The organism is Azospirillum halopraeferens DSM 3675 (assembly GCF_000429625.1).
GTDB lineage: Bacteria > Pseudomonadota > Alphaproteobacteria > Azospirillales > Azospirillaceae > Azospirillum > Azospirillum halopraeferens.
On record NZ_AUCF01000021.1, the window covers coordinates 56,288 to 111,363 of the forward strand.

Consider the following 55,076-nt stretch of genomic DNA (forward strand, 5'->3'; position numbering starts at 1 on the left):
GGTGACCGCTCCGCGTGGGCGACGCCGGTGTATCCGTCTTCCGGGTCCGCCCCCGGCCCCAACCGAGAGGACTGAGGCATGATCGAAGCGGTGATGCTCTGGAACGAGCCCAACAACAAGTCCCACTGGGATTTCCAGCTCGATCCGGAGTGGACGCGGTTCGCGGACATGGTGAAGTGCGCCGCCGACGCCATCGCCGCGGCCAATCCCCGCCTGCCCCGGGTGCTGGGCGGCATCTCGCCCATCGACGCGGGATTCATGGCCAACATGAAGGGGCAGGGGGTTCTGGACGCGGTGGACGCGGTGGCGGTGCACGGCTTCCCGCTGGACTGGAACCACTGGCAGATCCACGAGTGGCCGGCCAAGCTGGATGAGATCCGGGCCGTCACCGACCGGCCCCTGTGGGTGTCCGAGGTGGGGGTCAGCACCTTCGGCGCGGAGGAGGTGCAGGATTGGGGCCTGCAGCGCACGGCGGAACTGCTGATCGGCCGCGCCCCGCGCATCCACTGGTACAGCCTGTTCGACCTGCCGCGCGCCTGGCCGGCCACCACCCGCCACCGCGAGGCCGAGGGGTCCAGCTATTACCGGCACTTCTACATGGGGCTGGTGCGCGAGGACGGCACCGAGAAGCCCGCCTACCGCACCTTCCGCAGGTTCGCCCCCGCCATGGGGCTGTGCCAGTGGTTCCACTTCCGCGACCACCGCCTGGACGAGGCGGTGGCGCGCATGAAGGACCTGGGTGTCACCCACCTGCGCACCGGCCTGTCCTGGGCCGACAGCTACCGCGACGGCGCGCTGGACTGGTTCGACCGGCAGATGGAGGCCCTGGCCGACTTCGACGTCACGGTCACCTTCTGCTTCACGCCGGAGCACCGCGGCATCGAACCCCACCACACCAGCCCGCCGCAGGTGAAGGAGGAGTTCGCCCGCTTCTGCGCCGACATGGTGCACCGCTACGCGCCCGCCCGGAGCCTGACCGCGGCGGCGGCGGATTGACCGGGGGATGCCATGACGAAACGGCCGCGGCGGCTCCCGGCGCATGAGATCCCGGCCGCACCGGAAACGGAGGGTGTGCGATGACCCTGACGGTACTGTCCGTCGCCTATCCCTTCAACGCCGTCGGGCCCGATTCGGTGGGCGGTGCGGAGCAGGTGGTGGCGGCGCTCGACCGGGCTCTGGCGGGCGGCGGCCACACCTCGCTGGTGATCGCCTGCGAGGGCTCCGCCGTTGCCGGCACCTTGCTGCCGGTCCCGCGGGTGCGCGGTGTCGTCGATCACGCCGTACGGGCCGCCGTCCACGCCCGCGTGCGCGCCGCCGTGGCGCAGGCGCTGGAGCGCCACCCGGTCGACCTCGTGCACCTGCACGGCGTCGATTTCCACGCCTATCTGCCGCCGCCGGGACCGCCGGCACTGGTGACGCTGCACCTGCCGCTTGACCACTATCCCCCGGCGGCGCTGACTCCGGCGCGGCCGGACACCCATCTGCACGGCGTGTCGCGCGCGCAGGTGCGCGGCGCGCCGGCGGACCTGCGGCTGCTCGACCCCATCGAGAACGGGGTTCCCGTGGATCGGCTGGCCATCCGCATCCCGAAGCGGCGGTTCGCCGTCGGACTCGGCCGGATCTGCCCGGAAAAGGGATTTCACCACGCGCTCGACGCCGCGGCGCTGGCCGACATCCAGTTCCTGCTGGCCGGGGAGGTGCAGCCCTATCCCGAACACCGGCGGTATTTCCGCGAGACCATCGAGCCGCGCCTGGACCGTGTCCGGCGCCGCTTCCTCGGTCCCGTCGGCTTTGCCCGCAAACGCTGGATGCTGGGGGCCGCGCGCTGTCTGCTTGCCCCCAGCCTGGTGGCCGAGACCGGTTCGCTGGTGGCCATGGAAGCGCTGGCCTGCGGCACGCCGGTGGTGGCCTTTCCGTCGGGCGCCCTCGTCGACGTGGTCGATCCGGGGGTGACGGGATTCCTCGTCAATGATGTCCGCGAGATGGCCGATGCCATCGCCGAGGCCGAGCGCATCGACCCCGATGCCTGCCGCGCCGCGGCGCGCGCGCGCCATGGGCTGGACCGGTCGGTGGAGCGCTATCTCGCCCTGTACGAGAGGCTTGCCGCCGGCCAGGCCGCTCCCGCCGCGGCCACCGTCGGAGCCGCCTGACGGCGGTTCTCTCAAGGCTGCCATACGACGGCTGCGCACCGCCCGGGTGGGCGAGGCCGTGCTGCGGCGCATTATGGACTGGCGCCGACCGGCGGCACTCACTATTACATCGGCGGTTTTGCGCCGGGACGGCTGCCGTCCGGCGACACTGTCAAAGGCTGGGACCACTGATAATTGAGTTCGGGAAAATCAGTGGACGCGGCATTAGGCATGCTGTATACCAGAACCGGATCCGGGCCCCTCTGGCGGTCGAGCCGTCGACCGCGATGTCGGATACCTTCACATGCCTTTGGCCGACGGGCCGGAACGCACCTGGAGGATCCGATGACCATGTTCATCGGATGTGGTCCCGTCCGATCCTTCCCGCGCGTGCCGCCGCGTGAGCGTCACCTCCGGCTTCGGGGAGCCGGGGGCAGCGTCCGTCGTGTCCGGGCCAACCTGGACGAGGGATAGGACAATGGAATTCACGGACAGCGCCTTCTGGGTGGCGCTTCTTCAAATCATCTGGATCGATATCCTGCTCAGCGGCGACAACGCGGTGGTCATCGCGCTGGCGTGCCGCTCGCTGCCGGATCACCAGAAGAAGATGGGCATCGTGCTGGGGGCCGGTGCCGCCATCGCCCTGCGTGTCATTTTCGCGACGTTCATCGTGTATCTCATGGCGATTCCCTTCCTGAAGATCGCCGGTGGTCTTCTGCTGCTGTGGATCGCGGTCAAACTGATCATGCCGGAGGAGGAGAGCCACGGCGGTATGTCCGGCGGCACGACCCTGTTCGCCGCGGTCAAGACCATCGTGATCGCCGACGTGGTGATGAGCCTGGACAACGTCATCGCCATCGCCGCGGCATCGCATGGCAGCGTGGTGCTGCTCATCCTCGGCCTGCTCATCAGCATCCCGCTGATCCTGTTCGGCTCCGCCTTCATCCTGAAGATGATCGAGCGGTTCCCGATCATCGTCACCTTCGGCGCGGCCCTGCTCGGCTACATCGCCGGTGAGGTCATGGTCACCGACCCGACCGTGCACCACTGGATCGAGGCGAACGCCAACTGGCTGCACACGGCGGCCCCGATCATCGGCGCCATCGCCGTCGTCGCCACCGGCCACCTCCTGGCCCGCCGCGCCGCCGCCGGCCGGGTCCAGGAGGAAGAGGTCGCGCAGGAAGCCCACGAGACCACCTGACGGCCGTCCGCTGACCCCGCCCCCATCCGCCCCACGCTGTGCGTGGGGGGGTGGGGGTTGTCATGCCTGAGCGTTCGGCCGGCCGATCGATTTCCCGAGGCAGCGGGATTTCGAACTTGAGGAGGATCGCTCTTGGCGGATGCGCCTCCCTGAGGAGCCGGTTCAAGAGGAACCCGATCCCGATACGCAACTGTAAGGACAAGCGGACGTCCGACTTCATGGCCGGTAAACGGGTCAAGGAGTTCCGGGCGTTCGACCATAAGGCTGCGAAGGCACTGACGAAGCTCCAGGCGGCGACGCGGCTCGTCGACCTGCGCCATCCGCCGTTGAATCGTTTCGAGGCACCGGGGGGGCGACCGCATCGGGCAGTGCAGCATCCGGATCAACGCCCAATGGCGGTGTGTTTGCGCTGGGCGGCCGGCGGAGGCATTCCCGCCGGTGCTGACGTGTTGGTGCTCCCGGGCGAAGCCTACGACGTCGAAATCACCGATTTCCATTGAGGCCCGTCATGACCCATCCGGCTACCGACGACCTTCCGCCGATCCACCCGGGCGAGATCCTCTGCGACGAACTGGAGGCGCTGGAGATGAGCGCCCGCCGCTTCGCGGATCACATGGGCGTTCCACCGAACGCGGTGACGGAAATTCTGAACGGCGAACGGCGGATCACCGCTCCCATGGCGCTTCGCCTCGGCAAGGCGTTCGGGACGGACCCCGGGTACTGGACCAACTTGCAGAGCCTATTCGAAACGAAGAAGGCGCGTGCCGAACTGGGGCACGTCCTGGATGCCATCCAGCCCCTGCCGCACGTTGGCAGAGCGGCCTGACCTGTCAATCGGCTTAGAATTTCCGCACGTCCTGCTGCATGCGATCGGAGGCTGTGTTGACATTGTCAACACAGGTCTGTATACTCATTGTCAACACGTTGATGGCAGAGGAGTCAGTCCAATGACGGAGTATGCGTCCGACCGTTCGGACGACCGCTCTACCGTTATCAATCTTCGCGCCCCGAAGCGGCAGAGGGATCTCGTTGATCGGGCCGCACAGATCCTCGGGAAGACACGCACCGACTTCATCCTGGAAGCGGCGTCCCGAGCGGCGGAAGAGGTGCTGCTTGACCAGCGCCTGTTTGATCTCGACGAGGAGCGGTATCGCAAGTTCATCGAACTCCTGGACGAACCGCCGCAGGAGAATAAGAAACTTCAGACTCTGATGAGAAAGTCACCTCCATGGTCGACATAGCAGACCCACGGCCGGGGCGGCTGTTAGCCCCGGTATCCCTGACAGCATCACATAACACCCTCCCGTTTCGCAGCGGTGCTCCGTCCCTGGACGCGTGGCTCCACGAGTGGGCCCTTCCCAACCAGCGCTCCGGCGCTTCGCGAACCTACGTCATCTGCGACGGTGACGTCGTTCGCGGCTATTACGCTCTCGCTACCGGGGCGGTTCGGCGTGCCGACGCCGCCGGTCCGGTGCGGCGGCAGATGCCCGACCCCGTCCCTGTGCTACTCCTCGGTCGCCTTGCGGTCGACCTCTCGCATCAGGGGCAGGGCAACGGCGCAGTCCTCCTCCAGGACGCGCTGAAACGCTGCCTGCAGGTTGCCGACACCGTCGGCGTGCGCGCCGTGCTCGTCCACGCCATCGACGACCGGGCAGCCGCTTTCTACCGCCAATACGGCTTCCGGCCATCGCCCGTCGGCGAATGGACGCTGATGGTCACCATCGACGCCATCCGCGCCAGCCTCTGAAGCCGCCCCGTCAAACAAATCGCCCTCCCCGATCGCTCGGGGAGGGCGTCTTGCAGTTTGGGGAGGAGAGACGGATCAGGCAACGGCCCGCGCCGGGCAATCGCTCCAGGCCGGCAGGATGGCGGCCGGGATGTCGTAGCACCAGGCGGAACGGTCGGCGAACAGCGCGTGCAGCAGCTTGTTGTTCAGGGCGTGGCTGGACCGGCAGCCGTGGAAGTGGCCGATGATCGGCGCGCCGGCCAGGTAGAGGTCGCCCACGGCGTCCAGGATCTTGTGGCGCACGAACTCGTCCTCGAAGCGCAGGCCGTCCTCGTTGAGGACGCGGTCGCGGTCGATGACGATGGCGTTGTCCAGCGAGCCGCCCAGCGCCAGGCCGGCCCGGCGCATGGCGTCCACCTCGTGCAGGAAGCCGAAGGTGCGGGCGCGGGCGATGGACTCGGCGAACGAGCCGGGGACCAGGTCGAAGCTGGCGGTCTGGCGGGCCACCACCGCGTTGTCGAAGTCGATCTCGAAGCTGTAGGTCGTGCCCTCGCCGGGGACCAGGCTGGCAACCTTCGACCCCTCGGTCACGTAGACCGGCTTCAGGATGCGGATGGCACGGCGGGGGGCCGCCTGCTCCAGACGGCCGGCGCGCTCGATCATCGCCACGAAGGGGGCCGAGCTGCCGTCCATGATCGGCACCTCGCCGGCGTCGATGCGCACCTCGGCGTTGTCGATGCCGCAACCGGCCAGCGCCGCCATCAGGTGTTCCACGGTGCCGACCGTGTTGCGGTCGGCGTTGGCGATCACCGAGCACAGGCGGCTGTCGGCCACCGCGTCCCAGGCCGCCGGGATCAGCGCCGCGTCGCCCCGCTTGTCGGTGCGGATGAAGGTGATGCCCGTGCCGGCGTCAGCCGGCGCGATGGTCAGGCGCACCGTGGAGCCGGAGTGCAGGCCGATGCCGCTGGTGTGAATGGCGCTCCTCAGCGTGTGCTGGAACAGCCCGTTGGAGGTGGCGCGGATGTGGGTCACGGCGTTTACCTGCTCTTGTCGTCGGGAGTGTCCGCGTCCGCCGGTGTCTCCGGTCCGGCGGGCGGGCGGCCGCACCGGGGCACGACCACGCTTACGAGGTAACATCGGGGGCGGGAGAGGACAAATCACTCTTTATTACGAAATGTTGCAGGTCCCGCAGGGGTGCGCGGCGAAGGAGAATGTCGGTTCCGCGTACAATAAATGGGACAACGAAAAAACCTCCGGAGGCGCCGGGGCGCTCCGGAGGTCAAGTCAAAGGGAAGGTTGTGCTCGACCCGCCGGCACCGGGTGGCCGGTGCCGGCGGGGTCCTTTGGAGGAAGGACCTCGGTCAGTTGGCCTGGCGGCGCAGGAACGCCGGGATGTCCAGCACGTCCTCGTCGTGCGGGGCCATCTTCGGCTGCGCCGTGGCCTCGATGCCGATGCGCGGCGGCTGCTGGGCAGCGGCCGGAGCGGCGGCGGAAACCGCGGGGGCGGCGGGGGCATGGACCGTCGGAGCGGCCGCAGGCGCCTCGGGGGTGTCGTCCCGGCGGCGGCCCAGGCCGGTCACCAGGTTGAACAGCGACATGCGCTTGCGGCCGGCGTCCGCCGCCTCGGGCACGGGGGCCGGGGCGGGGGCGGGACCGGCGGTCAGCGTCGGGCGCGGGCCGGGATCGACCGGCTTGGGCGCGATGAAGTGGCCGTCACGGCGCTCCGCCGTCACCGGGCCGGCGGCCGGGCGGGGCTGGGCGGCGGCCGGCTGCTCCACCTGGACCGCCGGGGCGGGCTGCGGCGCCGGCTCCGCGGGAGCGGCGGCGTAGCCCTGGACCGGCGCCGCCTCGGGCTGTGCCAGCGGGGCTTCCAGCGCGTAGGCGGTGGCGGCGGTGGTGATCGGCTGGTTCTTCAGGGGCTGTGCCGACGCGGTGGCGGTCATGGCGCCGGTCGCGGCCGGAGCCGCCGGGGCGGTCGCGGTGGCGGCCGGAGCGGCGGCGGCCAGGCCGGGGATGCCGCCCGGCTTGCGGGTGCGGTCGGAGACCACCGACAGGCTGACCGGCTGGGCCGGGCGCGGTGCGGCCATGGCGGCGGCGTCGATGCCGGTGGCGACCACCGACACGCGCATGGTGCCTTCCATGGAGCTGTCGAAGGTCGAGCCGAAGATGATGTTGGCGTCGGGGTCGACCTCGTCGCGGATGCGGTTGGCCGCCTCGTCGACCTCGAACAGGGTCATGTCATAGCCGCCGGTGATGTTGATGAGGACGCCGCGTGCCCCCTTCATCGACACGTCGTCCAGCAGCGGGTTGGAGATGGCCGCCTCCGCCGCCTCGATGGCGCGGCGCTCACCGGTCGCCTCGCCGGTGCCCATCATCGCCTTGCCCATCTCGGTCATGACCGAGCGGATGTCGGCGAAGTCCAGGTTGATCAGGCCGGGCATGACCATCAGGTCGGTCACGCCGCGCACGCCGGAATGCAGCACGTCGTCGGCCATCTTGAAGGCGTCCGCGAAGGTCGTCTTCTCGTTGGCGATGCGGAACAGGTTCTGGTTGGGGATGATGATCAGGGTATCGACGTACTGCTGCAGCTCGGCGATGCCCTGTTCGGCCAGCCGCATGCGGTGGGCGCCCTCGAAGTGGAAGGGCTTGGTCACCACGCCGACGGTCAGCAGGCCGCGCTCGCGCGCACACCGGGCGATCACCGGTGCGGCACCGGTGCCCGTGCCACCGCCCATGCCGGCGGTGATGAACACCATGTTCGCCCCTTCCAGGTGCTGGGCGATCTCCTCCATCTGCTCCTCGGCGGCGGCGCGGCCGACGTCGGGCTTGGAGCCGGCGCCCAGACCGCGGGTCACCGTGTTGCCGAGCTGGATGCACTTCTCCGCCAGGCTGCCCTTCAGCGCCTGCGCGTCGGTGTTGCCCACGACGAAGTCGACCCCCTCCAGGTTCGACTTGATCATGTTGTTGACGGCGTTGCCGCCGGCGCCGCCGACGCCGAAGACGGTGATGCGCGGCTTCAGTTCGGGCTCGATCTGGGGAATGCTGACGTTGATCATGTTAGCCTCCACAACCTTCCAATTTCGTTTGTCGCTCTATCGTCGATTCGCCGGTTGGTTCCGGCAGAGGTGCTAAGGCGTCTTCCGGCAGGACCGCCCCCGCCGCTCCATCCCCTTGCGTCCGGGGGACGCAAGAGGCGGCGGGGGACTGAAAAACGCGTTGGGGTCGGGGATCACCATCACAGGTTCTCCCTCAGCCACAGGCCGACGCGCCCCCACAGGCCCGAAGCGTGCGCGGTCTCGTGACCGGACACGGGCAGCTCGGCGGGGTGGCGGACGGCGTGGATCAGCAGGCCGGCGGCCGTCGAAAAGGCCGGACCGCCGGCGGCGTCGGCCAGTCCGGCGATGCGGGTCGGCCGGCCGGGCCGTACCTGTTTGTCGAGGATGAGCTGGGCCAGCTCGCGCGTGCCGGGAAGCTGGCTCGCCCCGCCGGTCAGCACGACGCGCCGCCCCGCCAGCTTGGCGAAGCCCGATTGCTCCAGGCGCGAGCGCACCAGCTCGAAGATCTCCTCCAGGCGCGGCTGGACGATGCGCACCAGCAGGGAGCGGGGCACCTGGTTGGCGCTGCCGCGCTCCTCCTCGCCGACCTGGGGCACCTCGATCATCTCCCGCTCGTCGGCGGCGCTGGCCATGGCGCTGCCGTACAGCGTCTTCATGCGCTCGGCGTGGACGACCGGGGTGGTCAGGCCGCGGGCGATGTCGTTGGTGACGTGGCCGCCGCCCACGGGGATGCAGTCGGTCCACACCATGTTGCCTTCGAAGAAGACCGAAATGGTGGTGGTCCCGCCGCCCATGTCGATGCAGGCGACCCCCAGCTCCATCTCATCCTCCACCAGGCAGGCGAGGCCGGAGGCGTAGGGGCTGACCACCTGCGCCTCGATGTCGAGATGGCAGCGGGCGACGCAGGTGTGCAGGTTGCGCACCGCACCGGCCGACGCGGTGATGACGTGGACCTGGACGCCCAGCCGGTCGCCGTACATGCCCCGGGGATCGCGGATGCCGCGGTTGCCGTCCAGCATGAAGCCGACGGGAATGGCGTGGATCAGCGCCTGGTCGGGGCCGATCTGCAACGCGCGGGCGTGCGCCAGGGCCCGCCGCACGTCGCTGTCCGTCACCTCCTGCCCCGGCGCCGACACCTCGGCGTTGAAGGCGTGGGAGGTGGGATAGCCGCCGGACACGTTGACGACGATGTCGCGGATCGTCTCGCCGGCCATCTGCTCGGCCGCGTGGACGGCGGCGCCGATGGAGGTCTCGGCCGCTTCCATGTCGATGATGGCGCCGGCCCGCACGCCGGCGGCGAGCTGGTGGCCCATGCCGATCACGCGCACCGTGCCGGCGTCCTCCACCCGCGCGATGAAGCAGCACACCTTGGTGGAGCCGACGTCCAGCGCCGCGACGATGCCGCCGCGGGTCGGGCGCTTCGGCTTCTTGCCGCCGCTGAACCCCATCGTCAAATCCCCCTGGCCTCGTTGACGCTCATGTCCTGTTCCCCGCCTTCTTCTTCTTGGCGGAGTCGTCGGGCACCGCCGCCGTCGGGGTCAGCAGGACCACCCGGTCCGGCACCCGCATATCCACGGCGACGATGTCGCGGTCAAGCACCCCGTTCTGCGCATCCATCTCGGCGAGGTGGTGGAGCGCACCTTCCATGTCCTCTTCCGGCAGCTTGACCAGCACGCCGTTGTTCAGCGTCAGGTCCCAGCGGCGGTCGCTGACCCGGGTGGCGGCGGCGACGCGCCGGTGCAGGGTCGGCACCTTTTCCAGCGCCGCGAGCAGGCCCGGCACCCGGTCCGGGGCGTTGGCGCCCACCACGTGGGGCAGCGTCTCGATGCGGGTGTTGCCGCGGCTGGCCATCTCCACCGCGTCGGCCAGCGGCCGGCCGTCGCGGTCGATGACGGTCAGCCGGCGGTCGTGCTGCCAGATCGCCATGGGGTGGCGCTCGGTCAGGCGGATGAACAGGATGTCGGGCAGGCGCCGCTCCACCGAGGCGGCGGCGACCCAGGGCAGAGCCTCCAGCCGCTCCTTCGCGGCGACCAGGTCGATGTTCAGGATGGGGTCGCCGCGGTTGATGCCCAGCGCCCGCAGGATCGCCTCCGGCTCGGTCTCCTCGCGGCCGTCCACCACCACGTCGGCCAGGGCGAAGCCGGCCTCGGCGCTCAGCGCCACGGCGGCGTCGTGCACCCGGGCCGTGGCGGCCGAGAGGGTGCCGGCCTGCCACATCCAGAACGCGGCGGTGAACAGGCCGGCCACCGGCAGCAGCGCCAGGCCGGAGCGCAGCATCGGCCGCGTCCAGCGCGGCCAGGCGCGGCGGCGGTTGCCGCGCTGCGCCGCGTGCGCCATGGCGCGCGGCGGCGGCGGCATCTCGATGCGCGCGCGCGGGCGCGGCGCGGCGGAGGCGGTGCGGGCGGTCATCGGGCGATCTCCCGGCCGGGGCATGCGCGCAGCACGCCGGCCGCTCCGGCCGGGACCGCCGCCGGACGAGTCCGCCCGGCGCGGCCCCGGCCGCGGTGCGGCGGGATGGCGTGCGTGCGCGCGTCGATCATTGCGCGGCGTCCCGCCCGGGGCGGGCCATCAGCGGGTTGCGGCGCGGCGGCAGGTGGGGGCGGCGCGGCACCGCCGGGCGGGATCGCTCCGCGACCGGGGCGACGGCCTCGTCCAGCAGGCGCTCGATGCGGTCGTCCGCACCGCCGTGAACCATGAACGCGCGTTCCATCACTCGACTCCCCTGGCAATGCCCAATCGCTTGATTTCCCATTCCAGTTCGACCCCGCAGGTCTCGCGCACGCGGCGGCGGACCTCCTCGCCCAGCGCCTCCAGATCGGCGGCGCTGGCGGCACCGAGGTTGAGCAGGAAGTTGCAGTGCTTCTCCGACACCTGCGCGTCGCCCATGCGCAGGCCGCGGCAGCCGGCTTCCTCGATGTACTGCCACGCCTTGCGGCCGCCCGGCGGGTTCTTGAACGTGGACCCGCCGGTGCGGGCGCGCACCGGCTGCGTCTCGCCGCGCTGACCGGCGATCTCGGCCATGCGGCGCTGGATCTCGATCGGCTCGTCCTCATAGCCCTGCAGCATGGCGCCGACGAAGATCAGATCGTCGGGCACCGCCGTGCCGCGGTAGCGGAAGCCCATCGCCTCGGCCGAGAAGCTGTGGGCGTTGCCCCGGCGGTCCAGCGCCCGCGCCGACAGCAGCACGTCCTTGATCTCGCTGCCGTAGGCGCCGGCGTTCATGCGCACCGCACCGCCGATGGTGCCGGGGATGCCCGACAGGAACTCCAGCCCGGCCAGGCCGGCGTCACGGGCCACCGCCGCCACGTTCACGTCCAGCGCCGCCGCCCCGGCGGCGATGGTGGTGCCCGCCACCTCCACCTCGGCAAAGGCGCGGCCAAGGCGCACGGTCACGCCGGGGATGCCGCCGTCGCGGATCAGCAGGTTGGACGCCACGCCCAGCACCGTCACCGGCACGTCGTCCGGCAGAGCGGTGAGGAACGCCGCGAGGTCGTCCGCGTCCTCGGGACGGAACAGCACCTCGGCCGGGCCGCCGACGCGGAACCAGGTGACGCTGGCCAGCGGCGCGTCGGCGGTCAGCCGGCCGCGGCACGCGGGCATTCGGTCGATGAGGCGGGGGTGGGTCATGGCCGGTTCCGTTCTCAGGCCGTCCGCCCGGCGGCGAACAGGGTGTCCAGCTCGGCCGGCAGGGCGTTCGCCCACTGGGTGATGTTGCCGGCGCCCAGGCAGACCACCAGGTCGCCGGGACGGGCCAGGCCGCCGATGATGCCGGCCAGATCCTCCGCCCGGGCCAGCGGCACCACGTGGCGGTGGCCGTGCATGCGCAGACCCTCCACCAGGGCATCGCGGTCGATACCCTCGATGGGCGCCTCGCCGGCGGAGTAGACGTCGGCCACGACCACCGCGTCGGCGTCGTTGAAGCAGGTGCAGAACTCCTCGAACAGGCTGGCCAGGCGGGTGAAGCGGTGCGGCTGCACCACCGCGATGGTGCGCCCGGTGCCGGCGGTGCGCGCCGCCTTCAGCACGGCGGCGATCTCCACCGGGTGATGGCCGTAGTCGTCGATCACCGTGATGCCGTTGGAGATGCCGGTGCGGGTGAAGCGGCGCTTCACGCCCGTGAACTTGGCCATGGCGCCGTGGATGACCTCGTCGCTCAGCCCCATCTCGTGGCCGACGGCGATGGCCGCCAGCGCGTTCTGCACGTTGTGGCCGCCGAACATGGGCATGCGGATGCGCGCCAGCCGGCGCGTCTCGCCGGTGTGGCGGTCGGACAGCAGGGCGTCGAAGATCGCCCCGTCGGTGCCGAGCGTCACGTCCACCGCGCGCACGTCCGCCTGGGGGGAGAAGCCGTAGGTGATGATCCGGCGGTCGGAGACGCGCGGGATCATCGCCTGCACCTCCGGATGGTCGATGCACAGGGCGGCGAAGCCGTAGAAGGGGATGTTCTGGACGAAGGTGTCGAAGGCGTCCCGCTCGCGATCGAAGGTACCGTAGAAGTCCAGATGCTCGGGGTCCATGTTGGTGACCACGGCGATGCAGGCGGGCAGCTTGGTGAAGGTGCCGTCGCTCTCGTCCGCCTCGACCACCATCCAGTCGCCTTCGCCCAGCCGCGTGTTGGTGCCGTAGGCGTTGATGATGCCGCCGTTGATGACCGTGGGGTCGAGCCCCGCGTGCTCCAGCAGCGTGCCGATCATCGAGGTGGTGGTGGTCTTGCCGTGGGTGCCGCCGACGGCGATCGCCCATTTCAGGCGCATCAGCTCGCCCAGCATCTCGGCGCGGCGCACCACCGGGACCATGGCGTTGCGGGCGGCCACCACCTCGGGGTTGTCGCGCTTGACGGCGGAGGAGATCACCACCACCGCGGCGGAGCCCAGGTTGTCGGCCCGGTGACCGATCGCCACGGGAATGCCCAGCCCGCGCAGCCGCTTGACGTTGGCGTTGTCGGCGATGTCGGAGCCCTGGACGGCGTAGCCCAGGTTCTTCAGCACCTCGGCGATGCCGGACATGCCGATGCCGCCGATGCCGACGAAATGGATCGTACCGATGGTCAGGGGAAGCGCGCGCATGTCAGCGGGATCCTCGGCGAAGCATTAGGCTCAGGGTGGCGTCGACCGACTCGTCGGACAGGCGCAGGGGCAGAGGCACCGCCCCGGTCATCACATGCAGGCGGTCGCGCAGGAAGCCGGTCGACGCGATCGCGCGCGGCAGCAGCGGGCAATCCGGCCGCCGGCTCCACTGTCCTTCGGAGCGGGTCAGCTCCGCCGGCCAGTCGCACAGCGATCGGGCGCTGCGGCGCGTGATGTGGCGCATGGCTTGCTTCATGGCGCGGCCTCCGTGGGGGCGTTTGCGGGTGCGGCGGCGTCCGCCATCTCCAGCACGGCGTCGGCAAGGCGTTCGGCGGCGTCGTCGCGGCCCCGGGCACGGGATGCCGCGGCCGCCGCCGCCAGGGTGTCGGGATCGTTCAGCAGCGACTCCAGCCGGGCGGCCAGCGCCTCGGCCGTCAGCTCGGGCTGCGGCACGTGCCAGCCGGCACCGTCCTGCGCGATCCGGGCGGCATTGGCGGTCTGGTGGTCGTCGGTGGCGAAGGGGTAGGGAACCAGCAGGGCCGGGCGCCCGATGCAGGTCAGCTCGGCCACCGTGGAGGCGCCGGCGCGGGTCAGCGCCAGATGGCAGGCGGCCAGCCGGTCCGGCACGTCGCGGAAGAAGCTGTCCAGCTCCACCGCGGCCAGGCCGAGGCCGGCGACGGCGGCGCGCACCGCGTCCAGGTCCTCCGGCCGGCACTGCTGGGCCAGGTGGACGCGGGCGCGCAGGGATTCGGGCAGGCGGGCCAGGGCGGCGGGCACCACCTCGCTGAAGACCCGTGCCCCCTGGCTGCCGCCCAGCACGACCAGGCGCAGCGGCCCGCCGGCGGCCGGCGGTTCATAGGGCGTCGCCCGTCGGGCGGCGACGGCGGGCCGCACGGGGTTGCCGGTCAGCACGATCTTCGCCCGGTCGCGCTCGCGCAGGCCCGACACCTCGGGATAGGCGACGGCCAGGCGGCGGGCGCCGGCCGCCAGCATGCGGTTGGCGCGGCCCAGCACGGCGTTCTGTTCGTGCAGCATCACCGGCACGCGGGCGTTGGCGGCGGCGTAGACCGTGGGGACCGAGGCGTAGCCGCCGAAGCCGACGACCGCCGCCGGCTCCAGGTGGCGCATCAGGGCGCTGGCCCGCAGCAGGCCCAGGCCCATCTTCCAGCCCGCCGCCAGCTTGCCCACCAGACCGCTTCCGGGGGACGCGGCATTGACGCGGTGCACTGCCACCTCCGGCAGGGCATCGCCGAAGGCGTGGCCGCGCTTGTCGGTCACCAGCTCCACCGTGCGGCCGCGGGCCAGCAGGGCGCGGGCCAGCGCCTCCGCCGGGAACATGTGCCCGCCGGTGCCGCCGGCCGCCAGAAGGATGGGTTTGGAAGGGCTCATCGGCTCATTCCCCCGGGCCGAAGCGCTTGCGGGTCAGCGCCAGCACCATGCCCATGCCGAGCCCCAGCGCCAGCAGCGAGGAGCCGCCGTAGCTGATGAACGGCAGGGTCATGCCCTTGGTCGGCATCAGGTGCAGGGCGGAACCCATGTTGATCATCGCCTGCAACCCGAACTGCACCAGCAGTCCGGCCGTCGCCAGCATGATGAAGTAGTTGTTCTCGTTGAACACCCGCGCGAAGCCGCGCAGCACCACGAAGGAGAACAGGCCGACGATGAACAGGCAGAAGATCAGCCCCATCTCTTCCCCCGCCACGGCGAAGATGAAGTCGGCGTGGCTGTCGGGCAGCGAGAACTTCACCGTGCCCTGGCCGGGGCCGGTCCCCATCAGGCCGCCGTTGGCGAACGCCTCCAGCGAGCGGGACACCTGGTAGGTGTCGCCCGACTGGGGGTCGAGGAAGCGGTCGATGCGGCTGGTGACGTGGGGGAAGGTGAAATAGGCGCCGACCAGCCCGACGATGCCCAGCACCGCCAGCGCCCCCACCAGCATGATGTTGAGGCCGGCCAGGAAGAACTGGGTGAACCACACCGCCGACACCACGAAGGCCATGCCCAGGTCCGGCTGCATCAGCAGCAGGCCGACGGTCAGCCCGTACAGCGCCATGGAGACCAGGGCGCCGGGAAAACCCGGCGCGGTGCGCGACAGGGAGAACAGCCAGCCGGCCACCACCGCGAAGGCGGGCTTGACGAACTCCGACGGCTGCAGCGACAGGCCGGGGATGTGGATCCAGCGCCGCGCCCCCTTGATCTCGACACCGACCACCAGGGTCGCCGCCACCAGCGCCAGGGCCGCCAGGAACATCAGCAGGGCCACCCGCCGCACGCCGCGCGGCGACAGCAGCGACACGCCGATCATCACCAGCACCGCCGGCAGCAGCATGATCAGGTGGCGTTCGACGAAGTAGAAGGTGTCGTCGATGCCGATGCGCTCCGCGACCGGCGGGCTGGCGGCGGTGATCAGCACCGTCCCCAGGGCCATCAGGATGGCCAGGGCGGTGAGCTGCCAGCGGTCCACCGTCCACCACCAGCGGCCGAAGATGGACTGGTCGGTGCGATCGAACGTCATCATGCCGCACCGTCCTTCAGATCATGCACCAGGTGGATGAACGCGTCGCCGCGCGCCTCGAAGTTGGCGAACTGATCCCACGACGCGCAGGCCGGCGACAGCAGGACGGTGGCGCCGGGGCGCCGCTCCTCCGCGGCCATCGCCGCGGCCCGGGGCACCGCGACGTCCAGCGTGCCGCAGCGGGTATAGGGCACGCCCCGGGCGTCCAGCCATGCGGCGAAACGCTCCTGCGCCTCGCCGATCAGGAAGGCGTGGCGCACTGTCCCCAGGTGGGGCTCCAGCCCGTCCAGCCCGGTGTCCTTGGCCTGGCCGCCGAGGATCCAATAGATGGCTTCGTAGGTCGCCAGGGCCTTTTCCGCGGCGTCGGCGTTGGTGGCCTTGCTGTCGTTGACGAACCGCACGCCGCCGATCTCGCGCACGAGCTGCTGGCGGTGGGCCAGGCCGGGGAAGCTCTTCATGGCCGCCACCACCGTGGCGGCGGGAATGCCGGCCGCGGTGCAGGCGGCGTAGGCGGCGGCCGCGTTCTGGTGGTTGTGGCGGCCGGGCAGGGCGCGGAACGCCGTGAGGTCGGCCACCCGCTCGTGACGGCCGGCCGTGTCGTCCCACAGCCAGCCGTCGAGCGCGTAGACGCCGCCGGGCTCCCGCCCCGTGGCGGACACCGGGCGGATGATCTGGTCGCCCGCCGCCTTCAGGTCCTCGAAGATGGCCCGGCACTGCGGGTCGTCGACGCCGATGACGGCGGTGCGCGGCCGGGTCTGGCGGTGGAAGATGGAGCGCTTGGCGGCGACGTAGCCGTCCATGCCGCCGTGCCGGTCCAGGTGGTCCGGCGTGATGTTCAGCAGCACCGCCACGTCCCAGGTGATGGAGAGCGTGAGTTCGAGCTGGTAGGACGACATCTCCAGCACGTAGGTGCCGGCCGACCCCATGGCGGGCAGGGTCAGCACCGGCGTGCCCAGGTTGCCGCCCACGGCGACGCGCCGTCCGGCCTCGGCGAAGATGTGGCCGATCAGCGCCGTCGTGGTCGACTTGCCGTTGGTGCCGGTGATGCCGACGTAGGCGGCATCGCGCTCGGAGCGGGCCAGCAGTTCGATGTCGCACACCAGTTCCAGCCCCGCCGCCCGCGCCCGCACGGCCACCGGATGGGGGCGCGGGTGGGTGTGCGCGATGCCCGGCGACCACACCATGGTGGTCAGCTCCGACAGGTCGGCGGTGGTGAGATCGACCAGCGGGATGCCCTCGCCCCGGGCCTTGTCGCGCCCGGCGGCGTTGTCGTCCCAGGCCCACACCTCGGCCCCGCTCGCCATCAGCGCGCGCGCCGTCGCCAGGCCGGACTTGCCGAGCCCCATGACCGCGACGGGAAGGCCGTTCATGTAGAACAGGTCGATCATGCCCGCCTCACCGCAGCTTCAGGGTGGAAAGGCCGATCAGCGCCAGGATGGAGGCGATGATCCAGAAGCGGATGACGACGGTGGGCTCGGCCCAGCCCTTCTTCTCGAAGTGATGGTGCAGCGGCGCCATGCGGAACACCCGCTTGCCCGTCAGCTTGAACGAGGCGACCTGGACGATCACCGACACCGTTTCCAGCACGAACAGGCCGCCGATGATGGCCAGCACGATCTCGTGCTTGGTCACCACCGCGATGGTGCCCAGCGCCCCGCCCAGCGACAGCGACCCGGTGTCGCCCATGAACACCATGGCCGGCGGGGCGTTGAACCACAGGAAGCCCAGACCGGCGCCGATCAGGGCACCGCAGAACACCGTCAGCTCGCCGGCCCCCGGCACGTGGTGGATCTGCAGGTAGTTGGCGAAGATGGCGTTGCCGGTGAGGTAGGCGATCAGGCCGAAGCAGCCGGCGGCGATCATGGTGGGCACGATGGCCAGCCCGTCCAGCCCGTCGGTCAGGTTGACCGCGTTGGCGGCGCCGACGATGACGAAGGCGCCCACGCCGAGGAAGAACCAGCCGAGGTTCAGCACGAAGTCCTTGACGAAGGGGATGGCGAGGCCGTTGGACAGGGCCGGCTCGGCCACCAGCATGCAGGCCAGCGTCGCCGCCAGGGCGATGGCGACCTCCGCCCCCAGCCGCTTGCGGCCCGACAGGCCCTTGGTGTTGCGCTTGGTCAGCTTCAGGTAGTCGTCGCCGAAGCCGATCAGGCCGTAGGCGACGGTGACCATCAGCACGATCCAGGTGTAGGCGTTGGTCAGGTCCATCCACAGCAGCGTGCTGAGGCACATGGCGATGAGGATCATCAGCCCGCCCATGGTGGGCGTGCCCTTCTTCTTCAGGTGCGTCTCCGGCCCGTCGGCGCGGATGGGCTGGCCCTCGCCCTGCTTGCTCTTCAGCCAGGCGATCAGGCGGGGGAAGAAGACGAAGCTGATGACCAGCGCCGTCAGCACCGCGCCACCCGTCCGGAACGTCAGGTACCGGAACAGGTTGAACGGGGTGAACACGTCGGCCAGGGGGAAGAGGAGGTTGTAGAGCATGGCCCCGCCCCTCACGCCTGCCGCGGGCGGCGGCGGGCCGCGCCGGGGGAACGGGTACGCAAGGTCGGCTCGGACACGGTCATGCTCCACACTCCGCTGCGGCGGCCCGCGCTTCGGCGGCGTCGTCGAACGGCCGCACCTCGGTGCCGATGGTCTGTCCCTGTTCGTGTCCCTTGCCGGCGATCACCAGCACGTCGCCGGGTTGCAGCCCGGCGACCGCGGTGCGGATGGCCGTGCGGCGGTCGCCGATCTCCTCGGCGGCGGGGCAGCCGGCCATCACCTCCCGGCGGATGGCGGCCGGCACCTCGGTGCGCGGGTTGTCGTCGGTGACGATGGCGCGGTCGGCCAGGCGGCCGGCCAGTTCGCCCATGACAGGGCGCTTGCCGCGGTCGCGGTCGCCGCCGCAGCCGAACACGACGACCAGGCGGCCCGCCGCGTGCGGCCGCAGCGCGGTCAGCACCGTCTCCAGCGCGTCGGGCGTGTGGGCGTAATCGACGAACACCGGTGCTCCGTTGGGATGGGTGGCGACGTGTTGCAGACGGCCCGGCACGCCTTCCAGCGACACCAGCGCCCGCACCGCCGACGGCGCGTCACCCCCCGTGCCGATCACGAGGCCGAGCGCGCACATCGCGTTCCACGCCTGGAAGCGGCCGACGAGCGGAAGGTCGACGACCGCCTCCTCCCCCAGCACGGTGAGGGAGAGGCGCTGTCCGTGCGGCAGGGGTTCCACCGACCGGACCGTCAGCTCGCGGCCGGCGAACCCATAGCCCAGAACGCGGTGGTCGCGCCTGGTACAAATCGCGGAAAGGCCATCGAATTCCGGAATGTCAGCGTTCAGCACGGCACAGCCGCCGGGTGCCAGCACGCGGTCGAACAGCGCCGCCTTGGCGGCGAAATACGCCTCCATGGTGCCGTGGTAGTCGAGATGGTCGCGCGTCAGGTTGGTGAAGCCGGCGGCGGCAAGACGCACCCCGTCCAGCCGGTACTGGTCCAGGCCGTGGCTCGACGCCTCCATGGCCAGCCGGTCGATGCCGGCGTCGGCCAGGTCCGCCAGCACCGCGTGCAGGGTGACCGGGTCGGGGGTGGTCATGGCGCCGTAGCGCTCCATCCCCGGCGCCGCCACGCCCAGGGTGCCCAGGCTGGCCGCCCGGTGGCCCAGCGCCGACCAGATCCGGCGGGCGAAGGTGACGGTGGAGGTCTTGCCGTTGGTCCCCGTGACGGCGGCCACCGCATCGGGCTGCCGGCCGTGGAAGGCGGCGGCGGCGCGGGCGAAGGCGAGCCGCGGCTCACGGTCGGTCACCAGCACCGCCGCCCCGGAGCCTTCGGGCAGCACGGTCCCCTCGGGCGCCAGCACCGCCGCGGCGCCGCGGGCCAGCGCGTCGGCGATGAAGGCGCGACCGTCCGCCCGGCTGCCGGGCAGCGCGGCGAACAGGCAGCCGGGAACGACCGCGCGGCTGTCGGCGGTCAGGCCCGTCACCTCGATGTCGCGGCCCGCCGCCTCAGTTCGGGCGGCCGGCAGAAGCTGGGACAGACGCAACGTTGTTGTCCTTGGGCAGGGGAAGGGTGGTGGTGCCGTTGGGGTTGATGTGGACAGCCTGGACGACGCGCGGCGACGTCTCGTCGACGGGCCGGACGCCGAGCAGGGGACCGATCTGGCGGATGATGCGGCCGGCCGCCGGGGCGGCGACCCAGCCGCCGGTGGCATAGCCGTAGGTGCGCGCCGTCGCCTTCGGCTCGTCCACCATGACGAACACGATGTACTGCGGGTCGTACATCGGGAACGCGCCGAGGAACGAGGAGAGGCGGGCGTTGGTCGAGTAGGAGCGGCCCTTCTGCTTGTCCGCGGTGCCGGTCTTGCCGCCGACGATGTAACCGGTGACATCGGCCGACTTCGCCGTGCCCTCGGTCACCACGAGGCGGAGCAGGCGGCGCATGACCGCGGAGGTCTTCTCGGAGATCACCCGCTCGCCGGGGATCTCCGCGCCCTCCGGGCGCTTGATGATGGTCGGCTTGTGCAGGACGCCGCCGTTGATCATCGAGGCCGCCGCCGCCACCGTGTGCATCGGGCTGACCGACATGCCGTGCCCGAAGCTGATGGTCATGGCGTTGACTTCGCGCCACGGGTTGGGGATCAGGGGCCAGCCCATTTCCGGCAGCTCCAGGGGAACCGGGCGGAAGAACCCGACCTTCTGCATGAACGCCTGCTGCGCGGGAATCCCCGCCGTCAGGGCCATGCGCACCGATCCGATGTTGGAGGAATGCTGGAAAATCTCCGGCACGGTCATCCAGCGGTGCTTGCCGTGGAAGTCGGAAATGGTGAAGCGCCCGACCTGGATGCCGCGGGTGGCGTCGAAGCTGTCGGTGAGGCGTACCTTGCCGCTGTCCAGCGCCATCGCCGAATTGAAGATCTTGAAGGTGGAGCCCATCTCGTAGACCCCCAGCGTGTTCCGGTTGAACAGCGTGTCGGGGTCCAGCCCGTCCGGCTTGTGCGGGTCGAAGTCGGGCAGCGACACCATCGCCAGGACCTCGCCGTTGCGCACGTCGAAGATCATGCCGGCCGCGCCGATGGCGCGGAATTCCTCCACCGCCGCCGCCAGCTCCTTCTTCAGGATGTGCTGCAGGCGCAGGTCGAGGGAGAGCTGAAGGGGCTGCGACTGGTTGCGCAGGTGCTTGTCGAAGCTGCGTTCGACGCCGGCCAGCCCGGTGTTGTCGACGCCGGTGAAGCCGACCACGTGCGAGGCGAGGTTGCCGGCCGGGTAGAAGCGGCGCTCCTCACGCTCGAAATAGATGCCGGGAATGCCCTGGCGGTGCACCAGGTACTGCTGGCGGGGTGCCATGTTGCGGCGGATCCAGACGAACCGCTTGTCGCTGGACAGCTTCTGCACCAGGTCGGCGTAGTCGAGTTCGGGCAGCACCGCGATCAGCTTGCGCGCCGCTTCGCGCGGGTCGATGACCAGCTTGGGATCGGCGTACAGCGAGGCGGTGGCGAGCGACGTCGCCAGCAGGTTGCCGTTGCGGTCGACGATGTCGGCGCGGCCGACCGGCAGGGAGCCGGCCTCCGCCGCCTTCGTCTGACGGGGTTCCGCCCCCTCGCGCAGCAGCGTGGCGTCGACGAGTCGCACACCGATGGTGGTGAAGGCCAGCGCGATCACCGCGGCGGTCACCATCAGGCGGTTGCGTGCCTGCTCCAGCGCCACGGACAGGGCGCTGCGCGGCCGGCTGGCCGGCGGCGCCCGGAAGGTGTGGGCAAGCGATTCGTAGACGTCCCGGCGGCCGTCGAGGGGGGTGTCGGTCATTGGCCGTTGACTCCCAGGCGGGCGATCATCACGCCGATGGAATCGTTGGGTGCCGGGGCGACCGGCCGCACCCCGGCCGGCGGCGTCAGCGTCTTCGGCGCCGCGGCGGGGACCACCGCCGGCGCGGGCGCCGGCCTGACCGGGGCGGCGGCGGGCGCCGGCTTGGTGACGGGGCGCGGGGCGGGGGCGGCGGTCTTCACGACCGCCGGTTCGACCCGGGCGGGGGCATCGGCGTTGCGGGCCGGTTCGGTCCGCACCGTCGCCGGAGCGGCGTTGGCGAGCACCGGGGCGGACGCCCGCGCCGCGGCCGGCACGACGGCGGCGGTTGCCGCAGCGGGCTGACCGGCGGCGGGGGCCATCGCCTGGACGGTCGCCCGGTAGCCCGGCGGCACCTGGCCGGTCGCCGCGGCAGGGAGGACGGTGGCCGGAGCGGCCTGCGGCGCGCGGGCCGGCAGGGCGTCCAGCGACGCGACGAACTGGCGCGCGTCGGTGGGGCCCAGGTTCAGATGGGTGCGCGCCAGCGTCTCCAGCCGCACCGGATCATTGAGGAAGCTCCATTCCGCCTTCAGAACCTGGATCGCCTCCTGCTCCTGGACGATCCGTCGGTTCAGGGCGGCCAGCCGTTCCTCCAGCGCCTGCGCCTCGTAGCTGGTCTGGAACAGGACACCGCCCGCGACGGCGGCAAGGCCGAGCCAGAACAGCGCGGTCTTGTACTTCATGCGGCCTCCTTGCCGGGCGCCGGAAAGGCCGGCGCCGGTGTGCGTTCGGCCGCGCGCAGCCGGGAGGACCGCGCGCGGGGATTGGTCGACAGTTCCGCAGGGCCGGGCGTGACCGGCTTGCGATGGAGCAGGCGGAACGAGGGTTCGTAGGGCACGGCCACGGCGGCCGGTGCGTGGCGTGACGGGGACGGCGGCGGCGACGACCGTTCCTTGAGGAACGCCTTGACCTCGCGGTCCTCCAGGGAATGGAACGACACCACGGCCAGCCGGCCGCCGGGTTTCAGCATCCGCTCCGCGGCGGCGAGACCGCGGCGGACCTCGCCCAGCTCGTCGTTCACGTGGATGCGCAGGCCCTGGAAGGTGCGGGTGGCCGGGTCGATGCCGTCGCGCCCCTTCGGCACCACCGACCGGACCACCTCGGCCAGCCGGCCGGTGCGGTCGATGGGGGCTTCGGCGCGGGCGGCGACGATGGCGCGGGCGACCCGGCGGGCCATCCGCTCCTCGCCATAGTGATAGATGATGTCGGCCAGGTCCTGTTCCGAGGCGGTGTTGACCACGTCGGCGGCGGTCGGCCCATGGCGTCCCATGCGCATGTCCAGCGGACCGTCGGATCGGAAGGAGAAGCCGCGCTCCGGCTCGTCGAGCTGGGGCGAGGAAACGCCGAGGTCGAGGGCGACGCCATCCACCGATTCGACACCTTCGCCGGCCAGCAGCCGGTCCATGGCGCCGAAGCAGCCTTCCACCACCCGCAGGCGCCCGCCGGTCTCCGGCTCCAGCGCGCGGGCGCGGTCGATGGCGGCGGGGTCGCGGTCGATGCCCCAGACGCGGCAATCGGCTGCGGCGAGGATGGCGCGGCTGTAGCCGCCGGCGCCGAAGGTGCCGTCCACATAGACGCCACCGTCGCGCGGGGCCAGGGCTGCCAGCACCTCCGCCAGCAGGACGGGCGTGTGGGGTGAGGAGGGGGCCGCGGTCATGCGCCCTCCTTGCGGGCGGCGGAGCCGCGCTGCGCCTTGGCGACGATCTGGCTGAGCGAGATGTCCTTGCGCACGACCTGATCGCGCAGGGCGTCCTCGTGGGCCTTGAGCGCCGTCGGCTCCCACATCTGGAACGTCTTGCGGCGGCCGATGAAGGCCGCCTCTTCGGTGATGCCGGCGAATTCGGCAAGGTCCTTCGGCAGGACGATGCGGCCCTCGTTGTCCACCTGCAGGGGAATCAGCTTGCCGAAGATGAAGGTCTCGATCATCTCGCGCTCATCAGGATCCAGGTCGGGCGATTCGAGGCTGTCGCTGAGCACGTCCAGATAATCCTGGTCCGCCCCTTCCAGGGCCCGGTGGTTCAGGGACGGCCAGAGGTAGATCATGCCGGGCGCCGACGACTTGGCAAGCGACGCCCTGAACTGCGCCGGAACCGAGCAGCGGCCTTTCCTGTCAACCTTGTTGACGTATGTGGACAGGAACACGGCCATTCGGCTCTTACGACCCCCTGACTATCTCTTGCGTCTGCCCCGGGCTGCCGCCCGCTCCCCACCGAAAACCACCCAGGAATGCCCCGATCAATGGGATGAGGACCCTCCGTTTGGGATGACGTGGGATAGCATGGGTCGACGCGGAACGTCAACGGCCCGCTAGTATTCAACCCATACTGTCAAGAGTTTTCGCAAGCAGTGTGGCTGGGGTGCAAGCAGGGGGGGCGAATCGGAAAATTACCTCAAGTTTTCCTCATTACTAACAGCCTGTGGATAAATCAGACCTAGTGGGTTCGGCGAATGTTCTCATTCAGTGCGTGATGGAAACAGTCAAGCAGAATTGTTGACCTGCGAATCAGCATTCCGATGCATGCGGCCAAGAGGCGCGGAATCCGTGGGGATTCCATGGGATGGCATGGGATCTCGCGCCACAGATATCCACAGCGGTGGATGAAACTGGGGAAAAGCGCCAGACGGCCTGTAAGCCGGGTTCTGTCCCCGGGGCCTAAGCCTTCGGGTGATGGTCATTCATCTGGGACGCCCGTTACCGGACGCCTCGCGCGACCAACCCGGGCAGCAGCGCGGAAACGCGCCTGACCCCATACCGACCCATGGCGGACCATGGTTCGGCGGGCCGTGCCGCCCCTATTCGGTCTTGCTCCCGGTGGGGTTTACCGTGCCGCTCCCGTTGCCGGCAGCGCGGTGCGCTCTTACCGCACCCTTTCACCCTTACCGCTGCCCGGTTGGACGACGGCGGTTTGCTTTCTGTGGCACTTTCCCTGGGGTCGCCCCCGCCGGCCGTTAGCCGGCACCGTGTTTCCGTGGAGCCCGGACTTTCCTCCCCCGGACGCTTGCGCGCCGAAGGCGACCATCCGGCCGTCTGGCAGGCGCCTATGTAAGGGGTTGCCCGTCGGGACGCAATGGCCGATTCGCGGCGGGTGCGGCGGTCGGGCCGCGCCGGGGCACTCTATATAATAGGTGAGCGTGGCCGGCTCAGCTCGGATCGGCCGCGTCCTCGCCAAGGTCGACGTTGGCGTAGACCTCGGCCAGGGGAACCGCCTGCCCGATGGCGGGCAGGGTGAGGAGCGACTCGGGCTCCGTCAGCAGGTCGGTCTGCCAGCGCTCGCCATCGAGGCGGCGGTGGACCTTGCAGTAGAGCGTTTCCGCGTCGATCAGGACGATCTCCCGCACGCTGGCGATGGAGCGGTAGACCGGCAGCTTGACCTTGCGGTCGTGGACGGCGGTCGAGTTACCGACCACCACCTGATGCGCGCCCGACGCCGGAACCATGGCGACCGGCACCCCGTCGATCAGTTCGTACCGGGTGTCGGTTCCGTCGTCCCGGACCGGTTCCTGACCGCTGCGTTCAAACGCCACGCAGGCTTCGGCCCTGTCGGGCCGCGGCCGCCGTCGCGGTCGATACCGGGTTCGGACGTCAAGACGTACCGAACCCGGAAACAATACAGCGGGTGCCGGCCGCCGTCTCTAGCGGCCCATGGCACGGACGAGCGCGCGCAGCAGCGCCACGGTCTCCGAGTCGGCGACCCCCGTCAGGGCCGCCGGCCGATAGCGGCGCTGGACGGCGAGCAGGACCCGCGGAGCGGCGGCGTCGTAGCCGGCACGGGTCAGCAGGGCGGCGACCTCCGCGGCGTCGAACGGCCCCTGATCCTCCCGGGACGGCATGGGCCAGAGGCCGATTCCGGCACGTGCGAGGCGCGGCCAGTCGAACAGTTCCCCCGGATCCTCCTTGCGGTCGGGGGCGACGTCGCTGTGGGCGACCACATCGGCGGCGGATATCCCATGGCGTCCCATGACGGCCCGGCACAGACCTTCCACCGCGTCCATCTGCGCGGCCGGGAAGGGGCGGTAGCCGAATTCGTGTCCGGGGTTGACGATCTCGATCCCGATGGAGCGGCCGTTGACGTCGCCCGCCCCGCGCCAGGTGCTGACACCGGCGTGCCAGGCGCGGCGGTCCTCCGGCACATGGGCGTAGACGGTGCCGTCCTCGTCCACCGTGTAATGGGCGCTGACCCCCGAGGCGGGGTCGCACAGGCGGGCCAGCGCCGCCGCTGCCGTGGGCATGCCGGTGTAGTGGAGGACCAGCAGCTCGACCGGCATCCCCACCGGCCGCGGCCCGTGGTTGGGGGAAGGGCGGGGGACGATGGTCGGGCTCACGTCGGGTCCCTTCACGTCGGATTCGTCGCCTTCTCGTTCACCGTGCGCGGTCGCCGGAAGATGATGACGCCGACGCCGGCGATCACCAGGGCGCCGCCGATCAGCAGCGGCAGTGTCACCGGCTCTCCCAGGACCACCACGCCGGAGATGACGCCGAACACCGGTACCAGCATGAGGTATGGCATGGTCTGATTGACCGGATAGATGCGCGCCAGACGATACCACAGTCCATAGGCGGCCAGTGTCGACCCGAGAATGATAAAGGCCAGCGACGCCCAGGCCAGGGCCGGCGCCTCGACCGTGGAACGGACCTGTCCGGTTTCCGTCAGCAGCGACAGGATCAGCACCTGCGGTGCTGCGAACAGGGCCATCCAGCCGTTCAGCGTGAAACCGTCCAGCTCACCGATCCGCTTGACCTGGATGTTGGAGACGGCGAAGGCGAAGCTGGCGATGACGATCAGCGCGATGAAGTGCAGGTTGCCCTGCATCCGCGGCGCCCCGGCGATGACGGCGATGCCGGCGAACGCCACCACCATCCCCAGGAACCGCCGCCAGCCCAGCACATCCTTGTAGATCAGCGCCGCCAGCACGGACGAGAAGGGGACCTGAAGCTGGACCACCAGCGCCGCGGTGGCGGCATCCACCCCGCGCACGCCGATGAACATCAGCGGGAAGTGCAGGCCGCCCAGCAGCACCGACAGGATGGCGATGCCCATCACCTTGCCGCGCGGGATCGGCACGAACGGCACCACCAGCGCCGCCACCACCGCAAACCGCAGGAACAGGAGGAACATCGGATCGAAGGTCTGGAGCGCGGTCTTGGCGGCAACGAAATTGAACCCCCAGCAGGCCATCACCAGCAGGGCGAGCAGGGAATCGCGCAGGCTCATCCGCGGCCGCCTTCCAGTTCCTCACGCAGGGATTCCAGTTCGAGCCAGCGCTCCTCGGCGGCCGCGAGTTCGGCCTGCCGGGCGTGCAGGGATTCGCCCGCCCGCGTGAAGGCCGCGGGGTCGCGGGTGAACAGGTCGGGGTCGGCCAGCATCCCTTCCAGGCGCCCGATCTCCGCCGCCAGGCGGTCCAGGCGCGCCGGCAGTTCGTCCAGTTCCCGCTGGTCCTTGTAGGACAGCTTGCCCCGCGCTTTCGGCGCGGTGACGGCAGCCGGCGCGGCCGGCTTCGCCTTCGGTGCGGCTGCGGGGGCGGGGGTGTCGCGCGGCGGGCGCTGGAGCAGGTAATCGGAATAGCCGCCGGCATACTCGGCGGCGCTGCCGTCGCCTTCCAGCGCGATGGTCGAGGTGACGAGCCGGTCGAGGAAATCGCGGTCGTGGCTGACCAGCAGCAGCGTGCCCTGATAGTCGCCCAGCACCTCTTCCAGAAGGTCCAGCGTGTCCATGTCCAGGTCGTTGGTCGGCTCGTCCAGGATCATCAGGTTGGACGGGCGGGCGAACAGCCGGGCCAGAATCAGCCGGTTGCGTTCACCGCCCGACAGAGCCTTGACGGGGCTGTCGAGCTGCCGGGTGTCGAACAGGAAGTCCTTCATATAGCCGGCGACGTGGCGCGACTCGCCGTTGACCACCACCCGGTCGCCGCCGTAGGGGCACAGCACGTGGCGCACCGTGTCCTCGGGGTCGAGCGTGGCGCGGCGCTGGTCGAAATAGGCGATCTCCAGGCTGGTGCCCAGACGGATCACGCCGCTGTCGGGTTCCATCTGCCCGGTCAGCATCTTCAGCAGCGTCGACTTGCCGGCACCGTTGGGGCCGATGACGCCGATGCGGTCGCCGCGCAGGATGCGGGTGGAGAAGTCGCGGACGATGGGGCGCGGTCCGTCGGGGGTGTCGAAGGTCTTGGCGATGCGCTCCGCCTCGATGACCAGCCGGCCGCCGCGCTCCGCTTCCGAGATGGCCAGCTTGGCCTGCTGGCCGCCCTTGATGCGCTCGGCCCGGTCGGTGCGGAGTTGCAGCAGGGCGCGCACGCGGCCCATGTTGCGGGTGCGCCGGGCCGAGATGCCCTCGCGCAGCCACTTCATCTCGCCTTCGATCTTGCGGTCCAGCTTGTGGGACGCCGCCTCGTCGGCGGCGAACACCTCGGCCTGCCACTCCTCGAACCGGGCGAACGGCTTGTCGCTGACCCGCAGGCCGCCGCGGTCCAGCCACAGGGTGCGGCGGGCCAGGTGATTGAGGAAGGCGCGATCGTGGCTGATCAGCAGCAGGCCGCCGCGGAACGCCTGCAGTTCGCTCTCCAGCCACTCGATGGTGGGAAGATCCAGGTGGTTGGTCGGCTCGTCCAGCAGCATCACGTCGGGGTTGCCCACCAGCGTGCGCGCCAGCGCCGCCCGTCGCGCTTCGCCCCCCGACAGGGAGGCCGGGGCCAGCCCGCCGTCGATCTGCAACCGGTCGAGCACGGCGTCGACCCGGTGCGCCTCGTCCCGCTCGGTCTCCGGCAGGCCGGCGGCGACGTAGTCGTGGACGGATGCGAAGCCGGTGAAGTCCGGCTCCTGCGGCAGGTAGGCGATGCGGGCGCCCGGCTGGACGAACCGCTCACCGCCGTCGGCGGCGACCATGCCGGCCAGCACCTTCATCAGCGTCGATTTGCCCGACCCGTTGCGGCCCACCAGGCACGCCTTGTCGCCGCGCCCGACGGCGACGTCGACGCCTTCGAACAGCGGCCGGCCGCCGAAGGTGACGGATGCTCCTTGCAACGCGACGATGGGGGCGGGAGGGGCCATGGGAACACGCCGGGGCTGCGGTGCGGGGAGGGGAGGCGCGCCGTTATAGCGCGCCCGCCCCGGCGCCCGCGACCCCCAAGATGCGCATAGCCGCCGTCAGGCGGGGGCGCGATCCCGGACCGCCACCCCCTCTTTGCGGATCTGATCATAGGCGGCGTTGATGGCGGCCATGCGCTCGTTCGCCTGGGCGATGAACTCCTCCGGCAGGCCGTGGGCGATCAGGAGGTCGGGGTGATGCTCCCGGACCAGGCGGTGGTAGGCGGCGCGCACCGTCGCCTCGTCGGCGCCGCGGGGCACGCCCAGTGCCGTGTAGGGGTCCACGTTGGTCTGGCCGCAGCACAGGCAGTGCTCCGACACGATGCGGTCGAACTCGGGCGCCGGGAAGCCGAAGATGCCGGCCACCGTGCCGAGGAACGTCATCTCCGCGTCGCACACCGTGCCGTCGGCCTCGGCGATGCGCAGCAGGCTCTCCAGCAACTCTTCCAGGACGGGATCGCCGGGCTCGAACAGGGCGGCGATCTGGCGGGCGTAGACCTCGTACCCCGCGGCATCGCGGCGGGCCTGATCGAAGACGCGGCCGACGTTCTTCATCTCGTCGGCCGGAATGTCGAACAGGCGTTTGAAGGTCTCCACCTCCACCCGCTTCACCATGCCGTCGACCTTGGCCATCTTCGCCGACAGCACCACCACGCCGATGGTGAAGACGATGGAACGGGTGGGATCGTTCGCCTCCCCCGCCTCACCGGCGCGCAGCCGGTCCACGGCGTGCCCGGCCGCGGTGCCCAGCAGCGCACCCAGCGGACCGCCGATCGCGAGGCCCGCCGCCCCGCCCAGGATCTTGCCCCAGATGCTCATGGTTCCTCATCCCGTGCCCTGCCGTGCCCGGAGGTGGCCTGCTGCCTGTTGCGCATCTGCCACGCCCGGCGGACTTCATCATTGCCGCCGAACGTTCCTACCCCGGGACGTGTTAATGTTGCAATGCAACATCGACGGCTCTCTCTCCCGAGCTGCCGTCGGATGGTGACGCCCGGCGCAACGGGTGTCCATACGGGGAAACGTCCTGCGACGCGTGCCATTCCACGAACGACACGGGTTCAGGGCCATGCCGGTACTACGCAAACTGTTTCCCGCGGAATGGGACCGCTACGAGCGGCACCTTCTGCGTCTCGACCCCCACAGCCGCCTCATGCGCTTTGCGGGGAACACATCCGACGCGGCCATCACGCAGCGCTGCCGCACCCTCGACCACGGCCGCACGGTGATCGTGGGCTGTTTCGTGCAGGGCGAACTGCGCGGTGCGGTGGAGATCGCCGTCGACCGCACCCTGTGGCCGCGGGACGCCGAACTGGCGTTCAGCCTGGAAGCGCCGTTCCAGGGGCTGGGTCTGGGCGCCGTCCTGATGGAGCGGGCGCTGACCATCGTCCGCAACCGCCGCATCCGGCGCATCCACATGCTGTGTCTGCACGAAAACCGGCGCATGCGCGCCCTGGTCCGCCGTTTCGGCGGGGCGCTGACGTTCGATGGCGGGGAACTGCTGGCGGTCTTCGACCTGCCGCCGCCCAACCACCTGTCGCTGGCGGTGGAGGCCATGGAGGACGGCGCCGGCGCTGTCGGCGCCTGGCTGTCCGCGATTGCGCCGACCGAGCGCTTCGCCGCGTGACCGCCGTACGCCGCGCGCGTTGCGCGAGCGGGTTGACCCGGGCCGCCGGATCGTCACACTGCGCGACGACGATCACAGGGGGACCGGGGCATGGACGGCGGCGGCACGGCGCAGGGGCAAGGGCAGGGGCAGGGGCGCTGGCAGTTCTGGATCGACCGCGGCGGCACCTTCACCGACGTGGTGGCGCGGCGCCCGGACGGCGCGGTGGTGACCCACAAGCTGCTCTCGGAAAATCCGGAGCGCTACCGCGACGCCGCCATCCAGGGCATCCGTGACCTGCTGGGCCTGCAACCGGGCGAGCCGATCCCGGCGGACCGGGTCGAGGCGGTCCGGATGGGCACCACCGTGGCCACCAACGCACTGCTGGAGCGCAAGGGCGACCGCACCCTGCTGCTGATCACCGAGGGGTTTGCCGACCAGCTCCGCATCGGCTACCAGGCGCGGCCGCACATCTTCGCCCGCCGCATCGTGCTGCCCGAACTGCTCTATGAACGGGTGGTCGAGGTGCCGGAGCGGCTGCGCGCCGACGGCGCCGTGCTGCGGCCGCTCGACCTGCGCACCGTCCGCCTGGGGCTGGAGCAGGCGTATGCCGACGGCATCCGCTCCTGCGCGGTGGTGCTGATGCACGGCTACCGCTTCCCCGACCACGAGCGGCAGGTGGCGGCCCTGGCCCGCGCCGTCGGCTTCACCCGGGTCTCGACCGGGCACGAGACCAGCCCGCTGATGAAGATCGTCGGGCGCGGTGACACCACGGTGGTCGACGCCTACCTCTCGCCCATCCTGCGCCGCTATGTGGAGCAGGTGGCGGCGGAGCTGAACGGCGTGCCGCTGATGTTCATGCAGTCCAACGGCGGGCTGACCGACGCCCGCCGTTTCCAGGGCAAGGACGCCATCGTCTCCGGCCCGGCCGGCGGCGTCGTCGGTGCCGTGCGCACGGCCGGGATGGGTGGCTTCGACCGGGTCATCGGCTTCGACATGGGCGGCACCTCCACCGACGTCTCCCATTTCGCGGGGGAGTACGAGCGCACCTTCGAAACGGTGGTGGCCGGCGTGCGCATGCGCGCGCCGATGATGAACATCCACACCGTGGCGGCCGGCGGCGGCTCCATCTGCACCTTCGACGGCGCCCGCTTCCGGGTCGGGCCGGAGAGCGCCGGAGCCAACCCCGGCCCGGCCTGCTACCGCCGCGGCGGGCCGCTCACGGTGACCGACTGCAACGTCATGGTCGGCAAGCTCAACCCCGACTTCTTCCCGCACGTCTTCGGTCCCGACGCCAACCAGCCGCTCGACGCCGCGGTGGTGCGCGCGGCGTTCGCCGACCTGGCGGCCGAGGTGTCGGCGAAGACCGGCCGGACCATGACGCCCGAGGCGGTGGCCGAGGGGTTCCTGACCGTCGCCGTGGACAACATGGCGAACGCCATCAAGAAGATCTCGGTCCAGCGCGGCTACGACGTCACCCGCTACACCCTCAACTGCTTCGGCGGCGCCGGCGGCCAGCACGCCTGCCTGGTGGCCGACGCGCTGGGCATGCGCACGGTGTTCATCCATCCTCACGCGGGCGTGCTGTCGGCGTACGGCATCGGGCTGGCCGACATGGTGGCCATGCGCGAGAAGGCGGTCGAGGCGCGGCTGGGCGACGAGGTCATGGCCGGCCTTGCCAAGGCGCTGGACCGGCTGGCCGAGGAGGGACGGGCGGAGCTGCTGCGCCAGGGCGTGGAGGAGGCGCGCATCACCGTCCTGCGCAAGGCCCACCTGAAGGTGGAGGGGTCTGACACCGCCCTGACGGTCGACTTCGCCGGGCGCGAGGCCATGGAGGAGGCGTTCGCGGCGGCGCACCGGCGGCGCTACGGCTTCGTCATGGAAGGCAAGCCGCTGGTGGTGGAAGCCGTGTCGGTGGAGGCGGTCGGCCGCACCGACACCGCCGACGACCCCGACAGCCCCGTTGCCCCCACCGGCGCCCTGCCGCGCCGGCTGGCGACGCTGCGCCTGTGGTCGGGGGGCAAGTCCCACGACGCGCCGGTCTACGACCGCGACGCGCTGGTCCCCGGCAACCGGGTGGTCGGCCCCGCCATCCTGAAGGAGCGCATCGCCACCACGGTGGTCGAGCCCGGCTGGATGGCCGAGGTGACGCGCAAGGGGCACCTGGTGCTCACCCGCATCGAGGCGCCGGCGGCCCGCACCGCCGTCGGCACCGCCGCCGACCCGGTGATGCTGGAGGTGTTCAACAACCTGTTCATGTCCGTCGCCGAACAGATGGGCTTCACCCTGGAGAAGACCGCCCATTCGGTGAACATCAAGGAGCGGCTGGACTTCTCCTGCGCGCTGTTCGACGCGTCGGGCGGGCTGATCGCCAACGCGCCGCACATGCCGGTTCATCTCGGTTCCATGGGCGAGAGCGTGCGCGCGGTGATCGCGGCGCGCGCCGATACCATGAAACCGGGCGACGTCTACATGCTGAACGACCCCTACCGCGGCGGCACCCACCTGCCGGACATCACCGTGGTCACCCCCGTCTTCGACGACGCGGGGCGCGAGGTGCTGTTCCACGTGGCCAGCCGCGGCCACCACGCCGACGTGGGCGGCGTCACCCCCGGCTCCATGCCCCCCGACAGCCGCACCATCGCGGAGGAGGGCGTGCTGATCGACAGCGTCCCCCTGGTGGAGGGCGGCGCCTTCCGTGAGGAGGCGGTGGTGGAGCTGCTGACCGCCGGCCCCCATCCCGTGCGCAACGTGCAGCAGAACCTGGGCGACCTGAAGGCGCAGATCGCCGCCAACGAGAAGGGCGTGCGGGAGCTGCGGCGCATGGTCGCCCAATTCGGGCTGGACACGGTGCGCGCCTACATGCGCCACGTCCAGGACAACGCCGAGGAGCAGGTGCGGCGCGTCATCGACGTGCTGAAGGACGGCCATTTCGTGCAGGAGATGGACAACGGCGCGGTCATCCGCGTCACCATCGCCATCGACCGCCGCAACCGGTCGGCCAGCATCGACTTCACCGGCACCAGCCCGCAGCAGGACAGCAACTTCAACGCCCCCTCGGCGGTGTGCCGGGCGGCGGTGCTGTACGTGTTCCGCACGCTGGTGGACGACGACATCCCCATGAACGAGGGCTGCCTGAAGCCCCTGACCATCCGCATCCCCGAGGGCTCCATGCTCGCCCCGCGCCATCCCGCCGCGGTGGTGGCGGGCAACGTGGAGACCAGCCAGTGCATCACCGACGCCCTCTACGGCGCGCTGGGGGTGATGGCGGCGGCCCAGGGGACCATGAACAACCTGACCTTCGGCAACGAGCGGTACCAGTATTACGAGACGATCTGCGGCGGCTCCGGCGCCGGCCCCGGCTTCGCCGGCACCGATGCGGTGCACACGCACATGACCAATTCCCGCCTCACCGACCCGGAGGTGCTGGAATGGCGCTTCCCCGTGCTGGTGGAGGCGTTCCGCATCCGCGCCGGGTCCGGCGGAGCCGGGCGCTGGCGGGGCGGTGACGGCGTGGTGCGACGGCTGCGCTTCCTGGAGCCGATGACCGCGGCCATCCTGGCCAACCACCGCCGCGTTCCCCCCTTCGGGCTGGCCGGCGGCGGGCCGGGGGCGGTGGGGCGCACGCGGGTGCACCGCGCCGACGGCCGCGTCGAGGAGCTGGGCTCCACCGACCGCGCGGCCATGGCGGCCGGCGACGCACTGGTGGTGGAAACGCCGGGCGGCGGCGGCTACGGGTCTGTCGACGGGTGACGGAGGGGCTGACGGGCGGTTATACCAACGGCACCTGAAGGGTGCCGTTGGTATAACCCCTTCGATCAATGCCAAGGCATTGATCTGCCGGGTTTCACGGCCGGAAAATGATGGAAGTGATCATTTTCCGGCCGTATTACTTGACCGCCCGCAGCACCACGCGGATCTCGCGGATGATGTTGTTTTGCGTCAACGCCAAATCCCGCAACTGTTCCCTGGTCACCTCGCCGGCCTGGAGCTTGCGGACCCAGTGCGCATCGTACTCCTGGCTGGCGTCCTCGATCTCGAAGTCGATGCCGTACATGAGGGCCAGCATGGTGTAGTTGGCGCGCGCGCGGATCCATTCCTCGTTGCGCTTGCGCGACATCATCTCGAAGGTCAGCCGGGTGAACGGGCGGACGTGGGTGGGGTCGGAATGGAAGGTGTCGTGCCGGTGGTGCGGCACATGGACCTCGAACCGGCCGCCGGGTTTGCAGATGCGGTACACCTCCCTGAGGATGGCGCCCAGGTCCTCGGCGGTGCGTCCGACGTGTTCCAGCACATGCTTGGCCAGGATGTAGTCCACGCAATCGCTGTCGAAGGGCCAGGGCGGGGACTCGATGTCCATCAGCACGTCGGGTTCGCAAGCCGTGAACTTGTCGACGTTGACGAAACCGTCCCGCTTGTCGAACCCGCAGCCGAGATTGATTCGCATACCGTTGCTCCGCACCAGGGTGATGGAACCGTTCTTCCCTGTTCTCCGGCGTTTGGCAACGGGTATCGGGAGATGGGCATGCGCCGGTCCGATCGTGACCACACCCCTGTGTTATCGTGTCGCGTTGACGTAACAGGATTGCACGGGCAGCTTGTTCGCATGCACAACAAACATGAACCATCCCTGGAGGATGTGCTCGGCAACCTCCGCTCTCTGCTGGAGGCGGAGCGGGAGGTTGCAGCGGATTGCCGCCCGGCCGCTCCCTATGCGATGGGGGGCGATCTGAACCACCAGCTCATCCGGCTGGAGCGGCTGCTGGCCGACGTGCTGGCCGGCCAGGCGGACCTGCGGCGGCGCCTGCACGCCATCGAGCAGGGGCGCACCGACGCCTCGCGGCTGGAAGACCTGGTGCTGCGGCTGATCGCCCGTCTGCCGCTGGCCGGGCTGGACACGGTGGCGACACCGGCGGTCGAAGCCGTCAATTGACGCACCCCTCCCATCGGTACGGCCGGCTTGCCAGATCCCCCGGCGGCCGCTTAGCTTGCTGCTGGTCATACCACGCAAACCGAGCCGAAGACCGGTCGAGGAGGGAACGTCATGTCCGTCGCCACCGCCACCCCGCGTCCCCCGAGCGCCGCGGCGCTGGATGAGCTGCGCGCCCTGCTGGGCGACCGCCTCAGCACCGCCGGCGCGGTGCGCGAGCATCACGGCAAGGACGAATCCTATCACCCCGTTTGCCCGCCCGATGCGGTCGCCTTCGCCCTGTCCACCGAGGAGGTGAGCGCGATCGTCCGCATCTGCGCCCGCCACCGGGTGCCGGTCATTCCCTTCGGCACCGGCACGTCCCTGGAGGGCGGGGTGGCCGCGCTGCAGGGCGGCGTCAGCGTCGACGTCTCGGGCATGAACGCCATCGTGCGGGTGTCGCCCGAGGATCTGGACGTCACCGTCCAGGCGGGCGTGACGCGCAAGCAGCTCAACGAGCATCTGCGCGACACCGGCCTGTTCTTCCCCATCGACCCCGGCGCCGACGCCTCGCTCGGCGGCATGGCGGCGACACGGGCCAGCGGCACCAACGCGGTGCGCTACGGCACCATGCGCGAGAACGTGCTGGGCCTCACCGTGGTGCTGGCCGACGGCCGCGTCATCCGGACCGGCGGGCGCGCCCGCAAATCGGCGGCCGGCTATGACCTGACGCGGCTGTTCGTCGGCTCCGAAGGGACGCTGGGGATCATCACCGAGGTGACGCTGCGCCTCTACGGCATTCCCGAGGCAGTGTCGGCCGCGGTCTGTCCGTTCCGCGACATCCGCGGCGCCGTCGATACCGTGATCCAGACCATCCAGTCCGGCATCCCCATCGCCCGGGTGGAATTTCTGGACGAGGTGCAGATCGACGCCATCAACCGGTACTCCAGGATGTCCATGGCGGTGGCGCCCACCCTGTTCTTCGAGTTCCACGGCACGGCCGCCGGCGTTCAGGAGCAGGCGGAGATGGTGGGCGCGCTCGCCCGCGAGAACGGCGGCATGGACTTCGAATGGGCCAGCCGGCCGGAGGACCGCTCCCGCCTGTGGGCGGCCCGCCACGACGCCTATTACGCCGCCATCGCCCTGCGCCCTGGCGCCAGGGGATGGCCCACCGACGTGTGCGTGCCGATCTCCCGCCTGGCCGATGCCATCCTGGAGACCAAGGAGGACATCGCCGCGTCCTCGATCCTCACCCCCATCGTCGGGCATGTGGGGGACGGCAATTTCCACCTGCTGTTCATCATCGATCCCGACCGGCCGGAGGAGATGGAGGAGGCCAGGCGCCTCAACGACCGTCTGGTGGAACGCGCCCTGCGCCTGGGCGGCACCTGCACCGGCGAGCACGGAATCGGCTACGGCAAGATGGATTTCCTGGAGCAGGAGGCGGGCGACGCCATCCTCACCATGGCTGCCATCAAGCGGGCGCTGGACCCGGACACCATACTGAATCCGGGAAAGGTGATCCGGGTGTAGACGGGACCGCTCCTCTCCCCGCGCTGCCGGGATCGCCTCTTGTCCGCGCCCCCGGTTGTGTTAAAGACTGGACGCGAGCCGCGTTGCGGCGCAACGACGCCCGCAGCCCGGGCGAGAGCTAGGGAAGGACACACAGGCAATGACCAATAAGAAGGGCTTCCAGGACGCGCCGCCGGACGAGGGGAGCGCGATGACCCCCGACCAGGAAAGCGCCATCCGCATCATGGCGAACAGCCTGCACCGTCTGAACGAAGCCGTCGTGAAGTGCGTCGACGCGGGCATCACGGTGGAGCTGATGCGCACCGCCCGCTACCACAACGAGTCGGGCAACTGGGGCGACCAGCTCACCCCCGTCATCCGCACGAAGTAAGCAGCACCGGTCTACGGCCCGCCGGTTCGCCCGGCGGGCCGCCTTTGCCTGAAGAACCGGGAACAGGTGCCCTCCCGGTGCGTTGGACCCTTGCGAGACGCGCAACGTCCGACGCAGAGGCGCCCCCCGCATGGCTCAGGTGTTTTCGCGCCGCGCCGACACGATCGCCCGGACGGTGATCGCCGTCGCGGTGCTGCTGGCCGTTCTGGCCGTGTTGCGCCTGGTCGGGATCATCCCGCCGGGTGCCTTCGCCGGCACCGCCGCCGCACCGCCGCAGCCGCGGCCCTTTTCCCATTTCCACCACGTGGCCGAGATCGGCATCGACTGCGCCTATTGCCACACCGGCGTCCACCGCGGCCCGGTGGCGGGGTTCCCGTCGGTGGAGACCTGCGCCGGCTGCCATCTGCCGGTGGAGCCGCGCCCCGACCTGCCGCCGCCCCTGGCGTGGAACCGGGTGGTGGACATGCCCGACCACGTGTTCTTCGACCACTCCGCCCACGTCACCGGGGGCATCCCGTGCGCCGCCTGCCACGGCGCGGTGGAGGAGATGGACAGCACCCGACAGGCGTTCCCTCTGACCATGGCGTTCTGCCTGGACTGCCACCGCACGGAGGCCGCGGCGCGCGGGCTTCCCCAAACCGCCCTCACCAACTGTTACGTGTGCCACCGCTGACATGACCCGTTCCCCTCGCCCCGCCCCCTGGCGCAGCCCGGAAGAGCGCGCCGGCCACCCGGACCGGCCCCCCCCCGTGCTGCCGGAGACCAGCCGGCGCGACGTGCTGCGCATCATGGGCGCCACCCTGGCGCTGGCCGGAACCGCCGGCTGCGACGGCTCCCCGCCGGAGCGGGCGATCCCCTACGCCGTGGCGCCGGAGGACGCGGTGCCGGGCGAGCCGCGCTATTACGCCACGGCGGTGACCCTGGACGGCTACGCCCAGCCCGTGGTGGCGGAAACCCACGAGGGCCGGCCCACCCGGCTGGACGGCAACCCGCGCCACCCGCTGGTGGAGGGCCGCATCGACGCCTTTGCCCAGGCCGCGGTGCTGGACCTGTACGACCCCGCCCGGTCCGCCGCGGTGTGGCACGCCGGCGCGCCGGTGAACGGGGACGCCTTCGACACGGCGCTGGCGGCGCTGCGCGCGGACTGGGCCGCGACGGCGGGGGAGGGGGTGCGGCTGCTGACCGGGCCGCTGACCTCGCCCACCCTGCTGCGCCGGGTGGCCGCGTTCCTGGAGGCGTACCCGCGGGCGCGCTGGCACGCGCACGCCCCGGTGGGGCCCTACGGCCGCCAGCGGGCGGTGGCGCTGGCGGCCGGGCGTCCCCTCGACCGGCGTCTGCGGCCGGAGCGGGCGGCCGTCGTCGTGTCCATCGGCGACGACCCGCTGGGGCCGGGGCCGGAGCAGGTGGCCTACGCCCGCGGCTGGAGCCGCCGCCGGCAGGGCGTGCGCGACGGCGACGCCGGGGCGCTGCGCCTGCTGGTGGCGGAGGCCACGCCGACCCTGACCGGTGCCGTGGCCGACCGCCGCTGCGTCGCCGACGCCGGCCGGCTGGCGCTGCTGGTGGGCGCGCTGGCGCACCGGCTGGGCAGCGCCGCGGCGCCGGCCGTCCCGCCGGAGCTGAGCGCGGCCGAAACCGCCTGGGTGGCCGAGGCGGCGTCCGCCCTGGAGGGGGCCGGCGGCCGCTCCCTGCTGCTGGCCGGGCCGGCGCTGCCCGACGACGCGCAGGCCCTGGCCCTGGTGTTGAACGCCGAACTGGGCAACCTCGGCGCGACGCTGGACCTGGTGGAGCCCATCGCCCCGCCGCCGCCCGACGGGGCGGACTCCCTGGCCGCCCTGGTGGCGGACCTGGAGGCCGGCCGGGTCACCGCCCTGATCGCGCTGGACGTCAACCCGGTGTACGCGTCGCCCGGCGACCTGGACGTGGCCGGCGCCCTGTCCCGCGCGGCGGTGACCATCCACGCCGGCCTCTACCGCGACGAAACCGGGGAGCGGTGCACCTGGCACGTCCCCCTGGCCCATGCCCTGGAAAGCTGGGGCGATGCCCGCGCCGTCGACGGCACGGTGACCATCCAGCAACCGATGCTGCGCCCCCTGTTCGGCGGGCGCCCGGCCGCCGCCCTGCTGGCGGCCCTGACGGACGGCGGCGAGGCCGGCGACGAGGAGGCGGTGCGCGCCACCTGGCGCGCCGCCTTCGGCGACGGGTTCGAGGCGCGGTGGGCCGAGGCCCTGCGGCTCGGCCACGTTCCCGGCAGCGCGCCGCCGTCGGTGGTGCCGGAGCGGCTTGCGGCTCCGCCGCCGTCCGCGGAGCCGGTGCCGCCGGGCGATGGCTACGACCTGCTGTTCCTGCCCGATCCCACGGTGTGGGACGGCCGTTTCGCCGCCAACGCCTGGCTTCAGGAGTTGCCCAAGCCGCTGACCAAGCTGTCGTGGGACGCCGCCGTCCTGGTGGCGCCCGCCCTTGCCGCCGGCCTCGGTGTGGAGACGGGCGGGCTGCTGACGGTGGCGGTCGGCGGGACCCGCCTCACCGCGCCGGCGTGGGTGATGCCGGGGCAGGCGCCGCGCACGCTGACGGTGATGCTGGGCCACGGCCGCGGCGCCCCGGCCGGGGTCGGGGCGGGGGTGGGCTATGACGCGTACACCCTGCGCCGTGCGGGTTCGCCGTGGCTTGTGCGGGGGGCGGCGGTGGAGCGGGCGGGCGGCACCGCCGGCGTCGTCACCACCCAGACGCACGGCCGCATGGAAGGGCGCGACATCATCCGCATCGTGGCACCCGGCGGTGGCGGCGGGCCGGAAACCATGGGGCGGGAGCAGCCGTCCCTCTACCCCGACTGGCCGTACGAGGGGCACGCCTGGGGGATGGTCATCGACCTGGACGCCTGCATCGGCTGCAACGCCTGCGTCATCGCCTGCCAGGCGGAGAACAGCGTGCCCGTGGTGGGGCGCAACGAGGTGGCGCGGCGGCGGGAGATGCACTGGCTGCGCATCGACCGCTATTACGACGGTGACGCCGCGAACCCGCGGACGCTGTTCCAGCCCGTGCCCTGCATGCACTGCGAGAAGGCGCCGTGCGAGATGGGCTGCCCGGTCAACGCCACGGTGCACGGCCCGGAAGGGCTGAACCAGATGGTCTACAACCGCTGCATCGGCACGCGCACCTGCGCCGCCTACTGCCCCTACGAGGTCCGGCGCTTCAACTATTTCGATTACGCGGCCCTGGAGCCGGAGGGGGCCATCCCCGTGCGCAACCCGGACGTGACGGTGCGCAGCCGCGGCGTCATGGAGAAGTGCACCTACTGCGTGCAGCGCATCAACGCCGCCCGCCGCGACGCCCGGCGCGAGGGGCGGGAGATCCGCGACGGCGACGTGCGCACCGCCTGCCAGGGTGCCTGTCCGACCGACGCCATCGTCTTCGGCGACATCAACGACCCCGGCAGCGCCGTCGCCCGGGCGCGGCGCAGCCCGCGCCATTACGCGCTGCTGGGCGAACTCGGCACCCGGCCGCGCACCACCTATCTCGCCCGCGTCGCCGATGAGCCGGACGGGGAGGGGGCGTGACCATGACCCGCCTGCTCGCCCTGCTGCTGCTGCCGGTCCTGGCCGCCTGCGACGACATGGAGCGGCAGGCGCGCCACGACCCGTACGAGCGGGCGCTGCTGCTTCCCGGCGGGCGGGTGGCGCAGCCGCCGGTCCCCGGCACCGTCCCGTGGGACGCCGCGCCCCGGCCCGGCCCGCCGCTGGTGACCGCCGCCCTGCTGGAGCACGGGCAGCGGGGCTTCGCCGCCTTCTGCGCCCCCTGCCACGGTCTTGCCGGCACCGGTGACGGCATGGCCGCCGGCCGCTTCGTGCCTTATCCGCCGAGCTTTCACGATGACGCCCTGCGCGCGGTGGAGCCGGCCCACGTGGTGCGGGTGATCACCGAGGGGGTGGGGCGCATGTACACCCATGCCCACCAGGTGGAGCCGGCGGAGCGCTGGGCCATCGCCTGGTACGTGAAGGCGCTGCAACGCCATTGGGCGGAGGGCGGCGTCGCGGTGGTGGCGGAGGAGGCGCCGGAGCCGGGGCGGATGACCGCGCTGCGCCGGGAGCGCCTGGAGCGCGAGCGGGCGGCCCGCACGCGCACACCCGCCGTCGCCGACCTGGAGCGGCTGGCGGACACCCTGGCCGCGGAGGCATCCCCGGCGTCGCCGTGACGGGTGCGCGGACCGGCTGCGGTCGTCCGATATGCCACAGGGCGATTCGGCAAAGGGCGTAACCCGATCGAGGCGGTTCGCGGTTGCCTCGGTCCCTGCGTTAATGGGCGGCCACATCGCCGGACGGACCCGTGCGTTCAATGGCTTCGGAGAGGATGTGAAGATGCAGCGTCAACGGGAGATCCTCATCGCCGAAGACGATCAGCACATCGCTGCGGCCCTGTGCGCCATCTTCGACGACTTCGGTCACCGCGTCGTCCGGGTCGTCGACACCGCCGAAGCCGCCATCCGCGCCGCCGTCGAGCGGCGCTTCGACCTGGCGGTGATCGACGTGTGGCTGGCCAACGGCTCCAACGGGCTGGTGGCGGTGGAGCGGCTGGCCGTCCGCCACCGCATCCCGGCCATCGTGTGCAGCGCCCACGCCCGTGCCGAGGAGTCCTTCGCCGCCGGTGCCGCCGCCTTTCTGGAAAAGCCGTTCTGCGTCGCCGACCTGGAGCGGGCGGTGGACGCCGCCCTGGCGCCGCCGGTGTGGACCGGTGCGCCCGCGGCCGGCATCACACCCGCCGCAGCGCCAGGAACATGGCACACCACACCCCGCCGACCGCCACCAGCGCGGCGATCGTGAGCAGCACCGGCACCGGCGCCCCGGTGCCGGACGGCAGGACCAGCCACGCCGCTTCCACCGCGCGGGCCGCCAGCACGCCGCCCGCCACCGCCTTCAGCGCCGCCGGGCTGTGACGCACCCGGCGCAGCGGCAGCACCACCACCGGCAGCACCGCCTGCAGCGCCACCACCGCCACCAGGGCCAGGCCCGGGACGCCGGTGCCACGGTCGAGGTACCAGGCCGCTTCGGCCGGCAGATCGCCCGACCAGGCGACGAGGTACTGCATGTAGGCGAGATAACTCCACACCAGCGCTCCTGCCAGCAGCATCCCCGCCAGCGCGTCCAGTTGGCGGGGCAGCGCGTGGTCAAGCCGGGCCCCCAGCATCGCGAAGGCGAACGCGGCGATGATCTGGTGGGCCATGAAGTACAGCCCGAACTGCGAGGCGTTGAAGGCGGGATCGCGCGACAGCACCCAATCGACGCCGGCCACGGTGGCGGTCAGCGCGTACACCACCAGCCCCACCGCCGCCGCAGCGCGGCCGGTGGACCGGCGCACCCAGACGTACAGGGCCGCCCACAGCACGACCACCGCCACCGTGCGGGCGATGAAGAAGGGCGTGTTGAGGTACAGGGCGCGCACGGGGTTGTCCGCCTGCCACTGCGGCGCCGCCCAGGGATAGACCAGCGGCAGCAGCAGGAGCAGCGGGACGAACAGCAGCGCCGTGGGCACCAGCGTCCGCCCCGCCGCGGCGAGGGAGCGGTCCATCACCAGCGCCCAGCTCTCGCCGCCGAACAGGCGCGCCCCCATCATCAGGGCCAGCGCCCCGGCCGGCAGCACCCCCCACAGGCTGAGCGCCGCAAGGTAGCCGGCTGCCGCCGCCCCCGGCGCCTCCGCCCCCAGGGCCAGCAGGGCCGCCGTCGCCGCCACCCCCGCGGCCAGGGCCGGGAACGCCAGGCCGCTCATCGCGGCACCTCGCCGATCCACACGGCGTCCAGGCGGGCCAGCAGGTCACGGGTGGCGCGGGGGTCGTAGCGGGGGTCGTCCGGCTCCACCGCCAGCAGGAAGCCGGTGCCGCGGCTGCCGCCGAAGCGCTCCGCCTCGAACAGCGGGTGGTGATAGCGGGGCAGGCGGGCCAGCACCAGCAGCGCCAGCAGGGCCGTCAGCGTCGCCCCGGCCACGCCGATCTCGACCGCGGGCAGGGCGAAGGCGGTCCAGGCGTCCAGCGGCCGGCCGCCGACGTTCAGGGGATAGTCCACGGCGTTGGTGTACCATTGCACCGCCAGCCCGGCGACCAGCCCGGCGATGCCGCCGGCAGCGGTGATGCGGCCGAGCGGCGGCGGCCGGACGGCGAGCACCCGCTCCAGCCCCTCCACCGGGAACGGGCTGTACGCGTCGAACGACCGGTAGCCGTCGTCGCGCAGCCGCTGCGCCGCCGCCAGCAGGGCGTCGGGGTCGCGGAATTCCGCCAGCAGGCACGGCGGGCCGCTCCGCTGGCCGGTGTCGTTTGGCATGGCGGTTCTCCCGGGGGTCAGTGCAACGCTCAACGCCGCGCGGCGGCGATGGTTTCCCCGCTCACCGCCGGGCCAGCGCCGCCGCCCCCAGCATCAGCCCGGCCGCCACCGCGGCGCCGGTGGCGGCCAGCGCCAGGCGCGCCGTGGACGCGCGGGTGTAGTGGCCGGGCAGGGACTCGCGGAACGGGCCGTCGACGGCGTGCACGCCGGGAACCGTCTCGTACAGGTTGTCGCGGTAGTGGGCCGGCAGGGGCTCGCGGCGGAACTGGCCGTCCCACGCGCGCCGGGCGAGGATGCGGTCCATCAGCGCCGGCGCCACCATCTGGCCCAGGATGGTCTGGAAGGTGGACTTGCCCACCCACAGCTCCCGCCCGCCGTGTTCGGCGGCCCACACCACGGCCCGCGCGGCGCGGTCGGGCGCCAGGGTCGGGCCGGCCGGGGCGGGGCGGCGGCGGAAGCGGGTGCGCGCCCACTGGAACTGCGGCGTGTTCATGGCGGGCATGTGGACGACGGTCAGGCGGATGCCGGCGTTCTCGTGCAGCAGCTCGCAGCGCAGGCTGTCGGTGAAGCCGACGATGGCGTGCTTGGCCCCGCAATAGGCGGATTGCAGCGGGATGCCGCGGTAGGCCAGGGCCGAGCCCACCTGCACGATGGTGCCGCGGTTGCGCGGGCGCATGCGCCGCAGCGCCGCCATGGTGCCGTGGACATAGCCGAAATAGGTCACCTGCGTCACCCGGTGCAGCTCCTGCGGTTCCAGCGCGTGGACGGGGGAGAAGGCGGTGGCCATGGCGTTGTTGACCCACACGTCGATCGGCCCGAACGCCGCCTCCGCGGCGGCGGCCGCACCGTCGACGGCGTCGAAGTCGGCCACGTCGGCGGGCAGGGCGACGGCGCGGCCGCCCAGCCGTTCGACCTCGCGCCGGGTGTCCTCCAGGGCGTCGGCATCGCGGGCGATCAGGCCGATGCGGGCGCCGCGGCGGGCGAACGCTCTTGCGACGGCGCGCCCGAGGCCGGCGGAGGCTCCGGTGATGACGACGGTGGGGTCGGGTCTCATGGCGGTCGCTGCTCCTGTTGCCGGGGCCGGGGTTGCCATGGGTAAACCCGCCGCCGCGCTTCCGGTGCCCGCGGAACCCGCCGATTCCGGTGCCGTTGTCGGCAGGGAACCCATGACCGAGCCCATCAACGAGGAGGTGCCGCATGCCCGGACCCATCGGCAAGACGCGCTGGGCCATCGCCGAAGGCTACATTCCCGGCTGGAGCCACGGCCCGGCCCCGGCGATGGAGAGCCACGAGGCGGTTTGCATCCTGAACGCCGGCGACGAGGAGGCCAACATCCGGATCACCGTCTATTACGCCGACCGGGAGCCCGCCGGCCCCTACCGCTTCACCGTCCCCGGCCGCCGCACCGCCCACCTGCGCTTCAACGACATGACCGACCCCGAGCCGATCCCCCGCGAAACGCCCTACGCCAGCGTCATCGAATCGGACCGTCCGGTGGTGGTCCAACACACCCGCCTGGACAGCCGCCAGGCGGAGAACGCCCTGCTCAGCACCCTGGCCTACGCGGCGGAATAGACCCGGCGCCGGCCCTTCCCCGCGATGCGGGGGAGGGCCGGTGGTCGTGTCTCAAGCTCTCCGCCGCCCCCGCGCGGGGGTGACACTCAGCGGCCATGTCCTTGTTGAACGGTATTATGGCGCAAACGCCACCAGCACTTAGATAGCGAAGCGTATTCCCGGCCGGTATCCTCGTCACTTTCCCACACCGCGACGAGTCTACCATGGGCGACACCTACGTCATCTCCGGCCTGACCACCAAGCGCGCCGAAGTCTCGGGCATCATCGCGGACCTTGAGAAGCGCATCGCCCAGCACCGGGCCGACTTGGTGCACATCGACGCCGTGCTTCGGCTCTACGCCCCCGAGGTGGAGCCCGAGAGCATCGCACCCAAAGCCGTCCGCAAGCGCAACGACTGGTTCAAGCCCGGCGAGTTGTCCCGCATGGTGCTGGACATCCTCCGCATCGCGCCAGCGCCGATGACGGGGAAGGAGATCGCCGCCGAGGTGATGCAGCGCCGCGGGCTCGATGCCAGGGACGCGCGCACCGCCCACCTCGTGGGGAAGCTGGTACACAACGTCTGCACACGGCATGCGGCGGATCTCGTGGAGCGCGCCGGGGATGGGAAGGTCGCGGCGTGGAGGGTCGCACGTTAATCATTTGATTGTGCGCAAATGGGAAATCAGATGACTGCTCGCTTGAATAAATGCTAGCCTTTGGTTTTTGTCTGAGGCTGTTTGCTAAAATCTATATAGAAATTCTCGTCGATAGGGGCTATCAGAAAGTCTCTTTCGATATTTTGGCTAGATCCGCTGGCAAGACTCGACGTACCCGCTTTCCGTTTTGGAAGTAGGTCAGAGCGCTTTACATACCTATTCTGGTCGTTCCTTACCTTGTCCATGAAAACCTAAACCTTAGTTAGCACCTAGGAACTTTTGGATCTCCTTTTCAGGAAACGTCGCCTTGCACGCTGCCATGACACGAGTCCGCTTGCCGGAAGCTCCTGTCTTGTAACAGATTGACTCACCGTTACGTTTCACGGTGAGCGCCATCGAAGTTCCGTTTTCGTTCTTCTCCCACACTCTTGTATCAGGAGACTCGGTCAGGCGCCAGTCCAAAGTGCTCCCGTCAACGTCAGCAAGCGCGTTGGCCACGTCGAGAGCCGACTGATACCGCTCAGCCGGATCAACTTCCAAGCATTTCTTTACAATGCTCCTTAATTTGTTCGGGATATGTGGCGCAAAGCATTTGCGGTCAGGGAACTTCCCTGCAAGCAAGTCTTGCTGGAAAAGTACTCTGTCCATCACGTCACCCACCACATACCGCGAGAATTGGGCACGAAAGACGGCGTTCCCGTTGCACATTCTGTACAATGTTAGGCCGAATTGATAGATATCAAAAGTTCGGTCGAACTCGTTCTGGCGCGTTGCCTCCGGCGGGATCATCGGAGTGTAATGACGCTGCTGGTAAGCTACGCCATTCAGATCTATCTGCTTAGATTTCCCGAAGTCAGAAATAAGTGCCTCGCCTCTATCAGACAGCAGAATGTTATCAGGCTTAACATCAAAATGCACAAGCCCTTTTGAGTGAATGTTGTGTAAGCCGCTAAGCACTTGGCAGCCAGCGGTTACTATTTCTCGGACAGTCATGTGCCGGCCCGTAATCAGACCTTTTACGGAGCCGCGCCGGTAGTATGGCATAGCCAAATAGATGTGATCAGCGTCCTGGCAGGCGTAGTGGATTTGTACAACATTTGGGTGAGCGCTGGCATAGAGCGCCTTTGACTCATCAAAGAAATTGTCTGGAGATCGAAGGCTAGCCTTTAAGAGCTGCTTTGTGACGATCTCGGCATCTAATTGATGGTCACGCGATATGAAAGTGCGGGAGTTTCTTCCATCGCTCCCGATCTCAGATATTATGTCAAACGTTAACTCAGCTTTGTTATAAGGCTTAAGCATTTACTGCCGCCATAGCGCAGAGTATCGCTTCCCGCTCAGATTGGCCTAGCTCCCCCCAATTCTCCACCTCAAAGTCTCTTTCTCCATTCACCAGCACTTTGAAATCAGTCCTCGGAATGCCCAAGCGAGATGTTATTGAAGATATGTGGCCTACGTAATAGCCGGTTAATTCGCTGCTGGCGAACGCCTCCTGTATTACGCCCTCCATCTGAATTCGCCTGATATCCGGGTTCTGGGCGTTTGGCTCGCATGCGCGTATGCCAGCTTTTGAAACCCGGAACTCGCGCAAAACATCGAGAAGATTGCTGCGCAAATACTTTAAAGCGTCCGGAGCCGCGAACGCGGCCGGAATTTTAATTTCTTCGATGTTAATGATCTCGCGCGAGTCAGAGTCGTAGATTGCGAAGGTGACTGTCTTTGGGGCAGCGCGAATGCCAATAGTAATCACCTAAACCTCCAGCTCTCCCCCGGAACGCACATCCGAAAGGGTATGCTGCGAAGCGAATGAATTACAGCGGGAAAATTGCCGCTGGCCATGCAGAGAGGACGGCCTAGGCCGCAGCCTTGCGCTGCCAGTAGCCGGTGAAGTCCACCGACTGCGCCAGCTTGGCGGCGCGGCCCGCCACGAGGCGGAACAGCTCGCCATTCGACCGGCGACGGTGATCCTCACGCCACGCCATCTCACCAGCGTAGCGGGCCAGATAGGCGCCGCTGATGTGGTGGTGCTGGCCCCATTCGGCGCGGCGCAGGCGGGAGAAGAACGACTCCGCCATGTTCGTGCACGCGCCGTCGAGGCTGTAGGCTTCCGAGTGGTTGATGCGGTGCATGGTGAAGCGGGCGTGCAGCGCGTCCCAGGAGCGGGCCTCGTCCGCATGAACGGCGGTGCCGCGGGCCACCCGGTTCGCGATGAAGCCGGTAGCCTCGTCCTCGGAGCGGAACACGGAGGTGACGGTGCGCCCGTCGCGCTCACGGATCGCCACCACCACGCGGCGCTTGCCGTTCTGGTTGACGGCCTTGCGGCGATCCCGGCGGTTCTCCTTGTGGTTGGCCGGCTTGACGTAGCCGCCCACATGACAACCGTCGATCTCCACCGCCGCACCTTCACCACCGACGACGAAGCCCCGCGTTTCGGTGGCCATCGCCTCGCGCAGCTTGTGGCACAGGACGAACGCGCTCTTGTAGGACAGGTCCAGGTCGCGGCCGAGCTGAAGGGCGCTGATGCCCTTAACCGCGTTCACGAACAAAACGACGGCGGCCAGGTACACGTTGATCGGCTGCTTGTGGTAGGCGAACAGCGTGCCGCTGGTCGGGCTGAAGTCCTTCCGGCAATCCTTGCAGCGGTAGCGCGGGTGCGTGCTGCGCGACACGTCGTAACTGGTCAGCGAGCCGCAGTGCGGGCAAACCGGCTGGCCATCGGTGTTTTCCCAACGGATGCGGCAGAAGACGGCCCATGCCTCCTTTTCCTCCATGCGCAGCACGCTGCGGAGCGAGATGCTCCGTGCGGCTGCGGAAAGGAGGAAGTGCTGGGACATCGTTGCGCGCCATCGCGTGCGTTACTGATGTAACGTATATAATGGCATCGCCGTCTTGTTGTCAATGGCATTTGTAACGCCTATGATGGCATCGGCACCGATTATGGAGGCGCGGATGCGAACAGAGGACGAATGGGCCGATCTGGTGAAGCGGCTGCTGCGCGCAGAGATGACGCGCCGGGGCGTGACCTATGAGGATCTGACGGAGAAGCTGGCCGGCATCGGCGTGCACGACACGGCGGTGAACATCCGCAACAAGGTAGCCCGCGGGAAGTTTACCGCTGTGTTCCTGGTCCAATGCCTAGAAGCAATCGGGTGCAAGACGCTTGCCCTGACAGTGGACTGAATGGGGCGGCCGAAGCCGCCCCGGTTGGAGGTTGGCGACTTGTTAGCGCTTGTCGCTCTTGGGCTTCTCACCCTTGGGCTTGAAGCGGTACAGACCCCCGCGGGGGTGGTAGATCCGCTTGCCGTTCCGGGTGATGTAGCGGGTGTAGACGTAACCGTCGTCCGAGTGGGCGACCTTCATAGCAGTGTCCTCGGGGTCTTCGATCTTGCAGTTACCCCGCGGAATGACTAGACTCGTTCTGCTACGAGGAGCCCGCTTCCTTGAGGCACAGCTTTCCCAGGCGCCCCAAGCCTGGATCGCTCTGCATTTCGAGTGGGTGCCCACCACGGCCCGTTCCTGATCCATGCTCGCCAGCGGGAAATCAGGAACGGGCCTTCTCGTATCTGCCCCGAGCGCCGGTGGGCTCGAACGTCGGGGCCGCAACTCTTCTGGCCATCGCACTCCTTTCGATAAACGCGCAGACCGATGCGGCGCGTATAAGCCGTATACGCGTTAACGCGGCACGCATCAAGAACAAAGTTGACCTATACGTGGGAGCGATATACGTTAGGCGCATTCGGATAGCGGAGGCAAGACAATGGCAAACGACGTTCAGCGGGTACGAAGCCCCCGCTACCCGTCAATCGGGCTACCTGACGCACTTGATCTGCTGGGAAAGGTGTATAAAAAAAACCATACATACGCGGTTCCAAAAGAAGCCGTGATTAAGGCCATGGGTTACTCTACCGTTAACGGCGCATCTGCTACGGCGCTTGCCACTCTAATGCAGTATGGCCTGATGGAGAAGGCCGGTCACGACTATAGGATCTCGGGTGTTGGGCTATCGATATTGGAGCCGCATGGCGCCGATGAGAAGCCGAGGGCACTTAGGGCCGCGGCAGAGGCGCCGAGCCTTTTTGCGGAATTGCTGAACGCGTATCCTGGCCCCCCGCCTGGGGCTGACCTTCTACGCGCCTACCTTGTTAGGAAGGGGTTTACCCCAGCTGCCATACCGCAGGTAATTCGGTCATTTCTGGACACGCTAGAACTTGTTAGGCGCGAGTCGGCAGGGTATAATTCCGAGTCGCCACCCCAGCAGCGCGAGGAACCAGTGCGCGCCGAACCTGTTCAGCCCAGCATGGCGCCCCAACCGATGTACTCCCCGCCGCCGCCAGCAGGCCCAGCGGCGGATCTTGAACTCAACGAGCCGAACCTGAGCATCCGCGGCGGACAGGTTCGGATCGAAGCTTTGCTGGATTTCGATGGCCTCACGCAGCTTGAAGAGCAGATCAAGGCACTTAAGCTGCTGATGAAGCCGAAGGCGTCCACTCGCCCAACGCCTCCCTCCGAGCCGAACTAGCGCCGCTGGGGCGAGGCGCTATGCTCCACCTATTCCATTGCGCAAGCCCCGGCCTGTTGACCGGGGCTTCGCCATTTCTGGAGGGGCGGCTTGGTGGCGTTTGCGCCATAATACCGTTGTTGAAGCCCATGTCGTTTCAACCCACACCCCCGCGCGGGGGGTGACGCCGGCGGAGTGCAGGCCACCGCCCAGCACGGTGCCGTTTCAACCCACACCCCCGCGCGGGGGGTGACGCACCATCGATCACACCGATCCATCCGAAAGGGAGTTTCAACCCACACCCCCGCGCGGGGGGTGACCACTGGAATTTGCGCTTGCATAGCGCATGCGTATTCGTTTCAACCCACACCCCCGCGCTGGGGGTGACCGGCGCTATTGGGCGGGCGGCGTGGTGTTCCTGGACGTTTCAACCCACACCCCCGCGCTGGGGGTGACGGTAATCGGCCCCGGCCTTGCGCAGCGCGCGTCGGTTTCAACCCACACCCCCGCGCTGGGGGTGACCCGGCGCCGGACGCCCCGCCAACGCCGCCACACGCGTTTCAACCCACACCCCCGCGCTGGGGGTGACTCGAGCATGGACTCAAGGTGCTGACCGATGCCGGCGTTTCAACCCACACCCCCGCGCGGGGGGTGACCCTCCGCGCGCACCTCCGCCGATCTGAACTACAGGTTTCAACCCACACCCCCGCGCGGGGGGTGACAGATGACCGACGCGCTGCCCGGCTGGAGGTCGCCGTTTCAACCCACACCCCCGCGCGGGGGGTGACTGCCTCACTCTATCCACTTGTCCAAGAAGCCGAAAGGGGGCCGGTTGCGCGAACCTCGCCGCGGCGGACGCCGCGGGGTGGGGCGGCGGCGGTGGCTCGGCATGAGAATGGTGATCTTACAACGGGTTGCGGGGTGCGCGAAAGGGGCGGGGTTTTGGCGTGTGCCGGGGGTTCGCGCACACCTCAGAAGACCAGGGGGCCGTTCAGGTCCAGGGCCGGCTTGGCGCCCACATGCTCGATGCGGCGTTGGGCGTCGGCGCCGAGGTGGTAGAAGCGCAGGCTGTCGGTGGCCGGGTCGATCTCGGCGATCAGGCGGGCGCGCAGGGCGGTCCATTGGGCGGGGTCGACCTCGCATTCGAACACCGAAAGCTGCACGCGCTGGCCGACGTCCCGGCACGCCTTGGCCACGCGGCGCAGACGGCGGCGGCCGGCGGTGGTTTCGGTGCTCACGTCGTAGGTGATCAGCATCAGCATGGGCGGTGCTCATTTCCACACGAACGGGGGATAGCCGCCCGGGTCGCCGCGCAGGTGGCGGGCCAGCAGTTGCGCCTGCACGAACGGCAGCAGGCCGAAACTGACCTTCTCGTCGAGGAAGGGGTGGACGATCTCGTCCTTCTTGCGGTCCTGATAGGCGGTCAGAACCGTCCGCCGCGCGTCGTCGTCCAGCAGCACGGCGCCGTTGCCGGGGCGTCGGAAGTCCTTCGGCCCCACCTGGCGGCGGTTGATCAGCGACAGGGCCACGCGGTCGGCGAGAACCGGCCGGAACTCCTCCATCAGGTCCAGCGCCAAGCCGGCGCGGCCCGGCCGGTCGCGGTGCAGGAACCCCACCTGCGGGTCCAGCCCCACCGATTCCAGCGCCGAGCGGCAGTCGTGCCCGAGCATGGCGTAGAGAAAGGACAGGAGCGCGTTGGGGGCGTCCAGCGGCGGCCGGCGGCTGCGGCCGGAAAAGCGCATGGCCGGGTCGTCGTGGCGGATCAGCCGGTCGAACACCCCGAAATAGGCGGCGGCCCCGTCCCCCTCGTGGCCGCGCGCCTCGTCCACGCCGGCGGCAGCGGCGGCGCGGCGGGCCACGTCGCCCAGCCGGCGCTGCGCCTCCTCCAGGCGGTCGCGGCCGTCACCGTCGGGGGCCGCGCCGTGGTCGCGCAGGGCGCGCCGGATGACGGTGCGCTGGTTGGCCGTCTTGGCCGCGACGATGGCGCGCACCACCGGCAGGCAGGCGTCGGGATCGTCGGCCATACGGTACTGGCGCCGGCGCAGCAGCACGTTGCCGCTGCACGGCCCCTCGACGCGGGCGAGGAACCGGCCGTGTTCGGACAGGAACGAGACGGCGACGCCCAGCTCCGCGCAGTACCCCATCAGCGGCGGCGACAGGCCGACGCGGCCGAAGCAGACCACGCCGCCCATCATGTGGATGGGCACCCGGCCGCGCTCCGCCCCCTCCACCTCCACCACGATGTTCTCGCCGTCCTTGCGCAGCCAGGACCCTTCCGTCGTCACGAACAGCGTGTTCAGGTGGCGCCGCATCGCATCACTCCTCGCCCGGATCGGCCAGCCGCTCGGCCAGCCATGCGGCGACCGGCGGCGGCCGGGTCAGCCGCTTGGGCCGGCACGCCTCGGCCAGGGAACAGGCGCCGCATTTGCGCGCCTCGTAGACCGGCGGCGGCGTGCGGCCGTCGCGCAGCAGCGCCCGCACCGCCGCCGCGGTGTCCTCGGTCAGCCGGCGCAGGCCGGCGTCGAAGGCCACCGGAACGCGCCGCCGCGTCTCGCCATAGAACAGGGCACCCTCGGGCACCGGCGTCCCGGTCATCTCCTCCAGGCACAGGGCCTGAGCGCAAAGCTGCACCTCGTCGGCGCGGTGGGCCTTGGGCCGGCCGCGCTTGTACTCCACGGGGAAGGGGCGGCGGCCGGGCGGGTGGAACTCCACCGCGTCGGCCACCCCGGCAAGGCCGAGGCGGGCGGAGCGCAGGGGCAGCGCCCGCACCGTCTGCACCCCGCCGCGCTCGTCCCGGCCGCCGGCGTCGACCTGCTCGTGCAGCAGGCGGCCCTCCGCCGTGAAGCGATTCTCCGCCCACTGCCGCTCCACGTGGATCAGCGCGCACTGGCGCGGGCAGTAGAGGTCGTGCTGCAACGCCGACAGCGGGACGGGATCGTCATCCTCCTCCATCGCGCGCTCCCCCCTTGCGTCAGAACCGCTCCACGATGGTCACGCCCGCGGGCAGGTCGGTGCGGTCGACGCTCACCGCATAGTCCTCGAAACGGCGGGCCGGGGGCAGGTTGTGCAGGCCGGGGCCGGTGAGGTCGTAGCCCTGCCCCCGGAAGCGCCGGGCCACCGTGACGCGGCGGAACAGAGCGGTGGCGGAGGCGTTGCCCAGCGCCCCGTCGTGGCGGAAGACGATCAGGCGGCGGCTGCCCATCTCGCCGCGGGCGGCGGAGCGGTCGTGGTCGAACATGCGCTCCAGCGCCGTCCACAGCACCTCCAGGTCGCCGTCGTCGAAGCCGGTGCGCTCCGCCAGCTTGGCGGAGATGTAGCCGTGGGCGCGGTAGAGGCCGTAGGGCACCACGTGCTTGCGCCCCATGGTGCGGTTGTCGCGCCGCTCGTCGCCCTGCGCCGGCTCTTCCCCGTCCTTGCGGGCCTTCGCCTCCTTCTCCGAGGTGGCGGCCATGCGGGTGATGGAGATTTCCAGCGGCAGGATCGGCTCCACCGACTGGGCGAAGGACATCTGCACGGGGCCGCGCACCTGGCCGCAGTTGATGCCCGTGCTCATCACCGCGCCGAAGGTGCGCACGTCGAAGTAATTGTCGCACATGAAGCGACGCACCGCGGTTTCCTCCGCGTCGGTCTTCGGCGACAGCTTGGGCGACGTCTTCACATCCGCGTCGTCGGGGCGCACGGCCGCGTACGCCTTCCGGTGCGTCTCGTTCAGGATGGCGCCTTCGCGGACATAGACGTCGTAGCGCGTCTCCCCCTCGTGGAACAGGGTGACGAAGTTGCGGATCTTGCGCTTCAGGCAGACGTCGGTCACCAGCCCGTGGTTGGTCTCCGGGTCCAGGCGCGGCAGGTTGCCGGCGTCGGGGTCGCCGTTGGGGTTGCCGTTGGTCACGTCGAACAGCAGGACGAACTCGTGGCGGTTGGCGATGGCGGTCATGGCGGTCACTCCGGATCGGCGGCGGCGAGGTCTTCGGGGGTGTCGGATTCGGCGGCGGTCGCCTTGGTGCCGTAGCGCTGGTGGTAGTAGCCGACGGCGAAGCGGCCCTGGTCCTCCAGCCGCAGGTGGCGGGGCAGGGTCATGTCCAGCGCCCCCATGATGTCGCCGATCTCGCGTTCGAACCACACGGCCAGGCCGCCGGTGCGGCTGTCCTTGCGCAGCACGGCCAGATGGTGGTTGGCGTTGCGCAGCAGCAGCGGGAACACGCTGGCCGGCGTCGCCGAGGCGGCGCCGAAATAGCGGTCGCGGATGCTGGCGTTGACCCGCCCCAGGGCGGCGCGCTGGACTCCCTCCAGCACGGCGAACAGCCGCCCCAGCCGGTAGGCCGGGTCGGTCTGGTTGCGGTCGAGGCTCACGGGCACCTCCTTCGCTTCGTAAGTGGACGCGTCGAGCCCGCGCGCCTCGCGGTCGCGGCGGATGCGGACGTCGCGCTGGATGACGGCCTTGCAGATGGCGGCGCGCGCGCCGGTGATGGGGTCGCCGGCGCGGATGCGCCGGATCACGGCGGCCAGCAGGGCGCGGGGGTAGCGCCCGCCGGTCAGCACGGCGCGCACCAGCTCGCCCCCCAGCAGCGGCGGGATGTTGTCCGCCTTCTCCTGAAGGGCGGCGGGGAACAGCAGGGCACGGACCGCCGGCGGACCCTTCCAGGGGGACGGGTCGATCTTCAGGTCCGCCCAGTGGTCGTGCAGCCGCGCCGCCAGGTCGCGCAGCGTCGTCCGGTGCCAGAAGCGCACCGACAGGCGGGCGGCGTTGGGGGCGAGGCCCAGGATGTGGAAGCGGGTGCCGGGATCGAACTCCGGGTCGATCTCCTCCACCGCGCGGCCGGCGGCGATCTGCTCCAGCGCCTCGCGCAGCTTGCGCGTCTCCTCCGCGTCGGCGCGGGCCTCGGCACGGGCAACGCGCGGGTCGTCGGGCGGGCGCGGCGGCTCCAGCGCGGCGTGGACCAGCGCCTCGGCGCGCTGCGCCTTCTCCTCGCCGGCCGCGGCGTCGGCCCAGAACGCGGTGGAGGCGTCGGCGATCTGCACCCGGTTGCGGCTGTCGCGGTCCAGCAGGTGGTTCAGCGCCACGCC

56 protein-coding genes, 1 other RNA gene and 1 CRISPR repeat array (2 of these 58 running past the window's edge) are annotated in these 55,076 nt (G+C 70.2%); of the genes, 21 read left to right on the forward strand and 36 right to left on the reverse strand.

Going from position 1 to position 55,076, the window contains the following annotated elements; genetic code table 11:
* The 8 genes from G472_RS0118550 to G472_RS0118585 all read left to right on the forward strand — a co-directional run.
* A protein-coding gene (locus tag G472_RS0118550; RefSeq protein WP_029009570.1) for a TIGR04290 family methyltransferase crosses the window boundary here: on the forward strand, positions 1-75 show its end. The gene continues 717 nt to the left of window position 1, outside the view; the window shows 75 of its 792 coding nt (coding positions 718-792); the start codon falls outside the window, past its left edge; it ends in the stop codon at positions 73-75.
* 3 nt (positions 76-78) lie between these two features.
* Positions 79-996, forward strand: coding sequence for a glycoside hydrolase 5 family protein (locus G472_RS0118555; RefSeq protein WP_029009571.1), 918 nt, complete (start codon positions 79-81; stop codon positions 994-996).
* A gap of 80 nt (positions 997-1,076) precedes the next feature.
* Positions 1,077-2,150, forward strand: a complete 1,074-nt coding sequence (locus G472_RS0118560; protein WP_029009572.1) for a glycosyltransferase — start codon at positions 1,077-1,079, stop codon at positions 2,148-2,150.
* Positions 2,151-2,607: 457 nt separating this feature from the next.
* Positions 2,608-3,330 (forward strand): TerC family protein, encoded by a 723-nt coding sequence (locus G472_RS34170; protein ID WP_051341003.1) that lies wholly within the window; start codon positions 2,608-2,610, stop codon positions 3,328-3,330.
* Between the two features lie 218 nt (positions 3,331-3,548).
* A complete protein-coding gene (locus tag G472_RS38225) occupies positions 3,549-3,830 on the forward strand; it encodes a type II toxin-antitoxin system RelE/ParE family toxin (protein ID WP_211100213.1) in 282 nt (93 codons plus the stop codon).
* 8 nt (positions 3,831-3,838) lie between these two features.
* Complete coding sequence (locus G472_RS0118575; protein ID WP_029009573.1) at positions 3,839-4,156, forward strand: HigA family addiction module antitoxin; 318 nt, start codon at positions 3,839-3,841, stop codon at positions 4,154-4,156.
* Between the two features lie 121 nt (positions 4,157-4,277).
* On the forward strand, positions 4,278-4,571 hold the full coding sequence (locus G472_RS0118580) for a type II toxin-antitoxin system TacA family antitoxin (protein WP_029009574.1): 294 nt from the start codon (positions 4,278-4,280) through the stop codon (positions 4,569-4,571).
* Positions 4,559-5,077: a GNAT family N-acetyltransferase gene (locus tag G472_RS0118585; protein WP_035692991.1), complete on the forward strand. Its 519-nt coding sequence runs from the start codon at positions 4,559-4,561 to the stop codon at positions 5,075-5,077. Before G472_RS0118580 ends, G472_RS0118585 begins: the two co-directional genes overlap by 13 nt.
* Positions 5,078-5,152: 75 nt before the next feature.
* On the opposite strand, the gene lpxC is transcribed toward G472_RS0118585, so the two are convergent.
* The 23 genes from lpxC to G472_RS0118695 form a co-directional block, all read right to left on the reverse strand.
* Positions 5,153-6,088: a UDP-3-O-acyl-N-acetylglucosamine deacetylase gene (gene lpxC / locus G472_RS34175; RefSeq protein WP_051341004.1), complete on the reverse strand. Its 936-nt coding sequence runs from the start codon at positions 6,086-6,088 to the stop codon at positions 5,153-5,155.
* 329 nt (positions 6,089-6,417) lie between these two features.
* Positions 6,418-8,112 carry a cell division protein FtsZ gene (gene ftsZ, locus G472_RS0118595; protein ID WP_029009576.1) on the reverse strand — a complete coding sequence of 565 codons (1,695 nt, stop codon included), beginning with the start codon at positions 8,110-8,112 and terminating at the stop codon, positions 6,418-6,420.
* A 179-nt stretch (positions 8,113-8,291) separates the two neighbouring features.
* Positions 8,292-9,560, reverse strand: coding sequence for a cell division protein FtsA (gene ftsA / locus G472_RS0118600; protein WP_029009577.1), 1,269 nt, complete (start codon positions 9,558-9,560; stop codon positions 8,292-8,294).
* A 28-nt stretch (positions 9,561-9,588) separates the two neighbouring features.
* Positions 9,589-10,521, reverse strand: coding sequence for a cell division protein FtsQ/DivIB (locus tag G472_RS34180; protein WP_029009578.1), 933 nt, complete (start codon positions 10,519-10,521; stop codon positions 9,589-9,591).
* Positions 10,522-10,648: 127 nt separating this feature from the next.
* On the reverse strand, positions 10,649-10,822 hold the full coding sequence (locus G472_RS38920) for a hypothetical protein (protein WP_156927172.1): 174 nt from the start codon (positions 10,820-10,822) through the stop codon (positions 10,649-10,651).
* The gene (gene murB / locus G472_RS0118615; RefSeq protein WP_035692993.1) at positions 10,822-11,739 is read right to left on the reverse strand and encodes a UDP-N-acetylmuramate dehydrogenase; all 918 of its coding nucleotides are present in this window, start codon (positions 11,737-11,739) and stop codon (positions 10,822-10,824) included. The genes G472_RS38920 and murB overlap by 1 nt, the downstream gene beginning before the upstream one ends.
* A 14-nt stretch (positions 11,740-11,753) precedes the next feature.
* Positions 11,754-13,178 (reverse strand): UDP-N-acetylmuramate--L-alanine ligase, encoded by a 1,425-nt coding sequence (gene murC, locus G472_RS0118620; RefSeq protein ID WP_029009580.1) that lies wholly within the window; start codon positions 13,176-13,178, stop codon positions 11,754-11,756.
* A 1-nt stretch (position 13,179) separates the two neighbouring features.
* A complete protein-coding gene (locus G472_RS0118625; protein WP_035692995.1) occupies positions 13,180-13,434 on the reverse strand; it encodes a hypothetical protein in 255 nt (84 codons plus the stop codon).
* Positions 13,431-14,567 carry an undecaprenyldiphospho-muramoylpentapeptide beta-N-acetylglucosaminyltransferase gene (murG, locus tag G472_RS34185; protein WP_051341005.1) on the reverse strand — a complete coding sequence of 379 codons (1,137 nt, stop codon included), beginning with the start codon at positions 14,565-14,567 and terminating at the stop codon, positions 13,431-13,433. Before murG ends, G472_RS0118625 begins: the two co-directional genes overlap by 4 nt.
* A gap of 4 nt (positions 14,568-14,571) precedes the next feature.
* The gene (locus G472_RS0118635; RefSeq protein ID WP_029009582.1) at positions 14,572-15,693 is read right to left on the reverse strand and encodes an FtsW/RodA/SpoVE family cell cycle protein; all 1,122 of its coding nucleotides are present in this window, start codon (positions 15,691-15,693) and stop codon (positions 14,572-14,574) included.
* Positions 15,690-17,078: a UDP-N-acetylmuramoyl-L-alanine--D-glutamate ligase gene (gene murD, locus G472_RS0118640; RefSeq protein WP_029009583.1), complete on the reverse strand. Its 1,389-nt coding sequence runs from the start codon at positions 17,076-17,078 to the stop codon at positions 15,690-15,692. The genes G472_RS0118635 and murD overlap by 4 nt, the downstream gene beginning before the upstream one ends.
* Positions 17,079-17,085: 7 nt before the next feature.
* Positions 17,086-18,171 (reverse strand): phospho-N-acetylmuramoyl-pentapeptide-transferase, encoded by a 1,086-nt coding sequence (gene mraY / locus G472_RS0118645; protein WP_029009584.1) that lies wholly within the window; start codon positions 18,169-18,171, stop codon positions 17,086-17,088.
* Positions 18,172-18,250: 79 nt separating this feature from the next.
* Positions 18,251-19,708 (reverse strand): UDP-N-acetylmuramoyl-L-alanyl-D-glutamate--2,6-diaminopimelate ligase, encoded by a 1,458-nt coding sequence (locus tag G472_RS38925; protein WP_029009585.1) that lies wholly within the window; start codon positions 19,706-19,708, stop codon positions 18,251-18,253.
* Positions 19,671-21,467 (reverse strand): peptidoglycan D,D-transpeptidase FtsI family protein, encoded by a 1,797-nt coding sequence (locus G472_RS40260; protein ID WP_051341006.1) that lies wholly within the window; start codon positions 21,465-21,467, stop codon positions 19,671-19,673. Before G472_RS40260 ends, G472_RS38925 begins: the two co-directional genes overlap by 38 nt.
* Positions 21,464-22,186, reverse strand: a complete 723-nt coding sequence (gene ftsL / locus G472_RS37400) for a cell division protein FtsL (RefSeq protein WP_051341007.1) — start codon at positions 22,184-22,186, stop codon at positions 21,464-21,466. Before ftsL ends, G472_RS40260 begins: the two co-directional genes overlap by 4 nt.
* A complete protein-coding gene (gene rsmH, locus G472_RS0118665; RefSeq protein WP_029009586.1) occupies positions 22,183-23,160 on the reverse strand; it encodes a 16S rRNA (cytosine(1402)-N(4))-methyltransferase RsmH in 978 nt (325 codons plus the stop codon). The genes ftsL and rsmH overlap by 4 nt, the downstream gene beginning before the upstream one ends.
* On the reverse strand, positions 23,157-23,651 hold the full coding sequence (locus G472_RS0118670; RefSeq protein WP_029009587.1) for a division/cell wall cluster transcriptional repressor MraZ: 495 nt from the start codon (positions 23,649-23,651) through the stop codon (positions 23,157-23,159). Before G472_RS0118670 ends, rsmH begins: the two co-directional genes overlap by 4 nt.
* 465 nt (positions 23,652-24,116) lie before the next feature.
* An RNA gene (gene rnpB, locus G472_RS37405) (RNase P RNA component class A) lies at positions 24,117-24,535 on the reverse strand.
* Between the two features lie 109 nt (positions 24,536-24,644).
* On the reverse strand, positions 24,645-25,028 hold the full coding sequence (locus tag G472_RS0118675; RefSeq protein ID WP_029009588.1) for a Uma2 family endonuclease: 384 nt from the start codon (positions 25,026-25,028) through the stop codon (positions 24,645-24,647).
* A gap of 108 nt (positions 25,029-25,136) precedes the next feature.
* Positions 25,137-25,769 (reverse strand): N-acetylmuramoyl-L-alanine amidase, encoded by a 633-nt coding sequence (locus tag G472_RS0118680; protein WP_084536759.1) that lies wholly within the window; start codon positions 25,767-25,769, stop codon positions 25,137-25,139.
* Positions 25,770-25,837: 68 nt separating this feature from the next.
* On the reverse strand, positions 25,838-26,716 hold the full coding sequence (locus tag G472_RS0118685; RefSeq protein WP_029009590.1) for a DMT family transporter: 879 nt from the start codon (positions 26,714-26,716) through the stop codon (positions 25,838-25,840).
* A complete protein-coding gene (locus G472_RS0118690; protein ID WP_029009591.1) occupies positions 26,713-28,548 on the reverse strand; it encodes an ATP-binding cassette domain-containing protein in 1,836 nt (611 codons plus the stop codon). The genes G472_RS0118685 and G472_RS0118690 overlap by 4 nt, the downstream gene beginning before the upstream one ends.
* A gap of 96 nt (positions 28,549-28,644) precedes the next feature.
* Entirely contained in the window at positions 28,645-29,403 is a 759-nt protein-coding gene (locus G472_RS0118695) for a TerB family tellurite resistance protein (protein WP_029009592.1), read from the reverse strand.
* Between the two features lie 247 nt (positions 29,404-29,650).
* Here G472_RS0118695 and G472_RS34205 point away from each other — a divergent pair, with 247 nt between their 5' ends.
* A complete protein-coding gene (locus G472_RS34205) occupies positions 29,651-30,208 on the forward strand; it encodes a GNAT family N-acetyltransferase (protein ID WP_035692996.1) in 558 nt (185 codons plus the stop codon).
* A gap of 90 nt (positions 30,209-30,298) precedes the next feature.
* Complete coding sequence (locus G472_RS0118705) at positions 30,299-33,940, forward strand: hydantoinase B/oxoprolinase family protein (protein WP_051341009.1); 3,642 nt, start codon at positions 30,299-30,301, stop codon at positions 33,938-33,940.
* A 136-nt stretch (positions 33,941-34,076) separates the two neighbouring features.
* On the opposite strand, the gene G472_RS0118710 is transcribed toward G472_RS0118705, so the two are convergent.
* Positions 34,077-34,634 (reverse strand): class I SAM-dependent methyltransferase, encoded by a 558-nt coding sequence (locus G472_RS0118710; protein ID WP_029009594.1) that lies wholly within the window; start codon positions 34,632-34,634, stop codon positions 34,077-34,079.
* Between the two features lie 159 nt (positions 34,635-34,793).
* Here G472_RS0118710 and G472_RS0118715 point away from each other — a divergent pair, with 159 nt between their 5' ends.
* From G472_RS0118715 to G472_RS0118745, 7 genes are all read left to right on the forward strand, one after another.
* Entirely contained in the window at positions 34,794-35,120 is a 327-nt protein-coding gene (locus G472_RS0118715) for a hypothetical protein (RefSeq protein WP_029009595.1), read from the forward strand.
* Between the two features lie 111 nt (positions 35,121-35,231).
* On the forward strand, positions 35,232-36,629 hold the full coding sequence (locus tag G472_RS0118720; RefSeq protein WP_029009596.1) for an FAD-linked oxidase C-terminal domain-containing protein: 1,398 nt from the start codon (positions 35,232-35,234) through the stop codon (positions 36,627-36,629).
* Between the two features lie 139 nt (positions 36,630-36,768).
* Positions 36,769-36,999 (forward strand): SMc00767 family acetate metabolism repressor, encoded by a 231-nt coding sequence (locus G472_RS0118725; protein WP_029009597.1) that lies wholly within the window; start codon positions 36,769-36,771, stop codon positions 36,997-36,999.
* Between the two features lie 130 nt (positions 37,000-37,129).
* On the forward strand, positions 37,130-37,672 hold the full coding sequence (locus G472_RS34210) for a cytochrome c3 family protein (RefSeq protein WP_051341010.1): 543 nt from the start codon (positions 37,130-37,132) through the stop codon (positions 37,670-37,672).
* A 1-nt stretch (position 37,673) separates the two neighbouring features.
* Positions 37,674-40,553, forward strand: a complete 2,880-nt coding sequence (locus G472_RS40645) for a 4Fe-4S dicluster domain-containing protein (protein ID WP_156927174.1) — start codon at positions 37,674-37,676, stop codon at positions 40,551-40,553.
* 2 nt (positions 40,554-40,555) lie between these two features.
* Positions 40,556-41,188, forward strand: coding sequence for a c-type cytochrome (locus tag G472_RS34220; protein WP_051341012.1), 633 nt, complete (start codon positions 40,556-40,558; stop codon positions 41,186-41,188).
* 163 nt (positions 41,189-41,351) lie between these two features.
* Positions 41,352-41,813, forward strand: a complete 462-nt coding sequence (locus tag G472_RS0118745) for a response regulator (RefSeq protein ID WP_169732833.1) — start codon at positions 41,352-41,354, stop codon at positions 41,811-41,813.
* Here the strand turns inward: G472_RS0118745 and G472_RS34225 are convergent.
* The 3 genes from G472_RS34225 to G472_RS0118760 all read right to left on the reverse strand — a co-directional run bounded on the left by G472_RS34225 (position 41,743) and on the right by G472_RS0118760 (position 44,358).
* Positions 41,743-42,756, reverse strand: coding sequence for a hypothetical protein (locus G472_RS34225; RefSeq protein WP_051341013.1), 1,014 nt, complete (start codon positions 42,754-42,756; stop codon positions 41,743-41,745). The two genes, G472_RS0118745 and G472_RS34225, sit on opposite strands and share 71 nt — an antisense overlap.
* Positions 42,753-43,304 (reverse strand): DUF3341 domain-containing protein, encoded by a 552-nt coding sequence (locus G472_RS0118755; RefSeq protein WP_051341014.1) that lies wholly within the window; start codon positions 43,302-43,304, stop codon positions 42,753-42,755. The genes G472_RS34225 and G472_RS0118755 overlap by 4 nt, the downstream gene beginning before the upstream one ends.
* Before the next feature lie 61 nt (positions 43,305-43,365).
* The gene (locus G472_RS0118760; protein WP_029009600.1) at positions 43,366-44,358 is read right to left on the reverse strand and encodes an SDR family oxidoreductase; all 993 of its coding nucleotides are present in this window, start codon (positions 44,356-44,358) and stop codon (positions 43,366-43,368) included.
* Between the two features lie 143 nt (positions 44,359-44,501).
* Between G472_RS0118760 and G472_RS0118765 the strand changes: the two genes are divergently transcribed.
* The gene (locus G472_RS0118765) at positions 44,502-44,879 is read left to right on the forward strand and encodes a sensory rhodopsin transducer (RefSeq protein WP_029009601.1); all 378 of its coding nucleotides are present in this window, start codon (positions 44,502-44,504) and stop codon (positions 44,877-44,879) included.
* 203 nt (positions 44,880-45,082) lie between these two features.
* Complete coding sequence (locus G472_RS34230; protein ID WP_051341015.1) at positions 45,083-45,514, forward strand: hypothetical protein; 432 nt, start codon at positions 45,083-45,085, stop codon at positions 45,512-45,514.
* A 258-nt stretch (positions 45,515-45,772) separates the two neighbouring features.
* Here G472_RS34230 and G472_RS38235 read toward each other — a convergent pair whose 3' ends face one another.
* The 3 genes from G472_RS38235 to G472_RS0118775 all read right to left on the reverse strand — a co-directional run bounded on the left by G472_RS38235 (position 45,773) and on the right by G472_RS0118775 (position 48,348).
* Positions 45,773-46,816 carry a serine/threonine-protein kinase gene (locus G472_RS38235; protein WP_084536761.1) on the reverse strand — a complete coding sequence of 348 codons (1,044 nt, stop codon included), beginning with the start codon at positions 46,814-46,816 and terminating at the stop codon, positions 45,773-45,775.
* Positions 46,809-47,264 carry a hypothetical protein gene (locus G472_RS38240; RefSeq protein ID WP_084536762.1) on the reverse strand — a complete coding sequence of 152 codons (456 nt, stop codon included), beginning with the start codon at positions 47,262-47,264 and terminating at the stop codon, positions 46,809-46,811. Before G472_RS38240 ends, G472_RS38235 begins: the two co-directional genes overlap by 8 nt.
* 103 nt (positions 47,265-47,367) lie before the next feature.
* Entirely contained in the window at positions 47,368-48,348 is a 981-nt protein-coding gene (locus G472_RS0118775) for an IS1595 family transposase (protein ID WP_029009602.1), read from the reverse strand.
* A gap of 115 nt (positions 48,349-48,463) precedes the next feature.
* Here G472_RS0118775 and G472_RS0118780 point away from each other — a divergent pair, with 115 nt between their 5' ends.
* Complete coding sequence (locus G472_RS0118780; RefSeq protein WP_029009603.1) at positions 48,464-48,694, forward strand: DUF6471 domain-containing protein; 231 nt, start codon at positions 48,464-48,466, stop codon at positions 48,692-48,694.
* A 42-nt stretch (positions 48,695-48,736) separates the two neighbouring features.
* Here the strand turns inward: G472_RS0118780 and G472_RS39495 are convergent, their stop codons facing one another.
* On the reverse strand, positions 48,737-48,874 hold the full coding sequence (locus G472_RS39495; protein ID WP_169732834.1) for a hypothetical protein: 138 nt from the start codon (positions 48,872-48,874) through the stop codon (positions 48,737-48,739).
* Between the two features lie 397 nt (positions 48,875-49,271).
* Between G472_RS39495 and G472_RS38935 the strand changes: the two genes are divergently transcribed.
* Positions 49,272-50,033: a hypothetical protein gene (locus G472_RS38935; RefSeq protein ID WP_156927175.1), complete on the forward strand. Its 762-nt coding sequence runs from the start codon at positions 49,272-49,274 to the stop codon at positions 50,031-50,033.
* Between the two features lie 133 nt (positions 50,034-50,166).
* Positions 50,167-50,800: direct repeats of the CRISPR family, unit length 32 nt; unit sequence GTTTCAACCCACACCCCCGCGCGGGGGGTGAC.
* 183 nt (positions 50,801-50,983) lie between these two features.
* Here the strand turns inward: G472_RS38935 and cas2 are convergent.
* The 5 genes in view from cas2 to cas8c are tightly spaced (at most 19 nt apart) and all read right to left on the reverse strand, a layout consistent with a single transcriptional unit that may run on beyond the window.
* Complete coding sequence (gene cas2, locus G472_RS0118790) at positions 50,984-51,274, reverse strand: CRISPR-associated endonuclease Cas2 (RefSeq protein ID WP_029009604.1); 291 nt, start codon at positions 51,272-51,274, stop codon at positions 50,984-50,986.
* Between the two features lie 9 nt (positions 51,275-51,283).
* Positions 51,284-52,324 (reverse strand): type I-C CRISPR-associated endonuclease Cas1c, encoded by a 1,041-nt coding sequence (gene cas1c / locus G472_RS0118795; protein ID WP_029009605.1) that lies wholly within the window; start codon positions 52,322-52,324, stop codon positions 51,284-51,286.
* A gap of 4 nt (positions 52,325-52,328) precedes the next feature.
* A complete protein-coding gene (cas4, locus tag G472_RS0118800) occupies positions 52,329-52,964 on the reverse strand; it encodes a CRISPR-associated protein Cas4 (RefSeq protein ID WP_029009606.1) in 636 nt (211 codons plus the stop codon).
* Between the two features lie 19 nt (positions 52,965-52,983).
* Positions 52,984-53,946 (reverse strand): type I-C CRISPR-associated protein Cas7/Csd2, encoded by a 963-nt coding sequence (gene cas7c / locus G472_RS0118805; protein WP_029009607.1) that lies wholly within the window; start codon positions 53,944-53,946, stop codon positions 52,984-52,986.
* 5 nt (positions 53,947-53,951) lie between these two features.
* Positions 53,952-55,076, reverse strand: the 3' portion of a protein-coding gene (gene cas8c, locus G472_RS0118810; protein ID WP_029009608.1) for a type I-C CRISPR-associated protein Cas8c/Csd1. 756 nt of this gene lie beyond the right edge of the window; 1,125 of the gene's 1,881 nt are visible here — the last part of the coding sequence; the start codon falls outside the window, past its right edge; its stop codon occupies positions 53,952-53,954.

Excerpts from the sequence above, each read along its gene's own strand:
- G472_RS38235 (WP_084536761.1), bottom strand. The coding sequence starts at position 46,816 with ATGCTTAAGCCTTATAACAAAGCTGAGTTAACGTTTGACATAATATCT.
- G472_RS0118745 (WP_169732833.1), top strand. The coding sequence starts at position 41,352 with ATGCAGCGTCAACGGGAGATCCTCATCGCCGAAGACGATCAGCACATC.
- G472_RS40645 (WP_156927174.1), top strand. The coding sequence starts at position 37,674 with ATGACCCGTTCCCCTCGCCCCGCCCCCTGGCGCAGCCCGGAAGAGCGC.
- G472_RS0118685 (WP_029009590.1), bottom strand. The coding sequence starts at position 26,716 with ATGAGCCTGCGCGATTCCCTGCTCGCCCTGCTGGTGATGGCCTGCTGG.
- G472_RS0118585 (WP_035692991.1), top strand. The coding sequence starts at position 4,559 with ATGGTCGACATAGCAGACCCACGGCCGGGGCGGCTGTTAGCCCCGGTA.
- murB (WP_035692993.1), bottom strand. The coding sequence starts at position 11,739 with ATGACCCACCCCCGCCTCATCGACCGAATGCCCGCGTGCCGCGGCCGG.
- G472_RS0118765 (WP_029009601.1), top strand. The coding sequence starts at position 44,502 with ATGCCCGGACCCATCGGCAAGACGCGCTGGGCCATCGCCGAAGGCTAC.
- G472_RS0118690 (WP_029009591.1), bottom strand. The coding sequence starts at position 28,548 with ATGGCCCCTCCCGCCCCCATCGTCGCGTTGCAAGGAGCATCCGTCACC.
- G472_RS0118725 (WP_029009597.1), top strand. The coding sequence starts at position 36,769 with ATGACCAATAAGAAGGGCTTCCAGGACGCGCCGCCGGACGAGGGGAGC.
- cas1c (WP_029009605.1), bottom strand. The coding sequence starts at position 52,324 with ATGCGGCGCCACCTGAACACGCTGTTCGTGACGACGGAAGGGTCCTGG.
- G472_RS0118695 (WP_029009592.1), bottom strand. The coding sequence starts at position 29,403 with ATGAGCATCTGGGGCAAGATCCTGGGCGGGGCGGCGGGCCTCGCGATC.
- G472_RS0118755 (WP_051341014.1), bottom strand. The coding sequence starts at position 43,304 with ATGCCAAACGACACCGGCCAGCGGAGCGGCCCGCCGTGCCTGCTGGCG.
- ftsA (WP_029009577.1), bottom strand. The coding sequence starts at position 9,560 with ATGGGGTTCAGCGGCGGCAAGAAGCCGAAGCGCCCGACCCGCGGCGGC.
- cas7c (WP_029009607.1), bottom strand. The coding sequence starts at position 53,946 with ATGACCGCCATCGCCAACCGCCACGAGTTCGTCCTGCTGTTCGACGTG.
- G472_RS38920 (WP_156927172.1), bottom strand. The coding sequence starts at position 10,822 with ATGGAACGCGCGTTCATGGTTCACGGCGGTGCGGACGACCGCATCGAG.
- G472_RS38935 (WP_156927175.1), top strand. The coding sequence starts at position 49,272 with ATGGCAAACGACGTTCAGCGGGTACGAAGCCCCCGCTACCCGTCAATC.
- G472_RS0118560 (WP_029009572.1), top strand. The coding sequence starts at position 1,077 with ATGACCCTGACGGTACTGTCCGTCGCCTATCCCTTCAACGCCGTCGGG.
- G472_RS0118670 (WP_029009587.1), bottom strand. The coding sequence starts at position 23,651 with ATGGCCGTGTTCCTGTCCACATACGTCAACAAGGTTGACAGGAAAGGC.
- G472_RS34170 (WP_051341003.1), top strand. The coding sequence starts at position 2,608 with ATGGAATTCACGGACAGCGCCTTCTGGGTGGCGCTTCTTCAAATCATC.
- rsmH (WP_029009586.1), bottom strand. The coding sequence starts at position 23,160 with ATGACCGCGGCCCCCTCCTCACCCCACACGCCCGTCCTGCTGGCGGAG.
- G472_RS40260 (WP_051341006.1), bottom strand. The coding sequence starts at position 21,467 with ATGACCGACACCCCCCTCGACGGCCGCCGGGACGTCTACGAATCGCTT.
- ftsL (WP_051341007.1), bottom strand. The coding sequence starts at position 22,186 with ATGAAGTACAAGACCGCGCTGTTCTGGCTCGGCCTTGCCGCCGTCGCG.
- G472_RS34180 (WP_029009578.1), bottom strand. The coding sequence starts at position 10,521 with ATGACCGCCCGCACCGCCTCCGCCGCGCCGCGCCCGCGCGCGCGCATC.
- cas2 (WP_029009604.1), bottom strand. The coding sequence starts at position 51,274 with ATGCTGATGCTGATCACCTACGACGTGAGCACCGAAACCACCGCCGGC.
- G472_RS0118705 (WP_051341009.1), top strand. The coding sequence starts at position 30,299 with ATGGACGGCGGCGGCACGGCGCAGGGGCAAGGGCAGGGGCAGGGGCGC.
- murD (WP_029009583.1), bottom strand. The coding sequence starts at position 17,078 with ATGATCGACCTGTTCTACATGAACGGCCTTCCCGTCGCGGTCATGGGG.
- murG (WP_051341005.1), bottom strand. The coding sequence starts at position 14,567 with ATGAGCCCTTCCAAACCCATCCTTCTGGCGGCCGGCGGCACCGGCGGG.
- G472_RS38225 (WP_211100213.1), top strand. The coding sequence starts at position 3,549 with ATGGCCGGTAAACGGGTCAAGGAGTTCCGGGCGTTCGACCATAAGGCT.
- G472_RS0118780 (WP_029009603.1), top strand. The coding sequence starts at position 48,464 with ATGCGAACAGAGGACGAATGGGCCGATCTGGTGAAGCGGCTGCTGCGC.
- G472_RS0118625 (WP_035692995.1), bottom strand. The coding sequence starts at position 13,434 with ATGAAGCAAGCCATGCGCCACATCACGCGCCGCAGCGCCCGATCGCTG.
- G472_RS0118580 (WP_029009574.1), top strand. The coding sequence starts at position 4,278 with ATGACGGAGTATGCGTCCGACCGTTCGGACGACCGCTCTACCGTTATC.
- G472_RS0118720 (WP_029009596.1), top strand. The coding sequence starts at position 35,232 with ATGTCCGTCGCCACCGCCACCCCGCGTCCCCCGAGCGCCGCGGCGCTG.
- G472_RS0118710 (WP_029009594.1), bottom strand. The coding sequence starts at position 34,634 with ATGCGAATCAATCTCGGCTGCGGGTTCGACAAGCGGGACGGTTTCGTC.
- murC (WP_029009580.1), bottom strand. The coding sequence starts at position 13,178 with ATGCGCGCGCTTCCCCTGACCATCGGTACGATCCATTTCGTCGGCATC.
- G472_RS0118555 (WP_029009571.1), top strand. The coding sequence starts at position 79 with ATGATCGAAGCGGTGATGCTCTGGAACGAGCCCAACAACAAGTCCCAC.
- G472_RS34210 (WP_051341010.1), top strand. The coding sequence starts at position 37,130 with ATGGCTCAGGTGTTTTCGCGCCGCGCCGACACGATCGCCCGGACGGTG.
- G472_RS0118575 (WP_029009573.1), top strand. The coding sequence starts at position 3,839 with ATGACCCATCCGGCTACCGACGACCTTCCGCCGATCCACCCGGGCGAG.
- G472_RS0118715 (WP_029009595.1), top strand. The coding sequence starts at position 34,794 with ATGCACAACAAACATGAACCATCCCTGGAGGATGTGCTCGGCAACCTC.
- G472_RS34220 (WP_051341012.1), top strand. The coding sequence starts at position 40,556 with ATGACCCGCCTGCTCGCCCTGCTGCTGCTGCCGGTCCTGGCCGCCTGC.
- mraY (WP_029009584.1), bottom strand. The coding sequence starts at position 18,171 with ATGCTCTACAACCTCCTCTTCCCCCTGGCCGACGTGTTCACCCCGTTC.
- G472_RS39495 (WP_169732834.1), bottom strand. The coding sequence starts at position 48,874 with ATGAAGGTCGCCCACTCGGACGACGGTTACGTCTACACCCGCTACATC.
- G472_RS34230 (WP_051341015.1), top strand. The coding sequence starts at position 45,083 with ATGGGCGACACCTACGTCATCTCCGGCCTGACCACCAAGCGCGCCGAA.
- G472_RS0118775 (WP_029009602.1), bottom strand. The coding sequence starts at position 48,348 with ATGTCCCAGCACTTCCTCCTTTCCGCAGCCGCACGGAGCATCTCGCTC.
- G472_RS34225 (WP_051341013.1), bottom strand. The coding sequence starts at position 42,756 with ATGAGCGGCCTGGCGTTCCCGGCCCTGGCCGCGGGGGTGGCGGCGACG.
- G472_RS0118760 (WP_029009600.1), bottom strand. The coding sequence starts at position 44,358 with ATGAGACCCGACCCCACCGTCGTCATCACCGGAGCCTCCGCCGGCCTC.
- cas4 (WP_029009606.1), bottom strand. The coding sequence starts at position 52,964 with ATGGAGGAGGATGACGATCCCGTCCCGCTGTCGGCGTTGCAGCACGAC.
- G472_RS34205 (WP_035692996.1), top strand. The coding sequence starts at position 29,651 with ATGCCGGTACTACGCAAACTGTTTCCCGCGGAATGGGACCGCTACGAG.
- G472_RS0118680 (WP_084536759.1), bottom strand. The coding sequence starts at position 25,769 with ATGCCGGTCGAGCTGCTGGTCCTCCACTACACCGGCATGCCCACGGCA.
- ftsZ (WP_029009576.1), bottom strand. The coding sequence starts at position 8,112 with ATGATCAACGTCAGCATTCCCCAGATCGAGCCCGAACTGAAGCCGCGC.
- G472_RS0118635 (WP_029009582.1), bottom strand. The coding sequence starts at position 15,693 with ATGATGACGTTCGATCGCACCGACCAGTCCATCTTCGGCCGCTGGTGG.